The organism is Nocardia macrotermitis, assembly GCF_009604405.1.
Classification (GTDB): Bacteria; Actinomycetota; Actinomycetes; order Mycobacteriales; family Mycobacteriaceae; genus Nocardia; species Nocardia macrotermitis.
This window is the reverse complement of sequence record NZ_WEGK01000030.1, coordinates 1-46,566: the sequence shown is the minus strand read 5'-3', so window position 1 is coordinate 46,566 and position 46,566 is coordinate 1. Positions and strand designations below refer to the sequence as shown.

The 46,566-nt window shown below is 67.0% G+C and carries 44 protein-coding genes and 1 other RNA gene; 22 read left to right on the top strand and 23 right to left on the bottom strand.

What is annotated here, in order from left to right:
- Positions 1-655: 655 nt before the first annotated feature.
- From NRB20_RS36580 to NRB20_RS36560, 5 genes are all read right to left on the bottom strand, one after another.
- Positions 656-1,645, bottom strand: coding sequence for an SURF1 family cytochrome oxidase biogenesis protein (locus tag NRB20_RS36580; protein ID WP_153416019.1), 990 nt, complete (start codon positions 1,643-1,645; stop codon positions 656-658).
- A gap of 5 nt (positions 1,646-1,650) precedes the next feature.
- Entirely contained in the window at positions 1,651-2,196 is a 546-nt protein-coding gene (locus NRB20_RS36575) for a low molecular weight protein-tyrosine-phosphatase (protein WP_319945862.1), read from the bottom strand.
- 224 nt (positions 2,197-2,420) lie between these two features.
- Positions 2,421-2,840 carry a type II toxin-antitoxin system VapC family toxin gene (locus NRB20_RS36570; RefSeq protein ID WP_153416012.1) on the bottom strand — a complete coding sequence of 140 codons (420 nt, stop codon included), beginning with the start codon at positions 2,838-2,840 and terminating at the stop codon, positions 2,421-2,423.
- Positions 2,837-3,127, bottom strand: a complete 291-nt coding sequence (locus NRB20_RS36565; RefSeq protein WP_153416011.1) for a type II toxin-antitoxin system Phd/YefM family antitoxin — start codon at positions 3,125-3,127, stop codon at positions 2,837-2,839. The genes NRB20_RS36570 and NRB20_RS36565 overlap by 4 nt, the downstream gene beginning before the upstream one ends.
- A 252-nt stretch (positions 3,128-3,379) precedes the next feature.
- Entirely contained in the window at positions 3,380-4,147 is a 768-nt protein-coding gene (locus NRB20_RS36560) for an IclR family transcriptional regulator (protein WP_406603921.1), read from the bottom strand.
- 124 nt (positions 4,148-4,271) lie between these two features.
- Between NRB20_RS36560 and NRB20_RS36555 the strand changes: the two genes are divergently transcribed.
- Genes NRB20_RS36555 through dmpG form a run of 3 tightly spaced genes read left to right on the top strand, consistent with a single transcriptional unit; the run spans position 4,272 to position 7,095 of the window.
- A complete protein-coding gene (locus NRB20_RS36555) occupies positions 4,272-5,117 on the top strand; it encodes a 2-keto-4-pentenoate hydratase (RefSeq protein WP_153416010.1) in 846 nt (281 codons plus the stop codon).
- The gene (locus tag NRB20_RS36550) at positions 5,114-6,082 is read left to right on the top strand and encodes an acetaldehyde dehydrogenase (acetylating) (protein WP_153416009.1); all 969 of its coding nucleotides are present in this window, start codon (positions 5,114-5,116) and stop codon (positions 6,080-6,082) included. The genes NRB20_RS36555 and NRB20_RS36550 overlap by 4 nt, the downstream gene beginning before the upstream one ends.
- On the top strand, positions 6,082-7,095 hold the full coding sequence (dmpG, locus tag NRB20_RS36545; RefSeq protein WP_153416008.1) for a 4-hydroxy-2-oxovalerate aldolase: 1,014 nt from the start codon (positions 6,082-6,084) through the stop codon (positions 7,093-7,095). The genes NRB20_RS36550 and dmpG overlap by 1 nt, the downstream gene beginning before the upstream one ends.
- Positions 7,096-7,372: 277 nt before the next feature.
- Here dmpG and NRB20_RS36540 read toward each other — a convergent pair whose 3' ends face one another.
- Positions 7,373-8,329, bottom strand: a complete 957-nt coding sequence (locus NRB20_RS36540; protein ID WP_153416007.1) for an alcohol dehydrogenase catalytic domain-containing protein — start codon at positions 8,327-8,329, stop codon at positions 7,373-7,375.
- 207 nt (positions 8,330-8,536) lie between these two features.
- On the opposite strand from NRB20_RS36540, the gene NRB20_RS36535 reads away from it, so the two are divergent.
- From NRB20_RS36535 to NRB20_RS36495, 9 genes are all read left to right on the top strand, one after another.
- Positions 8,537-9,097, top strand: coding sequence for a hypothetical protein (locus tag NRB20_RS36535; RefSeq protein ID WP_153416006.1), 561 nt, complete (start codon positions 8,537-8,539; stop codon positions 9,095-9,097).
- 149 nt (positions 9,098-9,246) lie between these two features.
- Entirely contained in the window at positions 9,247-10,281 is a 1,035-nt protein-coding gene (gene cobC, locus NRB20_RS36530) for an Rv2231c family pyridoxal phosphate-dependent protein CobC (RefSeq protein ID WP_319945863.1), read from the top strand.
- Between the two features lie 621 nt (positions 10,282-10,902).
- Positions 10,903-12,051: a Nif3-like dinuclear metal center hexameric protein gene (locus NRB20_RS36525; RefSeq protein WP_153416005.1), complete on the top strand. Its 1,149-nt coding sequence runs from the start codon at positions 10,903-10,905 to the stop codon at positions 12,049-12,051.
- Positions 12,052-12,425: 374 nt separating this feature from the next.
- Positions 12,426-12,758: a PadR family transcriptional regulator gene (locus tag NRB20_RS36520; protein ID WP_319945861.1), complete on the top strand. Its 333-nt coding sequence runs from the start codon at positions 12,426-12,428 to the stop codon at positions 12,756-12,758.
- A 2-nt stretch (positions 12,759-12,760) separates the two neighbouring features.
- On the top strand, positions 12,761-13,144 hold the full coding sequence (locus NRB20_RS36515) for a DUF1048 domain-containing protein (protein WP_153416003.1): 384 nt from the start codon (positions 12,761-12,763) through the stop codon (positions 13,142-13,144).
- Between the two features lie 13 nt (positions 13,145-13,157).
- Positions 13,158-13,943, top strand: coding sequence for an ABC transporter ATP-binding protein (locus tag NRB20_RS36510; protein WP_153416002.1), 786 nt, complete (start codon positions 13,158-13,160; stop codon positions 13,941-13,943).
- Between the two features lie 16 nt (positions 13,944-13,959).
- Positions 13,960-14,730, top strand: a complete 771-nt coding sequence (locus tag NRB20_RS36505; RefSeq protein WP_153416001.1) for an ABC transporter permease — start codon at positions 13,960-13,962, stop codon at positions 14,728-14,730.
- Between the two features lie 276 nt (positions 14,731-15,006).
- Positions 15,007-15,744: a zinc ribbon domain-containing protein gene (locus tag NRB20_RS36500; RefSeq protein ID WP_153416000.1), complete on the top strand. Its 738-nt coding sequence runs from the start codon at positions 15,007-15,009 to the stop codon at positions 15,742-15,744.
- A 7-nt stretch (positions 15,745-15,751) separates the two neighbouring features.
- Positions 15,752-17,062, top strand: a complete 1,311-nt coding sequence (locus NRB20_RS36495; protein ID WP_319945860.1) for a bifunctional RNase H/acid phosphatase — start codon at positions 15,752-15,754, stop codon at positions 17,060-17,062.
- On the opposite strand, the gene NRB20_RS36490 is transcribed toward NRB20_RS36495, so the two are convergent.
- From NRB20_RS36490 to NRB20_RS36480, 3 genes are all read right to left on the bottom strand, one after another.
- Positions 17,063-17,581 carry a TrmH family RNA methyltransferase gene (locus tag NRB20_RS36490; protein ID WP_153415999.1) on the bottom strand — a complete coding sequence of 173 codons (519 nt, stop codon included), beginning with the start codon at positions 17,579-17,581 and terminating at the stop codon, positions 17,063-17,065. It abuts the gene before it with no gap.
- Positions 17,582-17,752: 171 nt separating this feature from the next.
- On the bottom strand, positions 17,753-18,226 hold the full coding sequence (locus NRB20_RS36485; protein WP_153415998.1) for a GNAT family N-acetyltransferase: 474 nt from the start codon (positions 18,224-18,226) through the stop codon (positions 17,753-17,755).
- 81 nt (positions 18,227-18,307) lie between these two features.
- Positions 18,308-19,195 (bottom strand): alpha/beta hydrolase, encoded by an 888-nt coding sequence (locus NRB20_RS36480; protein ID WP_153415997.1) that lies wholly within the window; start codon positions 19,193-19,195, stop codon positions 18,308-18,310.
- A 137-nt stretch (positions 19,196-19,332) separates the two neighbouring features.
- Between NRB20_RS36480 and rnpB the strand changes: the two genes are divergently transcribed.
- Positions 19,333-19,741, top strand: an RNA gene (gene rnpB / locus NRB20_RS36475) — RNase P RNA component class A.
- A gap of 362 nt (positions 19,742-20,103) precedes the next feature.
- On the opposite strand, the gene NRB20_RS36470 is transcribed toward rnpB, so the two are convergent.
- The 3 genes from NRB20_RS36470 to NRB20_RS36460 form a co-directional block, all read right to left on the bottom strand.
- Positions 20,104-20,331, bottom strand: coding sequence for a hypothetical protein (locus tag NRB20_RS36470; RefSeq protein WP_153415996.1), 228 nt, complete (start codon positions 20,329-20,331; stop codon positions 20,104-20,106).
- A 187-nt stretch (positions 20,332-20,518) separates the two neighbouring features.
- Positions 20,519-20,869, bottom strand: a complete 351-nt coding sequence (locus tag NRB20_RS36465; protein WP_406603920.1) for a cutinase family protein — start codon at positions 20,867-20,869, stop codon at positions 20,519-20,521.
- A 25-nt stretch (positions 20,870-20,894) separates the two neighbouring features.
- A complete protein-coding gene (locus tag NRB20_RS36460; protein ID WP_153415995.1) occupies positions 20,895-21,470 on the bottom strand; it encodes a TetR/AcrR family transcriptional regulator in 576 nt (191 codons plus the stop codon).
- 82 nt (positions 21,471-21,552) lie between these two features.
- On the opposite strand from NRB20_RS36460, the gene NRB20_RS36455 reads away from it, so the two are divergent.
- Positions 21,553-22,524 carry an SDR family NAD(P)-dependent oxidoreductase gene (locus NRB20_RS36455; RefSeq protein ID WP_153415994.1) on the top strand — a complete coding sequence of 324 codons (972 nt, stop codon included), beginning with the start codon at positions 21,553-21,555 and terminating at the stop codon, positions 22,522-22,524.
- Between the two features lie 33 nt (positions 22,525-22,557).
- A complete protein-coding gene (locus NRB20_RS36450) occupies positions 22,558-22,806 on the top strand; it encodes a hypothetical protein (RefSeq protein ID WP_194290137.1) in 249 nt (82 codons plus the stop codon).
- A 39-nt stretch (positions 22,807-22,845) separates the two neighbouring features.
- Here the strand turns inward: NRB20_RS36450 and NRB20_RS36445 are convergent, their stop codons facing one another.
- Both NRB20_RS36445 and NRB20_RS36440 read right to left on the bottom strand, forming a co-directional pair.
- Positions 22,846-23,757 carry a D-alanyl-D-alanine carboxypeptidase family protein gene (locus NRB20_RS36445; RefSeq protein WP_153415993.1) on the bottom strand — a complete coding sequence of 304 codons (912 nt, stop codon included), beginning with the start codon at positions 23,755-23,757 and terminating at the stop codon, positions 22,846-22,848.
- Between the two features lie 67 nt (positions 23,758-23,824).
- Positions 23,825-24,490 carry a hypothetical protein gene (locus NRB20_RS36440; RefSeq protein ID WP_153415992.1) on the bottom strand — a complete coding sequence of 222 codons (666 nt, stop codon included), beginning with the start codon at positions 24,488-24,490 and terminating at the stop codon, positions 23,825-23,827.
- Between the two features lie 221 nt (positions 24,491-24,711).
- Between NRB20_RS36440 and NRB20_RS36435 the strand changes: the two genes are divergently transcribed.
- Positions 24,712-25,491 carry a slipin family protein gene (locus NRB20_RS36435; protein ID WP_153415991.1) on the top strand — a complete coding sequence of 260 codons (780 nt, stop codon included), beginning with the start codon at positions 24,712-24,714 and terminating at the stop codon, positions 25,489-25,491.
- A gap of 301 nt (positions 25,492-25,792) precedes the next feature.
- The gene (rpoB, locus tag NRB20_RS36430; RefSeq protein ID WP_319945859.1) at positions 25,793-29,305 is read left to right on the top strand and encodes a DNA-directed RNA polymerase subunit beta; all 3,513 of its coding nucleotides are present in this window, start codon (positions 25,793-25,795) and stop codon (positions 29,303-29,305) included.
- 53 nt (positions 29,306-29,358) lie between these two features.
- On the opposite strand, the gene NRB20_RS36425 is transcribed toward rpoB, so the two are convergent.
- Positions 29,359-30,273, bottom strand: a complete 915-nt coding sequence (locus NRB20_RS36425; RefSeq protein ID WP_153415989.1) for an alpha/beta hydrolase family protein — start codon at positions 30,271-30,273, stop codon at positions 29,359-29,361.
- Positions 30,274-30,360: 87 nt separating this feature from the next.
- Entirely contained in the window at positions 30,361-31,338 is a 978-nt protein-coding gene (locus NRB20_RS36420; RefSeq protein WP_153415988.1) for a zinc-dependent alcohol dehydrogenase family protein, read from the bottom strand.
- 189 nt (positions 31,339-31,527) lie between these two features.
- On the opposite strand from NRB20_RS36420, the gene NRB20_RS36415 reads away from it, so the two are divergent.
- The gene (locus NRB20_RS36415; RefSeq protein ID WP_153415987.1) at positions 31,528-32,115 is read left to right on the top strand and encodes a TetR/AcrR family transcriptional regulator; all 588 of its coding nucleotides are present in this window, start codon (positions 31,528-31,530) and stop codon (positions 32,113-32,115) included.
- 785 nt (positions 32,116-32,900) lie between these two features.
- The gene (locus NRB20_RS36410) at positions 32,901-33,233 is read left to right on the top strand and encodes a hypothetical protein (RefSeq protein ID WP_153415986.1); all 333 of its coding nucleotides are present in this window, start codon (positions 32,901-32,903) and stop codon (positions 33,231-33,233) included.
- Between the two features lie 73 nt (positions 33,234-33,306).
- On the opposite strand, the gene NRB20_RS36405 is transcribed toward NRB20_RS36410, so the two are convergent.
- The 5 genes from NRB20_RS36405 to panB form a co-directional block, all read right to left on the bottom strand.
- Complete coding sequence (locus NRB20_RS36405; RefSeq protein WP_153415985.1) at positions 33,307-34,221, bottom strand: CHAD domain-containing protein; 915 nt, start codon at positions 34,219-34,221, stop codon at positions 33,307-33,309.
- Positions 34,221-35,180 (bottom strand): prolyl aminopeptidase, encoded by a 960-nt coding sequence (gene pip, locus NRB20_RS36400; protein ID WP_153415984.1) that lies wholly within the window; start codon positions 35,178-35,180, stop codon positions 34,221-34,223. The genes NRB20_RS36405 and pip overlap by 1 nt, the downstream gene beginning before the upstream one ends.
- Positions 35,180-35,638, bottom strand: coding sequence for a hypothetical protein (locus NRB20_RS38760; RefSeq protein ID WP_227834218.1), 459 nt, complete (start codon positions 35,636-35,638; stop codon positions 35,180-35,182). The genes pip and NRB20_RS38760 overlap by 1 nt, the downstream gene beginning before the upstream one ends.
- Positions 35,639-35,788: 150 nt before the next feature.
- Positions 35,789-36,871, bottom strand: coding sequence for a DUF4185 domain-containing protein (locus tag NRB20_RS36390; protein ID WP_153415983.1), 1,083 nt, complete (start codon positions 36,869-36,871; stop codon positions 35,789-35,791).
- 275 nt (positions 36,872-37,146) lie between these two features.
- Positions 37,147-37,995: a 3-methyl-2-oxobutanoate hydroxymethyltransferase gene (gene panB / locus NRB20_RS36385; protein WP_153415982.1), complete on the bottom strand. Its 849-nt coding sequence runs from the start codon at positions 37,993-37,995 to the stop codon at positions 37,147-37,149.
- Positions 37,996-38,138: 143 nt separating this feature from the next.
- Between panB and NRB20_RS36380 the strand changes: the two genes are divergently transcribed.
- The 3 genes from NRB20_RS36380 (at position 38,139) to NRB20_RS36370 (ending at position 44,238) form a co-directional block, all read left to right on the top strand.
- The gene (locus NRB20_RS36380; RefSeq protein ID WP_153415981.1) at positions 38,139-39,680 is read left to right on the top strand and encodes an alpha/beta hydrolase; all 1,542 of its coding nucleotides are present in this window, start codon (positions 38,139-38,141) and stop codon (positions 39,678-39,680) included.
- 75 nt (positions 39,681-39,755) lie between these two features.
- Entirely contained in the window at positions 39,756-41,096 is a 1,341-nt protein-coding gene (locus tag NRB20_RS36375) for a glutamine synthetase family protein (protein ID WP_153415980.1), read from the top strand.
- 127 nt (positions 41,097-41,223) lie between these two features.
- Positions 41,224-44,238, top strand: coding sequence for a bifunctional [glutamine synthetase] adenylyltransferase/[glutamine synthetase]-adenylyl-L-tyrosine phosphorylase (locus NRB20_RS36370; protein ID WP_153415979.1), 3,015 nt, complete (start codon positions 41,224-41,226; stop codon positions 44,236-44,238).
- Between the two features lie 13 nt (positions 44,239-44,251).
- On the opposite strand, the gene NRB20_RS36365 is transcribed toward NRB20_RS36370, so the two are convergent.
- Together NRB20_RS36365 and NRB20_RS36360 are read right to left on the bottom strand one after the other, a co-directional pair.
- The gene (locus NRB20_RS36365) at positions 44,252-45,694 is read right to left on the bottom strand and encodes an ATP-binding protein (RefSeq protein WP_227834217.1); all 1,443 of its coding nucleotides are present in this window, start codon (positions 45,692-45,694) and stop codon (positions 44,252-44,254) included.
- 433 nt (positions 45,695-46,127) lie between these two features.
- Positions 46,128-46,346: a hypothetical protein gene (locus NRB20_RS36360; protein WP_227834216.1), complete on the bottom strand. Its 219-nt coding sequence runs from the start codon at positions 46,344-46,346 to the stop codon at positions 46,128-46,130.
- Positions 46,347-46,566 lie beyond the last annotated feature (220 nt).

Here is a 46,566-nt window from a genome sequence, read left to right as displayed (position 1 = left end):
TGCGACGAGCCATGGTGGGAGGATTGTTTGCAGGTGCGCGGCCGCGGCGGTGGGGTTGGACATGATTGCCCGGAACAGTGAGTCGTGTGGGTTGTCCTGGGCGGCAGTCATATCCGTCACGATAGCGGCGGATTGTGGACATGCCAAGGCGAAATGTTGTGTGACACACCGTGTTTGGAGTGGATATTCCAGTACGGTTGTATCCAGTTTCTGGAATTGGTTGATACTGAGTAGAATTCGATGCGGTCACCGCGTTCCGCAGCCTGGCATCACCCGGATTGCACAGGATTTCGATGCGCAATTTCAGTTCCTCCGCGGCCTTCGGTTCCGCAACGGGTCTGCGCAGAAAGCCGGCCAGCGTCGGCAGCTCGAGTGGTGAGTCGGTAATGCGTGCAGTTTCGACATCAACGTGCCCAGATCACGAGCCGGTGGTCGCCACGGTCCCTCGGGATGAGTAGGTCCAGAAGCTCGCCGTAGCGTCGGCTACTGCGATCGCATGGGAACGCAATGTTCGACCGCACCGAATCGATACCAACCGGCCACCGACCGCGCCAACGATCAATGCTGTCTGATCTTCCTGGCCGTGCACGGATCCTGCGCCTTCGATGCGCTCGGGCTCATCGCCGGAAACGGTGCCCCATCCGTGGTTCGAACCTCAGCGACGTGCCCCGCCATAGCGGTCGGCGAGGCGTTCGGCGTTGGTGCGGGAGCGCGGTTCTGTTGCGGGAAGGGCGGATTCGGTCGGCTTCGAGGTGTCCTCGATGGTGGCGGTTGGTGATGGGGCGGAAAGTGCTGTGGCGGTGGCGGATTCGGCTTGCGATGTGGTGGAGGTCGTTGTCGTGGTTGCCGGTTCGGTGGGAGTGGGGGTGGAATCGGCTGGGGGAGTGGAACGTTCACGGCGACGTTCGCGAATTTCGGCGTATACGAAATAGCCGAGGCCCAGGGGGGCCATCACGCCGAAGGCGATCCACTGCAATCCGTAGGACAGGTATGGTCCCGCGTCGAGTTGCGGGAGGGGCTGGGGGGTGAAGACGCCGGGCTGGTTGTCGCTCAGTTGTAGGTAGCCGCCTGCGCCGCCGGTGGGGATGGTGGTCAGGGGGGTGCCGAGGACGGTGCCGATCTGGGTGGTGTCGATGGAGTAGACCTGGCGGTAGCCGTCCTGGGTCATCGGTTCTTTGCCGGGGATGACGCCCTCGGATTTGCGGACTCGGCCCTCCAGGCGCTGCTGTCCGGGGGGTGGGTCGGCGATGGTGGGCAGGTGGGAGCCGTCGGCCGCGCCGACCAGGCCGCGGTCGACCAGTAGGGTGCGGCCGTCGTCGAGGCGGAATTCGGCCAGCACGCCGTAGGCGGGCTTGTCGTTCAGGCGCTGCAAACGTTCGAGCACGGTCGAGCCGGGCACGTAGGTGCCGGTGGCCGTGACCTGCCGCCATTCGGTGTCCCGGGCCTTCGGATCGGCGAGGAACCGGCCGACCGGGACGGGTGCGGCGTTGACCGAATCGGCGATCAGATTGTTGCGGTGCGAGGTCGAGATGTTCTTGCCCAGCTGCCAGGGCGCGAGCACCGTGAAGCACAGGTAGGCGAACGCGGCGACCACCACGGCCAGGATCGCCCAGCTCGGCCGGAGCAGAAATGACAAGCGGCGCAACAGGTTCATCGCGGATCGCCGTGCCCGCGTGCGGCGTCGGTGGGGTCCTCGAGCCGGTCGCGCACCCAGTCCAGCAGTCCGGGCATGGCGGCCTCGACCTTCTCGCGGACCATCTCGAAATCGTGGTCGTCGCCGTAGTAGGGATCGGAGACGTCGGGCGCGGGGGCGTGCGGGTCGAAACTGCGCAGCAGCCGCCGCCGGGCCGCGGGCACCCCGAGCCGGGTCAGTTCCCGATCGTGATGACTGTCCAGCGCGATGACCATATCGGCGCTCAGATGGTCCGGCCCGATCATCGCGGCCACATGTCCGATCGGATAACCGTGCCGCGCCAGGACCGCGGTGGTACGCGGGTCGGCATCGGATCCGGCATGCCACGGGGTGGTCCCCGCGCTGCTCACCCGCACCCACTCGGTGAGTCCGGCGCGTTCGACGTTCGCGGCGAAGATCTTCTCGGCCATCGGGGAGCGGCAGATATTGCCGGTGCAGATGAATGTCACGTGCAGCTGCCGCGGGCCGGAAGACTCTTGTGACCAGGATGTTTGCGTGGTCACGGGGTCCATCCTGCGAATCTCCTACGTTCTGTGCCGCGTTCGTGTTCCGGTCTGTGGCGATCCACGGCCATCTCGAGCCTGCGCCGAGTCTATCGCTGCCCGGAATGCCGCCTCACCTCGCCGGGGTGTGACGAGGGTGCTTACGGATGGGGTATTCCGACATCGAGCGATTGCCCGATAGGCAGGCTCGAGTGCGCTGGTCTTCGATGACCTGATCGAGACACTCAATGCGGGCTCGGTAGGTCGTCCGGGTAGGTGATGTCAACCTCGCTGATGTCAGCCGCGAAGTCTTTCCGATTGTTCGTAATGAAGCGTGTCGCACCGATGGAAACCGCTGTCGCGAGGTGAACGGCATCAGCCGCCTTCAACCGATACGACGCACCCAGCGAGGCGGCCAGACGAGCGGTCGCCTCATCGACCGGGCGAAGGTCCAGTCGGCCTAGAAGCGCACCGAGTTCCAGTATTTCGGAGTGTGCACCGTCTCGCAACGGCTTGGTCAGCAACTCCGGCAACAGCAATGTGGATCCGGCGCCGGCAAACCGATCACCCGGCGCACTTTCGAACAATGCCCGCACCCGTCGCCCCAGGGGATGTCCGGCCACGGCTGCGTAAATCAGCACGTCCGCATCGAACGCATCGGTCATCGCGCATCCCGCGATGACCGGACGTCCTCGACCAGAGCCTCGGCCCGGGCCGGATCCATACCGGGGAGATCGGTCAGCGCTGCCTTGCGACCCTGCTCGAGCACATCTCTGAGGTGATCCGCTTGCGCGAAGGCGGTGTCGGCGCGGCGAGTAACGAGCACATCCGGCCGAACCAGCGTCGCGACAGCCTGCCCGTGCCGGGTGATCGTGATCTCTTCGCCTCGCTCGACTCGGTCGAGGAGGTCGGGGAGGGTGGCGCGTGCTTCGCTGACGATCACAATAGCCATGTACACGATAGTACATATATGTACCGATGGGCTCCACCTGCTGGGCGGCTGAGTGCGTACCGCAGTCTCGATCGCGGGGAGCGTGGCTCACCGGTGCGGCCGTCGAGAGTGATTGCGTCGATTCCGATGTTTTCACCAGGATCGCTTTGACGGATGACACCGCTGAGTGGGTCGGCGCCGGCAATAGCGAGCGTGTCGGTGCCTGACACGCTGCCGCGCCTGGCCGATGCGGTCGGCGGGTGAGCCACGCGGCTACAGCGGTGTGCTCGACCGCCGAGCCAGAATCGACGCCACTCCCGAGGCCGCGGCCCGGACCGAGGCGGCGTGCGCGTCGGGCCGGAACCGGGTCGCGGGCCCGGTGACCGAGATCGCCGCCAAGGGTTGATCATCGGCGCTGAGCACGGGTGCCGCCACGCACACGATCCCGAGCGTGGACTCCTCGTACTCGTACGCCACGCCCTGTTCGGCGACCTGCTCGAGATGAGCGCGCAACAGACCGGGCCCGACGATCGTGCGCGGTGTGCGGCGCGGCAACGGCCCGGCGAGCACCCGGGCGATATCGGCCGGATCCGAATTGGCCAGCAGCACTTTCCCGATTGCCGTGCAGTACAACGGCATTCGCCCGCCGATGCGGGACGGCGAGCGGGCCTGCCGATGCCCGCCGATCTTGCTGATGTACACGACCTCGTCGCCGTCGAGCACGCCCAGATGCACCGTCTCCCGGGTGCGGGCGAACAGATCCTGCAGGAACGGGACGGCGACCTCGAGCACGGTGCGTTCGGCGGCGGCGCGCATTCCCAGTTCGAACAGACCCCGGCCGAGCCGATAACCGTCCGGCGACGCCGCGAGCAGTCGGGCGGCCACCAGATCCTGCGCGATCCGGTGCACGGTCGCCTTCGCCAGCCCGGTCCGCCGGGTCAATTCCGACAGGCCCACGGCCTGATCTCCGACGTCGAACGCGTCCAGGATCCGCATGATCCGGCCCAGTACCGACCGGTCCTGCAATGCGCCTTCGTCCACGGCTGTTCCTCTCGGTCCACTCAGTGGACCATTTTACTGTTCGTGCACCGGTCCGCTGCGGTGCACTGGCGTCGAGACGAATACTCGACACGACCGACACCCGAGACAAGGAAAGGAGGTGGGCATGCCCGCCACCCCGGACAGCCACGCCGAGGCAGTGGACGAGTCGACCGTCATCGCCGCCGCGCAGCGCCTGGCCACGGCCGCCGCGACCGGCAGCCCCTGCGCGCCGATTCGAGATCTGATCGGCCCCGACGACGTCGCCACTGCCTATCGGATCCAGGAACACTTCAACCGCCTGCGCGTCGCCGGAAAGGTGGTGGTGGGCCGCAAGATCGGCGCCACCTCCGAGGCCGTGCAGACCCAGTTGGGGGTGAACCAGCCCGACTTCGGTGTGCTGTTCGCCGATATGGCGTATGCGGACGGCGACGTCGTCGAGATGTGCCGGTTGTTGCAGCCGCGCGCCGAGGCCGAGGTGGCGTTCGTGCTGCGCGAGGACCTCGCCGAGGGACCGCTGGACGTGGCGCAGTGCCGTGCCGCGGTGGATTACGCGGTCGCGGCGCTGGAGGTCGTGGACAGCCGAATCACCAACTGGGACATATCTTTCGCGGACACCGTGGCCGACAACGCGTCCAGCGGGGTCTACGTGCTCGGCGCCGAACGCCGCACGCTCGCCGAGTTCGAACCCGTCGAGGTCACCATGAGCATGCTGATCGACGGTGTGGAGGTCTCGACCGGCAACGGGGCGGCCTGCCTCGGCGATCCGCTCAACGCGCTGTCCTGGCTGGCGCTGCGGGCCCGCGAATTCGGTGACCCGCTGCGGGCCGGGCAGGTGATCCTGTCCGGTGCGCTCGGTCCGATGCGGCCGGTGGGGCCGGGGTCGGTCGTCGAGGTCGTCATCGGGGGGCTGGGCACCCTGTCCGCCTCGTTCAGCAACAGTTCCGCCACACAGGAGGAGGTCGTCCGATGAGTGAGGACACCGCCCGCACCAAGGTCGCGATCATCGGTTCCGGCAATATCGGCACCGATCTGATGATCAAGGTCATGCGCCATTCCCGCTATCTCGAGATGGCGGCGATGGTGGGTATCGATCCCGACTCCGACGGCCTCGCGCGCGCGGCCCGGATGGACGTGCCGACCACGCACGAAGGCGTCGAAGGGCTGGTCGCGATGCCGGGCTTCGACGATATCGAGATCGTTTTCGACGCCACCTCGGCCAAGGCGCACCAGGCCAACCACGCGCGGCTGGCCCCGTTGGGCAAGCGGCTGATCGACCTGACGCCCGCCGCGATCGGGCCGTTCGTCGTCCCGGCGGTCAACTTCGCCGAGCACCTCGACGCGCAGAACGTGAACATGGTGACCTGCGGCGGGCAGGCGACGATTCCGATCGTCGCGGCGGTCGCGCGGGTCGTGCCGGTGGCGTACGCCGAGATCGTGGCCTCGATCGCGTCGAAGTCCGCCGGGCCGGGGACGCGCGCCAATATCGACGAATTCACCGAGACCACCTCGCACGCGATCCAGGCCGTCGGCGGGGCCGCGCGCGGTAAGGCGGTGATCATCCTGAACCCGGCCGAACCGCCGCTGATCATGCGCGACACGGTGTTCTGCTTGGTCGACGCCGCCGATGAGGATGCGCACGAGCAGATCCGCGCCTCGGTGACCAAGATGGTCGGCGATGTGGCCGCGTACGTGCCCGGATACCGGCTCAAGCAGCAGGTGCAGATCGATCCGATTCCCGCCGATCAGCCGGTGCACACGCTGCTGGCCGACGGCGCCACCGCGGTGCCGACGCATCGGGTGTCGGTCTTCCTCGAGGTCGAGGGCGCGGCGCACTATCTGCCCGCCTACGCCGGAAATCTCGACATCATGACCTCGGCCGCGTTGCAGGTCGCCGAGCGGATCGCCCAGAACGCCCAGAAGCAGGAGAACGCCTGATGACCACACTGTTCGTTCAGGACGTCACGCTGCGTGACGGCATGCACGCGATCCGGCACCGGATCACGCCCGAGAACGTCGGGCGCATCGTGGCCGCGCTGGACGCCGCCGGGGTCGACGCCATCGAGGTCGCGCACGGTGACGGTCTCGCGGGCGGTTCGGTCAACTACGGTCCCGGCTCGCACAGCGACTGGGCGTGGATCGAGGCCGCGGCGGCGAATCTGACCCGCGCGCGGCTCACGACGCTGCTGCTGCCCGGTGTCGGCACGGTCGAAGACCTCAGGCGCGCTTACGATCTCGGTGTCCGGTCGGTTCGCATCGCGACGCACTGCACCGAGGCGGACGTCTCCGCGCAGCACATCGCGACGGCCCGCGAGATCGGCATGGACGTCTCCGGGTTCCTGATGATGAGTCACATGGCGCCCGCCGCCGACCTCGCCGCGCAGGCGAAGTTGATGGAAAGCTATGGGGCACACTGCGTTTACGTCACCGATTCGGGTGGCCGGCTGACCATGAACGGTGTGCGCGACCGGGTCAGCGCCTACCGTGACATTCTCGACGAGACCACCGAGATCGGTATCCACGCGCACGAGAACTTGTCGCTTTCGGTCGCCAATTCCGTTGTGGCAGTAGAGAACGGGGCCGTTCGCGTGGACGCGTCGCTGGCCGGGCACGGCGCGGGCGCGGGGAACACGCCGATCGAGGCGTTCATCGCGGTGGCGGATCTGTTGGAGTGGAAGCACGGCTGTGATGTCTTCGCGCTCCAGGACGCCGCCGACGATCTCGTGCGTCCGCTCCAGGACCGTCCCGTCCGCGTCGACCGGGAGACGCTGACCCTCGGCTACGCCGGTGTGTACTCCAGCTTCCTGCGTCACGCCGAAGCCGCCAGCGAGCGCTACGGAATCGATGTCCGCACCCTGCTCATGGAGGCCGGTCGCCGCCGCCTCGTCGGTGGTCAGGAGGACATGATCGTCGATATCGCCCTCACCATGGTGGCTGAGCAGACCGCGTGATCCACCCGGTGCCGCGATCCGGATCGACAGCATCGATCCGGATCGCGGCACCGGCATACCGCGCGTTTCTCCGTGCCGCCGGGGCTCACCGGATCGGCTACCGAATGTCCGCCAGTGCGCCGTGCTTCAGTCCGGTGGTGAAGGCGGACGCGGGAGGGCCGCCAAGGTCCGAGCGTGCTCTGGACCGGAGGTTCCTACCGCAAGGTTCAGGAGGAACCCTCGTCGTTCACGGCGGGGAGGACCTCGAGGCGGTATCGCGGTCATCTTCGTGACGGCTTCAGAGGTCGATGACGATCTTGCCGTGCACGTGCCGACCGGCTTGGAGTTCGGCGGCGCGGCGAATCTGCTCGATCGGGAACCTCTCCGCGATCGGTACTCGCAGTCGACCCTCCGCGATCAGGCGGGCGATCTCTTCCAGGGCGCCGATCGTGGCGTTCGCGCCGTTGGCTGCCGCGATGCCGTCGACTTGCGTGGCGATGGTGCAGATGCGGCTGTCCCGGATGCCGAGTTCCCTTGCGGCGTACACTGTTTCGGTCCCGTGCAGGTCCATGGCGGCGGTGACGCCGTCGGGAGCGAGAGCTCGGACGCGATCGGCCAGACCCTCGCCGTAGGTGACCGGCTCGGCCCCGAGTTCACGCAGGAAATCGGACGATGTCGCCGATCCGGTCCCGATCACACGCGCCCCCGCGATCCGAGCCAGCTGCACGGCGAACACCCCGACCCCACCCGCCGCACCCCCGATCAGCACCGTGTCGTCCGGCCCGAGAGCAACTGCGGCAAGGGCAGCCGATGCCGTGCGACCAGCGATGGTGAGGGTGGCGGCGGTGCGATCATCGACGCCGTCCGGGGTGCGGTGAGCCTCGTTCGCCGCACTCCCTTCGACCGTATCGATCACCACGAAGTCGGCCGCCGCACGAGACAACGCACCCCCGAACACCCGATCGCCAACCGCGAAACCAGCCACCCCACCCCCGACCTGATCGACCACTCCGGCGTAATCCGTCCCGAACCCGACCGGAAGACTCAACCCGAACCGAGCAGCGGTATCCGCATCCGCGGTCATAATCCAGTCCATCGGATTCAGCCCCGCCGCCCTGACCCGCACCCGAACCTGCCCCACCCCAGCCCGCGGAGCCTCAACCTCCCGAACATCCAAAACCTCGGCCCCACCGAACGATTCGAGCCGAACCGCCCGCCCCTCACCCACCAGCCGCCGATCACCCTGTTCCCGCATATGCACCCGTCTCCTTGAAGCCGAAGGACCACATCAAATCGGATCACGCTCCGTTTACGAACGACCGTAACACAACCGGAGCGTGATCCGTTTCTGTCGATGCGAGGACCCGCCCGCAGTCGGGCGTGGGCAACACCCGTGAGATCGCCGAATATCCCGACGTCACTTGCGCCATGATCACCGCTGTCGCTGTCGCTGTCGCTGTCGTTGTCGTTGTCGTTGTCGTTGTCGTTGTCGTTGTCGTTGTCGTTGTCGTTGGCGTTGGCGTTGCCGTTGCCGCTGCCCTTGGCCTTGCCGCTGCCGCTGTCGCTGTCGCTGTCGCTGTCGCTGTCGCTGTCGCTGTCGCTGTCGCTGTCGCTGTCGCTGGCGCTGTCGCTGGCGCTGCCGCTGGCGCTGGCGCTGGCGCTGGCGTTGTTGTTGCCGTTGGTGGTCTCGCTGGCGTTGCTGTTGGCGTTGGCGTTGCTGGTGTTGCTGTCGGCGGTTCCCGCTGGCCGCTGTCGCTGGCCGCTGTCGCTGGCCGCTGTCGCTGGCCGCTGCCGTTTGCCGCTGGCCGCTGCCGCTGGCCGCTGTCGCTGGCCGCTGTCGCTGGCCGCTGCCGTTTGCCGCTGCCGTTTGCCGCTGCCGCTGGCCGCTGTCGCTGGCCGCTGTCGCTGGCCGCTGTCGCTGGCCGCGTCCGCCGGTGATGGCGCTGGTATTGGTGTTGCCGTTGGTGCCTCTGATGACGGTGGCGGTGACGAGGTGTTGTGGGTTGGGCTGTCGGCCGGGTGATTCTCGGGGTATGCGAGTGACCTTGGTATTCGGCGGTGTCGGGGCTTACCGCTGCGTCGGATCGGTGGGTGGCGCGACGTAGGGTGGCTGGTGTGTCAGAGGAGATCGTGGTGGAACGGGAAGAGGGACCCGTGTCCGGGCGTGGGGTTGTGGGGGATGAGGTGGATGCGGGCAAGTTGCGGCATCACGGGGATGTGGATGTGCGGCCGGGGATGTTGGATTTTGCGGTGAATGTGCAGGGGGAGGGGCCGCCTGGTTGGTTGCGGGAGCGGCTTGTGGGGCGGTTGGGTGGGTTGGGGCGGTATCCGGGGGAGGGGGAGGATCGGGCGGCGCGGGACGTTGTTGCGGGGCGGCATGGGCGGGGGGCGGATGAGGTGTTGTTGCTTGCGGGGGCGGCTGAGGGGTTTGTGATGTTGCCGAAGTTGGCTTCGCGGCTGGCTGCGGTGATTCATCCTTCGTTCACCGAGCCCGAGCTGGCATTGCGTGAGGCGGGGGTTGCGGTCGCTCGCGTCGTGTTGGATGAGCCTTACGTGCTCGATCCCGCGTTGGTGCCCGAGGAAGCCGATCTGGTGGTGCTGGGTAATCCGACCAATCCGACATCGGTACTGCATCCCGCCGAGACGATTCGTGCGCTGCGGCGGCCCGGACGGGTAGTTGTGGTGGACGAAGCGTTTGCCGATGCGGTTCCCGGGGAGCCGGAATCGCTTGCGGGGCAGTCGTTCCCGGATGTCCTGGTGTTGCGGAGTCTCACCAAGACCTGGGCGCTGGCCGGTCTGCGCTGCGGATATTTTCTGGGCCCGCCGGATCTGCTGGCGCGGCTCCGGCACGGTCGCGCGCACTGGCCGCTGGGTGCGCTGCAACTGGAAGCCATTGCGGCAACGGCAGATCCGGCCGCGATCGCCGAATCACAGTCTCGCGCACAACATATCGTCGCCGATCGCGCCGCGATGATCCCGCGTCTGCGCGCACTCGGCATCGAAGTCCACGAACCCGCCGACGGTCCCTTCCTGCTGATCCGGGTGCCCGACGCCGAGCTGCTTCGCAAACGTCTCGCCGGTGTGGGCGTCGCGGTCCGGCGCGGGGACACGTTCCCGGGCCTGGGACCGGGCCATTTACGCCTCGCAGTCCGCGCCGAAGCCGAGGTGGATCGCCTGATTGAGGCGCTACGTCAGGTCGGCATATAAGTGCCGCCCTCATACTCGTGTCCCGTTCGATCGCGTCCGATGTGTGCCGGTTCGTTGCCCGGTGGCCGAGGTGAATCGCCTTATCAAGGCGCTGCGCCAGGCCGGGATATGAGCGCTGCCCTCGTACCCGTGTCCCGGTCGGTCGGGTCCGATGAGCACCGGTTCGTTGCCGGGTAGCTGAGGTGGATCGCCTGATTGAGGCGCTGCGCCAAGTCGGCATCTGAGCGCCGCCCCCGCATTCGTATCCCGTTCGGTCGGGTCGGATGAGCACCGGTTCGTTGCCTGGTAGCCGAGGTGAAGTGCCTGATCAAGGCGCTGCGCCAGGTCGGCATCTGAGCGCTGCCCTCGTATTCGTATCCCGTTCGGTCGGGTCCGATGAGCACCGGTTCGTTGCCTGGTAGCCGAGGTGAAGTGCCTGATCAAGGCGCTGCGCCAGGTCGGGATATGAGCGCTGCCCTCGTATTCGTGTCCCCTTCGTGTCGGATGAGTGCCGGTTCGTTGCCCGGTAGCGGAGGTGTGGGTCGATGGGTGGCAGATTGCGCTGGGATCCAGTTGTCTCGCCCGGGGGTGTCGGCAAATGTCGTGGGCGGGGTGGCGCATGATGGCTGAGAGCGTGGCGGGATGATCGCCGTTGAGGGAGGTTTCAGGGTGGCGCAGGTGAGTGAGCTCGTCGACGTGCTGGACGCGGCGTATCCGCCCCGGCTGGCCGAATCGTGGGACTCGGTGGGGCTGGTGTGCGGGGATCCGGGGGAGGACGTGGCCCGGGTGCTGTTCGCCGTGGACGCTACCGAGGCGGTGGTGGACGAGGCGATCGCTTGGGGCGCACAAGCTTTGGTGGTGCACCATCCGCTGTTGCTGCGCGGGGTGGACACCGTGGCCGCGAGTACGCCGAAGGGGGCGCTGCTGCACCGGCTGATTCGCGGCGGGTGTGCGCTGTTCACCGCGCACACGAATGCCGATTCCGCCGCACCGGGCGTTTCCGATGCGCTCGCGGAAGCGCTCGGGCTGCGGGTGAGCGGTCCGATCGACCCGAAACCCACTGCGGCGCTGGATGAATGGACGATCAACGTTCCGCGTGAGAATTCCGCGGCGGTGCTCGCCGCCCTGTTCGCCGCAGGTGCGGGCGGGGTGGGAAACTATCGCGAATGCTGTTGGCAGGTGGCGGGTTCCGGTCAGTTCCGGCCGGTGGAGGGCGCGAATCCGGCGCTCGGCCTGGTCGGCGAACTGGAGCAGGTGGCCGAGGACAAGCTCGAGGTCGTCGCCCCGCCCTCGGCTCGCGCGGCCCTGCTCGATGCTCTGCGGCGGGCCCATCCGTACGAGGAACCCGCCTATTTCGTCACCGAGCGCGCACCCCTGCCCACGGGTCTGGGGTTGGGCCGAGTGGGCGAGCTACCGGAGCCGGAAACGTTGCGGGAGTTCACCGCTCGCGTCCGCGCCGCACTACCTGTGACCGCCTGGGGTGTGCGCGCCGCGGGCGATCCCGAACGCCGCATCGCCTCGGTCGCGGTCTGCGGCGGCGCGGGAGATTCCTTCCTGGCCAAGGTTTCTCGACTCGGTATCGACGCCTACGTCACCGCCGACCTACGCCACCACCCCGCCGACGAACACCTGCGCGCAGGCGGCCCCGCCCTCGTCGACGCCGCCCACTGGGCCACCGAATACCCCTGGTGCGCCCAGGCCGAACGCATCGTCCGCGCCGCCCTGCCCGACCTCGAAACCCGCGTCAGCGCAATCCGTACCGACCCCTGGACCCTCGGCGCTCTCGACTGATCCGTCCGAGATTCTGTACCCGGCACCCTCGGTCGAGTTCTCCGACTACATCTCGACCGAGGTGCTCCGCCGCCCCAACGGCTGAACGTCGATAGCCCAGCGCTGCTTCCGCCCTGGTCGAGCTGTCGAGGATCTATCGTGTCACCTCGCTGACCGAGTCATCGCGCGCTCTTCGCTGCCCATCTCACACTCGCGGCCAACCCGATGCGCATCTCCGACACCGACGCACATCCTGTGTCGGACAACCGATTCGACCTCTTGCAGCAGTCTCTCCCAACTGCTGCGACGGGGGCTTGCCACGCCACTATTCAGTGTTACTATCTACTAGTACTCAGTAGAACTGAGTAGCGCCGATGGATACGAGGAGGTGGTCCGTGGGCAAGCAGATCACGGAAATGCTGAAGGGAACGCTGGAAGGGCTCGTCCTCGCGATCTTGGCCGTGCGCACCGCGTACGGCTACGAGATCACCGCGTGGCTCCGGGAACAGGGTTTCTCCGATATCGCCGAAGGCACGGTGTACGCCCTGCTCGTGCGAGTGGAGAAACGCGGCCTGGTCGACGTGGAGAAAGTCCCTTCGGAAAAAGGCCCACCGCGCAAGGTGTACTCCCTCAACGCGCAGGGCCGCGAATATCTCGACGAGTTCTGGCGAACCTGGGATTTCCTCTCGAAACGCCTGGAACAACTTCGTGCAGAAGGAGAAGAATAATCATGTCGGAATCGAAATTGCCGGGAAAGCTGCTCTCCACGGTGGTCGGTGACCTCGGCGAGAAGCGGCGCTGGCGGCAGTACCGCGCCCGCGCCAAACAGCTGCCCGAGCCGTACAGCACGGCGATCGAGGCGTTCCAGCGCTACCTGATGTACGGCGCGGGCGGTGGCGGCGGAGTCGCCATGTTCGAGGATCTGATCGATCTGTTCGAGCAGAGCGCGGCCGATCGCGCACCGCTGCGCGAGATCGTCGGCGACGATCCGGTCGAATTCATCGAAACCTTCGCGCGCAATTACCAGGACGAATCCTGGATCAAGCGTGAACGGGAACGGCTGGGCAACGCCATCGCGAAGGCCGCCGGAGAAAACGTCGGAAACGAAGGATGAAAGGAACTTTCCGATGACAACAGCACAGGCCCCCGCAATTCGCGTGCGGGGGCTGCAGAAATCCTACAAACAACTGCACGTCCTGCGCGGCGTAGATTTCGACGTGGCCCGCGGCGGCATCTTCGCGCTGCTGGGCTCCAACGGTGCGGGCAAGACCACGATCATCAGAATCCTGGCCACCCTGCTGCAGGCCGATGCCGGTGCGGCCGAGGTGCACGGCTTCGACGTCGCCACCCACCCGGACCAGGTGCGCGAATCCATCAGTCTCACCGGACAATTCGCCGCCGTCGACGAAATCCTCAGCGGCCGTGAGAATCTCGTCCTGATCGCACGCCTGCGGCATGTGCGCAACCCGGGCCGGGTCGCCGACGAACTGCTGCAACGCTTTTCGCTGACCGACGCCGCCGCGCGCAAGGTCTCGACCTATTCCGGCGGTATGCGCCGCCGCCTGGACATCGCGATGAGCCTGATCGGCGATCCGCCGGTCATCTTCCTCGACGAGCCGACGACCGGACTCGACCCGCAGGCCCGCATCGAGGTCTGGCAGGCGGTCGCCGAACTCGCCGCGCAGGGCACCACGGTCTTGCTCACCACCCAATATCTCGACGAGGCCGAACAATTGGCCGACCGGATCGCGATCCTGCACGAGGGCCGCATCATCGTGAACGGCACCCTCGCCGAACTCCGCGCGCTGCATCCACCGGCGAAGGTCGAATACGTCGAGAAGCAGCCGACGCTGGAGGACATCTTCTTCGCGATCACCGGCGCGTCCGGCAACCACGACCGCGATATCGCGTGAGGGGCAAGGGATTTCGATGAACAAACACTTCCTCGGCGATACCCTCGTACTGCTGGGCCGCTCGCTGCGGCACATCACCCGCAGCATGGACACCATCATCACGACCATCCTCATGCCGATCGCCTTCATGCTCCTGTTCACCTACGTGTTCGGCGGCGCGATCGACACCGGGACCACCGGCTCGCACGCCTACGTGAAGTACCTGCTGCCGGGCATCCTGCTGATGACGGTCGCCTCGGGCATCGCCTACACCGCGTTCCGGCTCTTCCAGGACAAGAGCAACGGCCTGTTCGAACGTCTGCAATCCATGCCGATCGCCCGCTCGTCGGTGCTGTGGGCGCACGTGCTGACCTCGGTCGTGGCCAACGTGATCTCGCTCGTGGTCGTCGTGGCGGTCGCGCTGCTGATGGGATTCCGTTCCGGCGCAAGCTTTTCGGCGTGGCTGGCGGTGGCGGGCATCATGATCCTGTTCACCCTGGCGCTGACCTGGATCGCCATCATCCCCGGTCTGACCGCGAGCACTCCGGACGGCGCGAGCGCGTTCTCCTATCCGCTGATCTTCCTGCCGTTCCTGAGTTCGGCGTTCGTGCCCACGCACACCATGCCCGGCCCGGTGCGGGCGTTCGCCGAGCATCAACCGGTCACCTCGATCGTGAACACCCTGCGCAATCTGTTCGCCCGGCAACCGGTCGGGACCGGCGTCTGGACGGCGCTGGCCTGGTGCGTCGGCATCCTGGTCGTCGCGTACTTCTTCGCGATGGCCGCCTACCGCCGCAAGATTTCCTGACACACCTCGAGCCGCCCGGATTTCCGTCCGGGCGGTTCGTGGTCGGCAGGCTCTCTCGGGCCGGGACGGTTCGCGGTCCGAAGTGGTGCGGGCGATCGACCTGTGAGAGGTGGCCTGCGGGTCGGGGCGCTCAGCGGTCCGGAACTGGCGTGTGGTCCGGCAAAACAGCGGGGTTGAAGTGTGCACCTGTGGGTGCGGAGTACGGTTAGAACTTCGGCGTCGGCCCGTCCGGCGCACTGTCGTATATGTCCAGAGTGTCGAGGAGTACGTCCCGCGTTGAATGTCGAACCAACGATCCAGGCCAAGCTGCTCGACCTCGCCGCGGTCGATGCGGAGCTGACGCGTATCGCGCACCGGCGCAGGGTCCTGCCCGAGCAGCAGGAGGTCGAGCGGCTCGAGGCCGAGCGCACCTCCCGCAAGGACGCGGCGGTGAAGGTCGAGATCCAGCTCGACGACCTCGACCGGGACATCCGCAAGCTGGAAACCGAGATCGACGGCGTCAGCAAGCGGGAGAAGCGCGATCGGGGCATGCTCGAGGGCGGCGCGGTCGGGGCCAAGCAGCTCTCGGAACTCCAGCACGAGCTGGGCAGCCTGGAACGTCGTCGCTCGGTGCTCGAGGACGATCTGCTCGAGGTGATGGAGCGACGCGAGGCCGCGGTCTCCGACCACGAGCACACCGGCGCGAACCTGACCAAGGCCGAGGAGGATCTGGGCGAGGCGCAGCGGCACCGGGACGAGGCGCTGGCCGATCTCCAGGTCGCCGAGCAGCGCTGCGCGGGCGATCGCGAGCAGTTGCAGGGCCAGTTCCCGGCCGAGTTGCTCTCGGTGTACGACAAGCAGCGCACCCAGCACGGCGTCGGCGCGGCACTGTTGCAGGCCCGCCGCTGCGGCGCGTGCCGGATCGAACTCGACCGCGGTGAGATCGCGCGGATCGCCAAGGCCGCACCGGATTCGGTGGTCCGCTGCCCCGAATGTGGCGCGATCATGGTGCGCACCAAGCAATCCGGGTTGTGAGGCGGGCGTGACCGACAGCGTCATCGTCGAGGCCGACGGCGGTTCGCGGGGCAATCCCGGTCCGGCCGGTTACGGTGCGGTGGTGTGGGATTCCGGGCACGACCGGGTCCTCGCCGAACGCAAGGAGTCGCTCGGGGTCACCACGAACAACGTGGCCGAGTACCAGGGGCTGATCGCCGGCCTGGCCGCCGCGGTGGAGCTGGGCGCGCGCGAGGTCGCGGTGCGGATGGACTCCAAACTGGTCGTCGAGCAGATGTCGGGTCGTTGGAAGGTCAAGCACGCGGCCATGATTCCGCTCAACGAGCGGGCGCGGCGGTTGGTCACCGAATTCGACCGGGTCGATTTCACCTGGATCCCGCGGGCGCAGAACTCGCACGCGGATCGGCTCGCCAACGAAGCCATGGACGATGCGCCGCTGATCGATGAAGTTCGCGCTGCTACGGAATCCGGCGCGGCTCGGCAGGTTTCGGATGATGCGACCCAGCGGGATGCGGGATCCGGTGCGACCCAGCAGGTTTCGGATCGTGAGACCCAGCAGGGTGCGGAATTCGGTGTGGTCCAGCAGGTTTCAGGCCCCGGTGCGACGCGGCAGGATTCGGCGACCGGGGTGGAGCGCACGCTACCCAGCTGGATCGATGAAGCCGCCGATGCCCGTGTGGCACAGCAGAAACCGGAGCAGACCGCGCCCGGCTGGACGGGTGCGCGCGGCCGCCCGACCCGGCTGCTGCTGTTGCGGCACGGCCAGACCGAGTTGTCGATCGAACGCAGGTATTCGGGTCGCGGGAATCCGCCGCTCACCGCACTGGGCCGCGAACAGGCCGCGCGGGCGGCGAAATACCTTGCGGCCAAAGGGGATATCGCGGCGATCGTGACCTCCCCATTGGGACGCGCACAGGAGACCGCGGGCGCGGTCGGCGAGGCCCTGGACGTCCCGGTGCGCGTCATGGACCGGCTCATCGAAACCGACTTCGGTGACTGGGAGGGACTCACCTTCACCGAAGCGGCACAGGCCGATCCGGAACTGCATTCGCAATGGCTCGGCGATTCGACGATGTCCCCGCCCGGCGGCGAGAGCTTCGCCACCGTGCGGGAGCGGATCGAGGCGGCCCGCGCGGATCTGGTCGCCTTGTATCCGGACAGCAACGTCGTGGTGGTCAGTCACGTGACACCCATCAAGACGCTGCTGCAACTGGCCCTCGGTGTCGGCCCGTCGCTGCTGTACCGGCTGCATCTGGATCTGGCCTCGCTCTCGATCGCCGAGTTCTACCCCGACGGCGGCTCCTCGGTCCGTCTGGTGAACGAGACGTCCTACCTCTGATCAGCACAGCCCGGCGAGCTTGTAGAGCACCAGCGAGCCCGCCACCGCGACGTTGAGGCTGTGCCCGGTGCCGACCATCGGGATCTCCACGGCCACATCGAGGCGTTCGAGCCCCTCGGGCGGGATGCCGGTGCCCTCGTTCCCCAGCACGATCACGGTGCGTTTGCGCGCGACGGGCAGGTCGGCCAGCCGGATCGATTCGTCGGTCAGCTCCACCCCGACGATCGCCGACCCGCCCTGGCGCTGCCGATCCAGCCAGCGATCGGTGCGACCCTCGATCCAGTGCACACAGGTGCGCTGCCGCAAGGTGTTTCCGCGTTCGAGCGCCTCGGGCACCCACGACCGGCGCGGTACCGCCAGACACGCCCCGGCCGCATCGCAGGTGCGCAGTAGCGTGCCCAGGTTGACGCCGTGTTTGGGCCACAGCGGGGCCACGATCAGATGGTTCCAGCAGGTGTGCGCCCGGGTGCGGCGTCGGCGGTGGATCTCCGCGGGCGTGCGCGCCCGCGCCGCGCTCATCGGCGGACGGGAAGGACCTTCCCGTGGGGGACAACGGTATTCATGCGAAACAGTGTCATCGTGACGGTGCTCAGCGGCGCACCGGGGCCATCGACGGGGTGGATCGTGTACTCGCCCACCGGGATCGGTTCCATTGTACGGGCGATGCCACCGGATGCGCGACGGGTGCGTTCACCGCAGCGCGAGGGACATCTCGTATTCGGTGTTAGGTGCGTGGACGCCGATATTGCGCGCGACTCCGGTCGGAGCGAAACCCATTCTGCGATAGAGCTTCTCGGCCGGGGTGTTGCCGTCGAGCACCCAGAGCCGTAATTCGGAGTGGCCCTCGGCTCGCGCCCAGTTCGCGACCGCTTCGATCAGCTCGCGTGAGACTCCGGTCCCGCGTGCCGCCGATTCGACGAACATCGAGACCAGAACCGCCACGCCCTGTTCCTGGATACCGCCCGCGCAACCGATCACCTCGCTGGCGGATTCGGCCACGAACATGGTGCGGCGGGCGGACCACTGCCGCCAGTGCTCGTCGTCCCAACCCCGCGCTTCTTCGAGCAGGGTGGCGAAAGTGCCCGGTGCGGACCCGGCCAACGCGGCCAGGCGCGCGGTCCGAACCGTCTGCCACTCCTGCGCGGGTACCTGTCGCACGGTCATCCGACGATCGTCCCCCGCCGGTGGGGGAGAGGGCAATCCGATTACGCCGACCGACCACGCGACCGGTTGTGCGACAGGCGGTTACGGGCGCAGCACCGAGACCAGGAAGTCGGTCTGGTCGTAGACGGCCTTCTCGAACCAGTCGTCGAAGTAGATGTCGAAGTGTCCGATCGGATACCGCTTCACGATCGAGTGTTTGGTGCGTTCGGCGGCCTTGAGGCTCGGCTTGATCGGCGCGACCGAATCCTCGTCGCACAGCGAGTACAGCACCGGCACCTTGATGCCCTTGGTGCGCCGCCACGGCGAATCGAACAGTGCCTGAATGCCGATGCGCGCGGCCACCTTCGGCTGGTACAGCTCGCTCTCCTCGGCCAGACGGCCGAACCCCTCGGGCACATCCGAGGCGCTCATCAACGCCGCGGACCGCTTGCGTCCGGCCAGCCGCGCCTTGATCGGCCTGCGGATGATCGGGCCCAGCAACAGGTCGGTGATCGCGAAGAAACCGGTGCGGATGAGGCTGATCGGCCCCTTGGCCATTGCCGAGGACCAGCCGCTGGTGAACGGGCACTGCGCGACCACCGCGGCGAGGTAATCGTCCTCATGTGCGATCGACAGCACGTGTCCGCCGCCGAACGAACTGCCCCACAACGCGATTCGTGTCGCGTCGAAACCCTTGATGGTGCGCGCGAAGGTGATCGCGTTGCGCCAGTCCTCACGCTGTTTGCGAATGCTGATCAGCTGACGCGGGGTGCCGCCGCTGGCCCCGAAGTTGCGGTAGTCGAAGACCAGACAACCCATTCCGGCCGTGGCGAACCGGCGGGCATACCGGTCCAGACCCATTTCCCGATTCGCTCCGAGCCCGTGGCCCAGGATGACCAGCGGGCGCGGTTTGGGTGGTCCATCGGGCCGGTAAAGCCACGCTGCACACTGTTCGTTTCCCGAAGGGAACCCCACCTCGACACGCTCCATGGCGAATTACGGTACTTGTTCTCGTTTCGGCGCGCTGCGCTGGATCCCCGGTCATGACCGGAAATCTCATCGCGGGACCTCCGTGAGGCACCACCGGCGTACCCGCCGCGGACCCCGTACGGCATAATCCCTCGAGACGAGTCGGTCGGGCGACTGCGGCGACGGGAACGGGCACAGCTGTGCCGCTGCCCGGCGCCGAGGAAAGTCCGGACTCCACAGAGCAGGGCGGTTGTTAACGGCAACCCGGGGTGACCCGCGGGACAGTGCCACAGAGAACAGACCGCCGACGCCCAAAGCGTCGGTAAGGGTGAAACGGTGCGGTAAGAGCGCACCAGCGCCCCGGGTGACCGGGGCGGCTAGGTAAACCCCGCCCGGAGCAAGGTCGAAGGCCGCACTCCCCGAGTGCGGCTGCGCGGGTGTTCGAGGGCTGCTCGCCCGAGCCCGCGGGTGGACCGCTCGAGGTGCCCGGCAACGGTGCATCCAGATGGATGGTCGCCTCCCGGTGCGAACCGGGAACAGGATCCGGCTTACAGACCGACTCGTCCCCAATCCTCTTCTCGTGCAGTGGCCCCCGACCCACGACTTCGCCGCACCTGACAGCGACAGAATATGATCCAGCTCACCACCGCTGGCGGCCCTCTCGGCCGGGACGTTGCGCGATAACGCATCCCGGACTTCATCGAGCTCGTAGGCCGCGTCCGCCCGCGCCGCCGCCAACGTCTGCTTCACCGGCATCGAGTACGTCAGGCGGTCTGAATGCTCTGTTCCCCGGCAGCCAGGTCCCCCGAAACCTGCTGTGCCGCAGCGACAGTCGACCTCGACCCGCGCCAGTTGCGCGATCGGGCGGGCCTTACGCTTCACCTCCTCGTGCAGTAGCCCCGCGGCGTGTGCTCACCACACCTCGGCTGTCAGGAGCACTTGACGCCGCAGTGGGGAAATATCAGGTTGAACAGGTCGAACGAGCCGGTGCTGACCGAGCCCGTTGCTGAAAGATCAGCGATCGGCTGCGAGTTCTGGACGTCCGGTGTGGAGGGAGCGGGCTGCAGTGGGATCTGCGCCAGGGCCGGGCCGGCGGCGAACGTCGCGAGAGCCGCGCCTGTGAGGACCGAGCTGATGGCAAAGCGTCTGATGGACAAGGTAGTTCCTTTTTCTCGTTGGTCGTGAGAACCCGATACTAAGGAAAAAAGACGGGCTACCGACGCAAGCCTCGCCAAGTACCGGAAACGTATGCGAATGCCGTCGCTTCCGGCTTGCAGACCGACTCGTCCGCACTCTCTTCCCGGAAAGTTCTCGGGGCTCATCGGGGACCGTGCGGCTAGGGCCTCAGAGTCGGTTCGCGGCGAAATCTGCTGCGGCCAAGGTCATTCCGTTGAAGCTGTAGAGGACGTGCAGGGGGTTGGGCTGGCCGGGGAAAGGGGAGCCGTCGCAGACGGTGTCGCCGGGAACGCAGTATTCGGCGGTCTTGGGGGTGTAGAGGGGGCCGAGGGTGATCGGGGGTGCGCCGACCTGGCGCATGAAGTGGTCCGAGGGTTTGCCGAAGAGGACCACTGCGGCTACGTGGGAGGCGATTTCCGGAGGAAGCGGTGGCAGGCGGCCGCGGATGCCGGTTGGGCGGGCACGACCGTCGCGACGCTCGCCGCCGATGTCGCGGCGCACAGGAAACGGGCCAACCACCGCTGCTCCATTCGCGAAGCGCACCTCAGGGTTTCGTCGGGCTTTCCGCACCGAGCAGCAGGTCGATGGCGACGGTCAGCCGCTCCAGAAATGCCTCGCGCGTTGTGACCTGGTGTTTGATGCCGATCGATGTGCTGATCAAGGTTTGCGTCATCGCGGCCGAGCGGCTCGCGGTGGTGTCGAGCGATTCGGTCAGGGCGGTGTCGACGAGGGTGGCGAATCGCGCGGGGTATTCGGTGACGGCGGGGCCGAGCAGGTCCGAATACTCCTCGGCCAGGGTGTTGACCTCGCGGCTCATCGCGCCGATGTAGTGGCCGGTCCACTGGTCGAACGCGTCGAGGAGTCGGTCGCGGACCGGGCGGGACGTGTCGGCGAAAGTTTCGGTCACCGTCGCGATGCCGCAGTCCAGGGCGCGGGTGACCGCGGCGGTGAACAGTTCCTGTTTGGCCCCGAACAGCAGGTACAGGCCCGGGCGGGAGATGTCGGCGGCGCGGGCGACGTCCTCCATCGAGGTCTTCCGGTAGCCGTAGCGCACGAAGACGTCGAGGGCCGCGGTGAGCACCTGTTCGCGTCGGCCGCCGTCCGCAGTGTCCACGTTCATCCGGCCACCCTATCCGCCCGTGGACTTACTAGACAAAGTTTGCATAAGTTGTAAAGTCGGTCAGGTGGATCAGGAGGAACCGATGATTCGACATCCGCTCATCACCACGCGCTTCGACGGTTCGAACACCGCCGACGACGTAGCCGCCGGAATCGACCTGCGAGGTATGCGTGCGATCGTGACCGGTGCGTCCTCGGGGCTCGGCGTCGAGACCGCCCGGGTGCTCGCGGCCGCCGGGGCCGAGGTCACCCTCGCCGTACGCGATGTCGCGGCGGGCGCACGCGTGGCCGACGGAATCGCCACTCGCAGCGGGGTTCTGCGCCCGGCCGTGGCCGCCCTCGACCTGGCCGCCCCCGCCGGCGTCGCGCGTTTCGCACAGAACTGGGACGGCCCGCTGCACCTGCTGATCACCAATGCCGGACTGGTCACCTCGGGCCTGGAACGCACCGCGCAGGGCTGGGAGCTGCAATTCGCGACCAACCACCTGGGCCACTTCGCACTCGCCCACCTCCTGCACGACGCCCTGGCTCGCGGCGCGGCCGAACGCGGTACCGCCCGCATCGTGGCGGTCAGCTCCACCGCCCACATGCGCGCCCCGGTCGACTTCGACGACATCCACTTCGAGCGTCGCCCGTACGACCCGCAGATCGGTTACGCCCAGTCCAAGACCGCCAATTCGCTGTTCGCCGTCGAGGCGACCAAGCGCTGGGCCGCCGACCGCATCGTGGCCAACGCGGTGAACCCCGGCGGCATCAGAACCGGACTGCAACGGAATTTCACAGCCCGACAACGCGATTCGCTCGATGCCGCCGAAGCCGCCGGGGTATTCACCTACAAGACCGTCGAACAGGGAGCCGCAACCACCATGGTCGCGGCCATCGCCCCGGAATTCGCCACCACCGGCGGCCACTACCTCGACGACTGCCGCGAGGCATACACCGTCCCGAACGACGCGGACCTGACCGCTCACAGCCACGGCGTCAAACAGTGGGCCCTGGACCCGGACGCCGCCCACGAACTCTGGTCGACATCCCTTGCGACACTTGGCCTGTGACGCAACCCCATCCTCGGCCTACCCCACCTCCCCGTGGCAACCCTCCCCGAACGCCCCGAGGGCGACTACTACGAAGACGGCTTGCACTGGAAAACCAGAACCCTGGTAACCTTCGCCGCCGGCCGCCCCTTCATCTGGATCGACGACGAAATCAGACCCCTCGACGAATCCTGGGTCCGCACAAACCATCCCGGCCGAGCCCTGCTCCATCGCGTGGTCTCCGGCTCCGGCCTCCAGGCCACCGACTTCCCCACCCTCACCAACTGGCTACGAGAAACCTAGCCCCACTTGCTGTTTCGACAGGCCGCGGGCACGAGGTGGTCAGGGGAGTGGGATGAGGCTCAGGAGTGGGCCGAAACCCCAGTCGAGCATGTGGCGGGCGTCGGTTGCTGCGGCGGCGTCGCTGGTGGGGGAGCTGTGTAGGACGACGCCGATGAGGGGTTGGCCTGCTCGGGTGGCTTCGAACAGGAGGCAGGTGCCTGCGGTGTCGGTGGAGCCGGTTTTGATACCGAGGGTGCCGGGGTAGTCGCGGAGCAGGAGATTCGTTGTGCGCCAGACGTGGTCGCGGTTGGCGGGGCCGGCGGGCTGGTGGTAGGTCTGCGAGCGGACGATGTCGCGGAAGATGGGGAGGGTCATCGCGCGCATGCCGAGTTTCACCAGATCCGCGGGGGTCGAATAGGTGGAGTAGCCGTTGGGTGCGGGTAGGCCGCTGGGGTCGGTGAAGTGGGTGTTCGACAGGCCCAGGCGTGCGGCCGTGGCGTTCATCTCGGCGATGAATCCGGCCTGTCCGGGGCCGTACGACTCGGCGAGCGTGTACGCCGCGTCGCAGCCCGACGGCAGCATCATCGCGTACAGCAACTGTCTGGCAGTCAGCACCTCGCCGGGAACCAGGCCCGCGGTGCTTCCGTCGTACTTGCGGTCGTAGGCGATGATCCCCGGCGGCACCGTGATGGCCCGGTCCAGATCACCGGACTCGAGGACGACCAGCGCGGTCATCACCTTGGTGATACTGCCCATCGGCGCGCGGGTGTTCGGCTGCCGCGACCAGCGCACCGCACCCGTATTCGCGTCGGCGAGCTCGGCGAACGGAGCCTGCACCCCGTCCGGCTCGGCGGACATGGTGGGCAGCTGATCGTGCGAGACGTTCGCGGCGGGCGCGGCCAGGGCGGGGCCCGGCGAGACGAGCAGAAGTCCGGAGGCGGCAGCCAGCATCACGCGGGCAAATGATCGCATCGGCATATTGTGCCGTTCGAAACGACCACCGAGCGGGATTTCCCCCGGAGCAAACCATCGGCCCGACTCAGCGCCCCAGCAGTTCCACCACCCGCAGCGCCGGACCGACATAGGCCGGAATCAGATACGGATCCCGGATGGGGGTGGAAACCCTTGTGCACGTGAGGAGTTCGGGTCCGACGAGCTGCCAGGGCGGCAGCTCACCCGCGATCTGCGCCTGGATCAACTGCGGCCCGAGCAGCGATCTGGCGTAGCCGGGATCCGGAGAATCGACGCGGTACAGCGCGTCGAACACCGGATGACCGATCGGCGCGGGCCGCTGCCCGAACAGGGTCTGCGCGAAGGTCGCGAGCGCACCGGACGCATGCCGCACCGAGACGAGCGGATGCGGCCGGTCGAGCGTGACCGCGACCGCGATGAAGTGGTAGGTGGACGAGGACTGTTCGGAGGAGACGGTGTAGGAGTACTCGGCCACCAGCACCCGCCGTCCCCCGACCTGCCCGATCAGGGTCGCGCCGAGCCCGCGACGATTGCGTCCGGGCAACTGCGCGGTCCACGGCGCTTCACATCTCGGCACGAACGTCCACCCGTTGGCCATCGCCCACTGGTTCAGCGCGCCTACCCGGGCCCGCTCCTGCCGCGCCGCCGCCGACACCGCCGCCACCAGCGCGACGATCAGGCCGACGAACAGCAGCACCACCGCCACCACCACGAAAATCGCCGTCGCCGCCACCGCGCCTCCCTCCCGAATGCTCGATCCACCACTCGAATCGAATCATGGCCGACCGACCTTCCGGCCTCCTTAACGGATGTTTGCAGCCCCCAAGGCAATCCGCCCCATGTCCGATGCGATCGGTCCCCACGCGAGGCACTCGCACCCGCGCCGCCCCGGTGCCATCATCGATGTAGGGCCCGGCGCTTCCGTGCATCGGGCGAATCGCGTGGTGGTGCGATATGGACATCTCGGTCATCCTCGGCGTCGTGGTGGGAGCGGGCGTGCTGCTCGCGGGCATCGTGTTCGGGGCCAGTATGCGGGTGGTGGAACAGTTCGAGCGGGGCGTGGTGTTCCGCTTCGGCCGGGTGCGACAGGTGCGCGAACCCGGGCTGCGGATGCTGATTCCGGGCGTGGATCGGATGCGCAAGGTGCCGGTCCAGATCGTCACCATGCCGGTGCCCGGGCAGGAGGGCATCACCCGCGACAACGTCACCGTGCGGGTGGACGCGGTGGTGTACTTCCGGGTGGTCGATCCGGTGCAGGCCGTGGTCGACGTGCAGGACTACCTGTTCGCCATCGCGCAGGTGGCGCAGACCTCGCTGCGCTCGATCATCGGTAAGAGCGATCTGGACGACCTGTTGTCCAACCGCGAACACCTCAATCGCGGCCTGGAGTTGATGATCGACAGCCCGGCGCTGGCCTGGGGTGTGCACATCGATCGGGTGGAGATCAAGGACGTCGCGCTGCCGGAATCGATGAAACGCTCGATGTCACGGCAGGCTGAGGCCGAACGTGAACGCCGGGCCCGCGTCATCACCGCGGAGGGCGAACTCCAGGCCTCGCAGAAGCTGGCCGATGCCGGACAGACCATGGCCGCGGCCCCAGCCGCCCTGCAACTGCGGCTGCTGCAAACCGTGGTGGAGGTTGCGGCGGAGAAGAATTCGACGTTGGTGCTGCCGTTCCCGGTCGAGTTGCTGCGCTTCCTGGAGCGTTCGACGCCGGAGGATCCGACGGCTTGACGCGACGCGCATCCGGATGCCATCATGAAAAGGGGAAAGGCACTCGGATTGTGGTGTCTATTTGTCTCTGCCCTCGACATCTGGTCGATTCGGGTGTAATTTTGGTTTTCGCGCCGGGGTGCGTGCCGACTGGCTCTCGAAAATGAATTAACTGCGGAAGATCGCACTGTCTGCGTGTCGATTTCCGCCCGTTGGTGTCGAGGTAGGCAGGTCGGTATACGGCACGGTGCGCCATGAGCAATGCAGCCGACAGGACAAGCAGATACCGCGACGTCGCGTACGCAGGTGCGGTCGTCGCGAGGTGCTGGAAGGACGTATCTTGGCAGTCTCGAGTCAGACCGAGGTCGATACCGTGCGATCGGCGGCCCGCGTCCCGGGCGCGCCCGAACGGGTTTCGTTCGCCAAACTCCGTGAGCCCCTGGCGATTCCGGATCTACTGGCCGTTCAGACCGAGTCGTTCGACTGGCTGGTCGGCGGGCGGCGCTGGCGGGAGCGGGCCGGCGCCGCGGGGGATCCGGCGCTCGGCGGCCTGGAGGAGGTGCTCGACGAGATCAGCCCGATCGAGGATTTCGCGGCGACCATGTCGCTGTCCCTGTCCGATCCGCGTTTCGAGGAGGTCAAGGCCTCGGTCGAGGAATGCAAGGACCGCGATCTGACGTATGCCGCGCCGTTGTTCGTCACCGCCGAATTCATCAACAACAACACCGGCGAGATCAAGTCGCAGACGGTTTTCATGGGCGATTTCCCGATGATGACCGATCGCGGCACTTTCGTCGTGAACGGCACCGAACGGGTGATCGTGTCGCAACTGGTGCGTTCGCCGGGCGTGTACTTCGACGAATCCGTCGACAAGACCACCGAGAGGACCCTGCACAGCGCCCGGGTCATCCCGAGTCGCGGCGCGTGGCTGGAATTCGACATCGATAAGCGCGACACCATCGGCGTCCGCATCGACCGTAAACGCCGCCAGCCGGTGACGGTGCTGCTCAAGGCGCTGGGCTGGAGCGCCGAGCAGATCACCGAACGTTTCGGCTTCTCGGAGATCATGATGACCTCCCTGGCCAAGGACAACACCGCGGGCACCGACGAGGCGCTGCTGGACATCCACCGCAAACTGCGTCCGGGCGAGCCGCCCACCAAGGAGTCCGCGCAGGCACTGCTGGAGAACCTGTTCTTCAAGGACAAGCGCTACGATCTGGCGCGCGTCGGCCGTCACAAGATCACCAGGAAGCTCGGCATCGGGCCCGCCGCCGACGCCGATCGGGTGCTCACCGAACCGGATATCGCCGCGATCATCGAATATCTGCTGCGTCTGCACGCGGGCGATGCGACGATGACCGCGCCCGGCGGCGAGGAGGTGCCGATCGGCGTCGACGATATCGACCACTTCGGCAACCGCCGCCTGCGGACCATCGGCGAACTCATCCAGAACCAGGTGCGGGTGGGTCTGTCCCGGATGGAGCGGGTGGTGCGGGAGCGGATGACCACGCAGGACGTCGAGGCGATCACCCCGCAGACGTTGATGAACATCCGCCCGGTCGTGGCGGCGATCCGGGAGTTCTTCGGCACCTCGCAGTCCTCGACGTTCCTGGACGAACGCAATCCGCTCGCCAGCCTGACCCAGAAGCGCCGCCTGTCGGCGCTGGGCCCGGGCGGCCTGACCCGCGAACGCGCCGGACTCGAGGTCCGCGATGTGCACTACAGCCACTACGGCCGGATGTGCCCGATCGAGACGCCCGAGGGGCCGAACATCGGTCTGATCGGCTATCTGTCGGTGTATGCGCGGGTCAATCCGTTCGGATTCATCGAGACGCCGTATCGCAAGGTGGTGGACGGTGCGGTGACCGACCGGATCGACTACCTGTCCGCCGATCAGGAGGACAGGCACGTCGTCGCGCAGGCGAACGAGCCGCTCGATGCCGAGGGCCGCTTCACCTCGTCGCGAGTGCTGGTGCGCCGCAAGGATTCCGAGGTCGAACTGGTCGAACCGGCGCTGGTCGACTACATGGATGTCTCACCGCGCCAGATGGTTTCGGTCGCGACGGCGATGATCCCATTCCTCGAACACGACGACGCCAACCGCGCGCTGATGGGCGCGAACATGCAGAAACAGGCCGTGCCGCTGATCCGTTCGGAATCGCCGCTGGTCGGCACCGGGATGGAACTGCGCGCGGCGATCGATGCCGGGGATGTCGTGGTGAACGAGAAATCCGGTGTGGTGGAGGAGGTTTCGGCGGATTTCGTCACCGTGATGCACGATGACGGCACCCGGCGTTCGTATCGGCTGCACAAGTTCAACCGGACCAATCAGGGCACCTGCGCGAATCAACGTCCCATCATGGACGAGGGGCAGCGGGTGGAGCCGGGCCAGGTGCTGGCCGACGGGCCCAGTACGCAGAACGGCGAGATGGCGCTCGGGAAGAATCTGCTCGTCGCGGTAATGCCTTGGGAGGGTTACAACTACGAGGACGCGATCATCCTCTCGCAGCGCCTCGTGGAGGAGGATGTGCTGACCTCGATCCACATCGAGGAGCACGAAGTCGACGCGCGCGAAACGAAATTGGGCGCGGAGGAGATCACCCGCGATATTCCGAACATCTCCGATGAGGCGCTGGCGGATCTCGATGATCGTGGCATCGTGCGGATCGGTGCGGAGGTTCGTGACGGCGACATCCTGGTCGGCAAGGTGACGCCGAAGGGTGAGACCGAGCTGACTCCGGAGGAGCGGTTGTTGCGTGCGATCTTCGGTGAGAAGGCGCGCGAGGTTCGCGATACGTCGTTGAAGGTGCCGCACGGTGAGTCGGGCAAGGTCATCGGTATTCGGGTGTTCTCGCGTGATGACGACGACGATCTGCCGCCGGGTGTGAACGAGCTCGTGCGTGTGTATGTCGCGCAGAAGCGCAAGATCCAGGACGGCGACAAGCTGGCGGGTCGGCACGGTAACAAGGGCGTCATCGGCAGGATTCTGCCGAAGGAGGACATGCCGTTCCTGCCCGACGGGACTCCGGTCGACATCATCCTGAACACGCACGGTGTGCCGCGTCGGATGAACATCGGCCAGATCCTGGAGACGCATCTGGGCTGGATCGGCAAGACGGGCTGGAATGTGCAGCTCGCCCAGGACGGTTCCCGGCCGGACTGGGCGCAGCGGCTACCCGAGGAGTTGCTGTCCGCCGAACCCGAAACCAACCTCGCCACACCGGTTTTCGACGGTGCGCGCGAGGAGGAACTCGCCGGAATGCTGGCCTCGACCCTGCCCAACCGCGATGGTGAGGTGATGGTCGGCGCGGACGGTAAGGCCACGCTGTTCGACGGTCGTTCGGGTGAGCCGTTCCCGTACCCGGTGGCCGTGGGCTACATGTACATCCTGAAGCTGCATCACCTGGTGGATGACAAGATTCACGCGCGGTCGACGGGTCCGTACTCGATGATCACGCAGCAGCCGTTGGGTGGTAAGGCGCAGTTCGGTGGTCAGCGTTTCGGTGAGATGGAGTGCTGGGCCATGCAGGCGTACGGCGCTGCGTACACGCTGCAGGAGTTGTTGACCATCAAGTCCGATGACGTGGTGGGTCGGGTGAAGGTGTACGAGGCGATCGTCAAGGGCGAGAACATTCCGGAGCCGGGTATTCCGGAGTCGTTCAAGGTGCTGCTCAAGGAACTCCAGGCGCTGTGCCTCAATGTCGAGGTGCTCTCCCACGACGGTTCCAGGGTCGAGTTGCACCATGACGACGACGATCTCGACCGGACCGCCGCGAATCTGGGAATCACCCTGTCCCGCAACGAATCCGCGACGATCGACGATCTGTCGAGCTGATCGGAACCGTCCGCCGCGCACCGATGCACCGGTGCGCGGCGGATCACCGCGAGTCACTTGGATTCGATGCGCCCCAACGGATTACGACTTTCGGATAGCGCCTTCGTCCACCCGGAACTGTCGATACCGAGCGCATGCCGCAGGTACGCCCAGGTGACCTGCTGGAGCAACGCCACCCGCTCGGGACTCTCGTCGGTCGTCTCCTTGGCTTCGTAACCGGGAATCCCGCCGAGGGAATGCTCCGCCCCGAACAGCGTGAGCAGGCTCTTGTCGCCGGGACTGAGCGCATACGGGTCGGTCATCCAATCGGGCCCCCGCACGGTCAGCGGCGAGTCGTCCTTGTCGCCCGCGACGACGAGCGCCGGTGTGCGCATCGCCGAGAAGTCCGGGTTCATGAAGGGAAAGTTCTCGGCGGCAAAGGAACTCAGATCCGCGCCGCCCTTCCCGGCCGTGGCCAGCAGCACGCCCGCGCTGATCCGGGGGTCGGACAGGTCATCCCCTGCACCGGTCGTCGGATCGAGCACCCGCAACCCCAGCAGCACCCCCGCGGTCTGGCCGCCGAAGGAATGTCCGGCCACGGCGATACGGGTCCGATCGACACGTCCGGACAGGCCGGGAACAGCGGCTTCCAACAGTTCGAGATCGTCCAGAACCCGCCGCACATCCTCGACCCGATAACGCCAGATCCGCGGTGTGCGAGGATCATTCGGCTCCAGCCCCAACGTCCGGGAATCCAGATGAGTGGGCTGAACGACCACGAAACCGTGTGCCGCCCAGAAATCGGTCAGCGGTCCGTAGCTGTCCAGTGACGAACCGAACCCGTGTGAGAACACGATGACCGGCAGATTGTGGCCGGTCACGGGGGCGGACACCCGGACCCGCAGATCTTCACCCCGATCCGGCGCCGACAGCACGACCGGCTTCACCGAAACAACCGGTACCGCAGGGGAAATGTCGAATTCGGCCATGAGACCACAATCCTCTCGATGGAATGGACAACGCGGACAACGGATTCACCGCATCCGCCGATGTGATGAGCAGGGACGCAGCCGGATTCAGACCGTGACGACGACCTTGCCGACCTGCTGCCCCTGCTCCAGATGCCGATGCGCCTCGACGACGTCCTCGAAGGCGAACACCGCGTCGATCGTGGGTTGCACTGCGCCGTAACGCAATCCGGCACCGAGGAACGCCGCGATCCGCCGCACCACCACCGGATCGAGCGTGTGCTCGAAGCTCGCATAACGATGAATGGTCACCGGATTCGCCGGGAACGACGCGGGACGCGGATCCAACCACCCCACCGTGATCACCGTCCCCCCGAATTTCGCGGCGCTGGCCAACTCGGCCAACCCCGGCCCCATCACCGAATCGAGAATGATGTCCGCGCCGACCCCGCCGGTCTCGCGACGCACGGCCTCGGTGACGTTCTCCTCGTCCGAGGCGATGACCGCCGCGGCCCCGGCGGCCAGCAGCGCGTCCTTCTTCGCGGCATGGCTGGTGACCGCGATCGGCACGGCCCCGATCTGATTCGCGACCTGAATGGCAGCCAGCCCAACGGAACTGGACGCGGCGGTGATCACCACCTGATCGCCCGGCCGCATCCCGGCCTTCTCCACCAGCGCGCCGTAGGCGGTGGAATACGACACCCACAGCGCCGCCGCGTCGATGACGCTCAGACCCGCGGGTCGGGCGACGACCGTACCGGCCGGAACAACGGTGTACTCGGCGTAGGTACCGCGCACATCCGCATCCGGCAGCGCCGCGATCAGCACCGCATCGCCGCCCGCGACCCCCTCGACCTGCGGGCCGGCCGCGTCGATTACCCCGGTGCCCTCCACGCCCAGCCGAGCGCGCGGCAATCGGCTGGGCCGGGGCCCGATACCCGCCCGCGCCATCTGGTCGAGCCGGTTGACCCCGAAGGCTTCGATCCGAATCCGCACCTCACCCGGACCGGGCTCGGTGATCGGCTCCTCGACGATGTGCAGGACCTCGGGGCCGCCGGTTTCATCGAAGGTCACGACTCGTGGCATCGCAATTCTCTTTCTGGGCAAGGGTTTTCGGGCGGCGAATCGGTATGCGCCGCACGGAGTGCGAATGTGCCGACGGCTCGGGCGGTTGGCCGCCGGTCGCCGCTCTGGCATCATGAAGAAACGGGACGTCGTCCCGATTAACGATACGGGACACTGTCCCGTTTAGCAATGCGAGTGGAGGCTGCGCGCATGAGTGACGGTGAGGGGCCGGGCGTGGGCACGGTCAAACCCAAACGGGCCGACGCGCGCCGGAACGCGGCCGCGCTGCTGGACGCGGCCGCGGCGGTCTTCGTCACCTCGGGCGTCGAGGCCCCGATCCGCGATATCGCGACGCGGGCGGGCGTCGGGACGGCGACGATCTACCGCCACTTCCCGACCCGCGCCGATCTGATCGTCGCGGTGTACCGGCATCAGGTCGAGGCGCTCGCCGAATCGGGTCCGCGGCTACTGACCACCGGCGCGACGCCGCATGTCGCGCTGGGGTCGTGGATGGACAGCTTCGTCGACTTCCTCGTCACCAAACAGGGACTCGCCACGGTCCTGCAATCCGAGGATCCTTGTTTCGATCCGCTGCACGCGTACTTCGTCGAGCGGCTGGTTCCGGTCTGCGATCGATTGCTCGCTGCCGCAGTCGATTCGGGCGAGATCGAGCCGGGGCAGGACGCCCTGGAACTCATGCGCGGCGCGGGCGGATTGTGCGCGGGCGGTGGTCGGCCCGGTTACGACGCGCGGCGGTTGGTCGGGCTACTGATCGCCGGGCTGCGCCGGGTCGGCTGAATACGGTCCGGACCGGACAGCGGGCCGAGCCGAACAGACGAAAACGCCGACGGCGGCCTCCGCAGGGGAGACCGCCGTCGGCGTCGGTTCGACAGACTGTGTCGTCAGCCCGCCGGGCTGATCACCAGGATCTGCGCCCAGTGGGCGGCCGTTTCGGGGCCGAGCAACGGCAACAGGTAGTCGTAGACGATGGACGACATAGGGTGCGGAACTCCTCATGTGTTACGTGCGGTGTCGCATTCGGACATAGTGGGGCGGCGAAGCGGCCCCGTGAATACCTGCGCCACAGTAACAGTGCGTTGGCGTTCGCGCAGAAAGCTTCGGAATCGGACCGGGATCATCGACTCGGATCGTGATGTGCGGCCGAACTTTACGACCGATCCTGCCGTCCGGTGATATTGATCGGCTATCGAACGAGCGGCGGTCACCATGTGCGCCACGCCGATCCGACCGACCCGTATGTGACGGCGTGCCGCCGAGTTCCGCCCTATCGGAACCGAAGTCGGGAGTGCTCGCGCGAAGTCGCCGGGAATGTGCCGAACGCGCAGGCACCCACGGCCCCGCGACTCGAACGGATGCGCGATCGGCCGCTTCGGGCCTGGCCCGAATCCGACGGATCGGGCCGATATCCGATTGTTATCGGCGTGTCAGGCAAGACGGCCCGTTCTGAACTGGCCGGAACCGTGACTGACGTCATAAAGTGTTCCGCGTTGGATGTTTCCCCGCCGGGGGTGGCGGTGAAATCTAAGGGTGTCAACGAACGTCGGAAAGCAGGTTCTGTTTATATGCGTGTAGTTCGCAAGTTGGTGGCCGGTGCATTGATCGCCGGGGCCGCTTCGGTTCTGGCCGTGATGGGAGCGGGGTCCGCGTCCGCGTTCGCCCTCACACCGCTGCCCGGTGGCGTCCAGGTCGACCTCACCCCGGGTGACACCCAGTGGGTGCACCAGAGTCATATCGGGCAGACGATCGGGATGCTGCCCCATCCGTCCGCCGCGTCGTTCGGTCAGGCGCTGGATTCGGCGGCGGATCTGTCCTCGCACTACCCGGACGGCCGTGTCGTGTTCACCGTGTACGGGCCGATGGATCAGCTCAACGGCTCCATGCTGGCGTTGCAGTAAGCAGTAGCGCGAACCGAATTCGGGCCGACCTCGGACCCACCGTCCAGGGTCGGCCCGAAAGGTTTCCGGGCGATCACCTGTCCCGCTGCCGGACGAAATCGGCTGCGGCGGAATATTGTTCGAGGGCCTTGCGGGCCGCGTTCGCCTCGGATTCGTAGAGGCGGTCGAAGGGGGAGGTATCGGGGGTTCCGGAATGTTCGGCGGCGGTTCTGATGGCGGCCATGGCCTCGACCGCGTCGCGGTGGTCACCGAGTACGGACTGTAATTTCTTGGCGCGCAACGCCAATTCGGCGGCCGGACCGCCCAGCACATCGGCCGCAGCCTCGGCGCAATAGCGTAATCGTTTGGCGGACTTGCGAATCTCGTGCAGATGTTCGATGCGCTCGTCCTCGCTGATCGCCGGATCGGCATGCATCAGCGTTTCCTGATCCACCATCACGCGCAGTTCGTTGAAATCCGCGCGCAGCACCTTGCCGAATGCCCGGTCGGCCTCGGAATCGGCGCGCTGTGCGACCAACGGGGGCGCACTGCGCAGATTCTCCAGTGACCGACGCAGATTCACGTAGCGGTCGCCGTCGAGTTCGGTCAGTACCACCGCGTGCGCGGCGGCGTAGGCGGTGCGTTCGTTGTCGACCAGCTCGGCCACCGTCCGGCGCACGACCGCGGCGGGGTCGTCCGGGTTGCCGGTATCGGGGGCGTCGCGATAGTCCTCGAGCAGCGCCGCGAAACGTTCACCGCGCACCTCGGCATCCCGGGCCACCCCGAGAACTCCCGCGAACCAGCGCAATTCGTCGCGGATCTCGCGGACGTGCCCGGATTCGAGCAGACGGCGATAGGACCGCAGCACACTGCGCAGCCGCCGGGTGGACACCCGCATCGCGTGCACCGAATCCGGTGCGTCCCGGCGCACCGTGGGTTCGGCCCGCAGCAGGCGTTCGACGTCGTCGTCGAGGACGGCGGTGAGTGCGTCACCGGCTGTATGTGCCATCAGACCTCCCGGAACTTGTCGGTGGCTTCGACGAGGTGATGGGTGATGCCGGGTTCGTTCGCCGAATGCCCGGCATCGGGCACGATGTGCAGTTGCGATCCGGACCAGGCCCGATGCAGATCCCATGCGCTCACCGCGGGGCACACCACGTCGTGCCGCCCCTGCACGATGACACCCGGAATGTGCGCGATGCGATCGATGTCGCGCAGCAACTGGGCCTCGTCGAAGAATCCGCCGTTCACGAAGTAGTGGTTCTCGATGCGGGCGAAGGCCAGGGCGAAGCGCGGATCGGCGGTCTCGGCGACCCGATCCGGTTGCGGCAGTAGCGCGCTGGTGGAACTCTCCCAGCTGGTCCAGGCGATGGCGGCGGCGGTCGCGACGGCCGGGTCGGGGGAGTGCAGCAGGCGGTGGTAGACGCTCACCAGATCGCCGCCGCGCTCGTCCGCCGGGATCGGGGCGAGGTACTTGTCCCACTCGTCCGGGTAGAGGTAACCGGCCGCGCCGTTGTAGTACCAGTCGATCTCCTTGCGCCGCAACAGGAATATGCCGCGCAGGACGAGTTCGGTGACGCGCTCGGGATGGGTCTGCGCATAGGCCAGCGCGAGCGTGGAACCCCACGATCCGCCGAACACCTGCCAGCGTTCGACGCCCAGATGGGTGCGCAGGCGTTCGATATCGGCGACCAGATTCCAGGTGGTGTTGGTCTGCAGGCTCGCGCCGTCGGCGATGTGCGGGGTGGACCGGCCGCAGCCGCGCTGATCGAACAGCACGATCCGGTACGCCTCCGGATCGAAGAACTGCCGCTGCGAGGGTACGGTCGCGCCGCCGGGGCCGCCGTGCAGGAAGACCACCGGCTTGCCGTCGGGGTTGCCGCTCTCCTCCCAGTACAGGCGTTGGCCGTCGCCGACGTCCAGCATGCCGTGCCGGTTCACTTGCAGGGGTCGGTACAGAGTGCGCATCAGCCCAGGATCCCCGCCGCGAAGCTTTGCAGATTCAGTGCCTGGAGGGCGTCGGTGCGGACGTCGGGGCAGGTCTTGGTGGTGATGCGATCGATCATCGCCTTGTCACCGAGTACGCGGGCGTTCATGGCCAGGCCGCCGTTGCGCAGCGCCCACTCGTGCACGGCGATGTTCAGGGCCGCGCCACCGATCGTGGGACCCTGCACCCGCCAGTCTGAGAGCTGCGGTTTGATCTCGTCGCACAGCTTCTGGGCGATCGGGGCGTCCGGGTCGGGCAGCGTGGAGGTGGTGGCCGAGGACGCGGTCGTGGTGGTCGACGTCGCGGTGGAGGAGGTCGGACCGCTGGATCCGGCCGGGGCCGGGGTGCCGGTCGAACCGCATCCGGCGAGCAGCGCCACCGCCGCCGCGATCCCCATCGATCCGAGCGTCCCGCGAGTCAGCCAACGGCTCTGCGACATCTGCACCCTTTGCTTCTGTTCGTGTATTCGTGGTGTGGGAATTTCGTGCCCTTCGGCATCGAGTCTGCCACCGCGAGTGAGCAGCACACCACCTTCGCGACGTCGTCGCCTGTGGAACGGGTGCGAATCGATACCGAGGCCGGAAAGTGCTCAGGCCGAGAGACCGGACCACTGGGTCGCGGTGTAGGGCCGATGCCCGGCGGTGCCGTCCCAGGCGCTGATGATCAACGTCAGATTCGACGAATCGGTGCTGCCCGGATGGATGTAACCGCCGTAGAGATTCTTCAGCACCGGACTCCGCCACCGCGACACCGACAATCCGCGATCGCCGACCACCTGGGTCTTCGGCTCGGACCAGGTCTGATCCGGGCGCGCGGCGGTGCGGGTGCGGATGCTGTAGTCGGTGGTGTCGAAATAGCTCAGCACGTACACCTCGCCGATCCGCTTCACCGAGAATTCGCCGATGTTGTTGCCGGTGGCGAAGATCTGGGTCGCCGCGGCGGTCGCGGCGGGCAGCCACTGCCAGGTGTTGTCCTGGTAGACCCAGTTCTCCCGCGCGGCGAAATTACCGTCGAAGAAATCCTCGGGTTTGAAGCGGAACAACTGGATCCGCCCACCGTCACCGGCGAAGTTGTGACTGCCGTTCCAGGGCTTGCTGAAGATGTAGAGATGACCATCCGGATCGACCCCGGCGAAACTCCACATCAACTCCGGACTTCCGTTGCTGCCCTTGACACTTCCCGGCCAGTGCTGATCGAAATCCCGCCAGCTCGCGCCGCCGTCGTCCGAGTACGCGACACCGCCCTGGAGCGAACCGTCGTCGGCGCTGCCCGGCGCGACCCACTGGGCGACCGAGGTGTATTGAATGAACAGCCGATCGCGGCCGTCCTTGCGCAAAGCTATTGCGTCGTTGGGGATTCGGCTGACCTCGACGCCGAATCCGTTGTCCGCCCGGTGCTGATAGGTGAACAGCTGCGCGACCGTGGGACTCGGCTGCGATCCGGTGAACGTGATCGGCGTCTGCCCCGACGCGTCGAAGGTGTTCTGGTACACCATGACCGGGCTGCCGAGATACGGGTCGGTGGCCTCCTGCCCGGTGAAGCAGTCGCCGAACACGTAACCCCAAGTGCCGTCGGGTAATTGGAACGGAATCCCCAGATCCCCCGAGCCCAGTCCGAAACCGGCGGCCGAATCACCCTGGTTGTCACACAGATACGTGCCGCTCTGGGCCATGGATCGCCCCCTCCTTCATCAGGTCCGACGCCTCGGGCGAACCGCCCGGACCCGCGTCGTCATCGGCCGCTGGAAGGCTCGCCCACTCGTAGCTCTCGATCCGAGCGGGATGCCCGCCGATGACGACACGGTAGCCCGGCATTTCCCCGCGAGCGGCCGCGCGAAACCTGCCGATGCGTTCATCGGTGCCGCGAACACGACCGGACCGGACAGTACTCGGCCCGCGAGCACTGTCCGGTCGTCGAGGAAAGGACCGCCGAAGGATCAGCGAGCGATCAGAAGGAGTGCTCCGGACCCGGGAACACCCCGCGCCGCACCTCGTCGGCATAGCCGGCCGCCGCACCGCGCAACTGGTCGCCGACCTGGGCGAAGTGCTTGACGAACTTGGCGGTCTTGCCGCTGGTGTAGGCGGCCATGTCCTGCCAGACCAGCACCTGCGCGTCGCAGTCCGCGCCGGCGCCGATGCCGACGGTCGGGATGGTCAGCTTGCGGGTGACCTGCCCGGCCAGCTCGGCCGGAACCATCTCCATGACCACCGAGAACGCCCCGGCCTCCTGCACGGCGATCGCGTCGGCGATGAGCTGCTCGGCCGCGTCCCCGCGCCCCTGTACTCGGAATCCGCCCAGGGTGTTGACGCTCTGCGGGGTGAACCCGATATGCGCCATCACCGGGATACCGGCGGCCACGAGCGTCGCGATGGTATCCGAAACACGTTCGCCGCCTTCGAGTTTCACCGCGTGCGCGCCGCCCTCCTTCATGAACCGGATGGCCGTGGCCAGGGCCTGCTGCGGCGAGCCCTCGTACGTGCCGAACGGCAGGTCCGCGACCACCAGCGCGTGCGGCGCACCGCGAACCACGCCGCGCACCAACGGAATCAGCTCGTCCACGGTGATCGGTACGGTGGTGTCGTAGCCGTAGACGACGTTCGCCGCCGAATCGCCGACCAGCAACACCGGAATTCCGGCCTCTTCGAACAGTTTCGCCGTGGAGTAGTCGTAGGCGGTGAGCATCGCCCACCTGTCCCCGGCGGCCTTCATCTGCTGGAGGTGCTGCACTCGCGTCTTCCGCCGGGAAGTCTGCGGCGCAGCGCCGTAAGCAGGGGTTTCCGCATCGTTCGTGGACATCATCGTCCCTTTCGTCGGTTCCTCAAGGCCCATCGGGTCCCCGGGTTGATATGACTCCCTCAGCATGCCACCGGGCCGACACCCGGCGAAGGCCGCTGCACCATGGACTTCATCACACAGCTTCGGATGTAAAGATCGTCGCCATGTCGTTGTTGCGATCCGGTCGTGTCGCGGCGGTACTGGCCCTGGTTTGTGTGGCTGCCGCCTGCTCCACGTCGTCCAAGGAGCAGTCCGTCCAATCCTCGTCGACGCCGTCCGCGGCGGCGCTGGACAAGTTCTACAAGCAGACGCCGAAGTGGGGGAGTTGTGCGGGATTCGGCAGCGCGGACGAGCGCATGCCCAAGGCGGCCGAGTGCACGCACATCAGCGTGCCGATCGACTACGGCAATCCCGGGGGTGCGACCGCGCAGATCGCCGTGTCGCGGATCAAGGCGACCGGGCAGCGGATCGGCTCGCTGATGTTCAATCCGGGCGGTCCGGGCGAATCCGGCCTCTGGATGGTGCAGCAGGGGCAGGACACCCAGCTGGCCCAGCGTTTCGACCGGATCGGCTTCGACCCGCGCGGCACCGGCAACTCGACCCCGCTGATCAAATGCCTGTCTGGTAAGGAGTGGGACGAGCAGCGCGCCGAGGCGCCCAAGGAGAACGACACCGCCGGAATCGCCGCGCAGGAGACCGAGGACAAGAAGTTCGCCGCGCACTGCACCGAACGCACCGGCGACGACTTCCTCGCCCACGTCGGCACCCGCGAGGTGGTGCAGGACATGGACATCATCCGGGGAGTGCTGGGCGATCCGAAGCTGACCTACGTCGGCTACTCCTACGGCACCCGCCTTGGCTACAGCTACGCGGAGAAGTTCCCGGACAAGGTGCGCGCGATGGTGCTCGACGGCGCGGTCGACCCCGAGCAGCAGCCGCAGCAGGAATCGATCGAGCAGGCCGCGGGCTTCCAGAAGGCCTTCGACATGTACGTGCAGAGCTGTGTGAAGAAGTCCGACTGTCCGCTGGGCACCGATCCGGCGCAGGCGACCGCGCAGTTCCGCAAACTGGTCGAACCGCTGTGGGATCACCCGGCGCCCACCAAGGAGAGCCGCCAGTTGACCTACGGCGACGCCATCACCGGCGTGCAGAACACCCTCTACGCCAGCGACAACTGGGATCTGCTGACCGCCGGACTGACTCAGTTGCGTAACGGTCTGGGTGACATCCTGCTGCGCCTGGCCGACCTGTACGACGGCCGCAGCCGGGACGGCAGTTACGACAACTCCCAGGACGCGTTCCTGGCCATCCACTGCGTCGACGATCCGGCGATCAAGGATCGCGCCGTGGCCGCGCAGGAGGACGCCCAGTACCGCAAGGTCGCGCCGTTCCTGGACGACGGGCACGCCACCAACCAGGCCCCACTGGAGATCTGCGCGTTCTGGCCGGTGCCCAATACCGAACAGCCGCACAAGCTCTCGATTCCGGGCCTGCCCAAGACCGTGGTCATCTCCACCACCAACGATCCGGCGACCCCGTATCAGGCCGGTGTGGACCTGGCCCAGCAACTCGGCGCGGACCTGATCACCAACCGTGGCACCCGGCACACGGTGTTCCTGTCCGGCGGCGTGCCGTGCGTCGACGACGCGGTCACCAGCTACCTGATCGACCTGAAGGAACCGGCCGCGGGGCTCACCTGTGGATGACACGGTTCGGCGACGCAATTCAACACGTTCGGTTATGTAACACGGATTTAACGCCGGGTGCTTACGCTCGCGCTTATGGATCGCCAGAAGGAATTCGTGCTGCGCACGCTGGAGGAACGGGACATCCGGTTCGTGCGACTCTGGTTCACCGACGTGCTGGGGTATCTGAAATCGGTGGCGATCGCTCCCGCCGAGCTCGAGGGCGCCTTCGAGGAGGGCATCGGGTTCGACGGTTCGGCCATCGAGGGATTCGCCCGGGTCTCGGAGGCCGATATGGTCGCCAAACCGGATCCGTCCACGTTCCAGGTGCTGCCCTGGTCGACGAGCAAGGGACATCAGCATTCCGCGCGGATGTTCTGCGATATCGCGATGCCGGACGGCTCGCCGTCGTGGGCCGACCCGCGCCACGTGCTGCGGCGTCAGCTGAACAAGGCCGGTGACCTGGGCTTCAGCTGCTACGTGCATCCCGAGATCGAGTTCTTCCTGCTGCAGGACAGTCCGCAGGACGGCACCCCGCCGATCCCCGCGGACAGCGGGGGCTTCTTCGATCAGGCGGTGCACGATTCCGCGCCGAACTTCCGCCGGCACGCCATCGACGCCCTGGAGTCGATGGGGATCTCGGTGGAGTTCAGCCATCACGAGGGCGCGCCCGGGCAGCAGGAGATCGATCTGCGCTACGCGGACGCGCTGTCGATGGCCGACAACGTGATGACCTTCCGCTACCTGATCAAAGAGGTCGCGATCGACGAGGGCGTGCGCGCGACGTTCATGCCCAAGCCGTTCCCCGAACATCCCGGCTCGGCCATGCACACGCACATGAGCCTGTTCGAGGGCGAGGCCAACGCGTTCGCCGACCCGGACGATCCGAACAACCTGTCCGAGACCGCGCGGGCGTTCATCGCGGGCATCCTCGAGCACGCGCCGGAGATCAGCGCGGTCACCAACCAGTGGGTGAACTCCTACAAGCGGCTGGTGCACGGCGGCGAGGCGCCGACCGCGGCCTCCTGGGGACGCTCGAATCGTTCTGCGCTGGTTCGGGTTCCGATGTACAACCCGAACAAGTCCTCCTCGCGCCGGGTCGAGGTGCGCAGCCCCGATTCGGCCTGCAACCCGTACCTGACCTTCGCGGTGTTGCTGGCCGCGGGTCTGCGCGGCATCGAGAAGGGCTACAACCTGCCGCCCGAGGCCGAGGACGACGTGTGGTCGCTGACCGCGGCCGAGCGGCGCGCGATGGGCTTCAAGGAGTTGCCGACCAGCCTCGAGGACGCGCTGCGGGTGATGGAGCGTTCCGAACTGGTCGCCGAGACGCTCGGTGAGCACGTGTTCGACTTCTTCCTGCGCAACAAGCGGCGGGAGTGGGCCGGGTATCGCGCGCAGGTGACGCCGTTCGAACTCCGCGAATACCTCGGGCTGTAGTACGACCGCGCGGCGCGGATGCGGGAGGTTCGCCGGTCGCGCCGGGCGTGGCACGAAGCGAGAACAATTTCTCGGAAGAAGGGTATGCGGCGGCGGTGGTCCGGTGTGACCGTGTAATTTTGGCAGCATGGTACGGCCACCGACCGCCCGTCCGGTAGTGCCCGGCGTCGGCCGGCTCGGACTTCTCGAGCCGAGCGCGTCGCAGTCGCTGCGAGAGTTGGCGTGGGACAACGTCGACAGCATTCCCCTGTTGTGGGCGCTGTCCCGCTCACCCGACGCGGATCTGGCGCTGCTGACCCTGATCCGCCTGCGTGAGCAGCTCGGAACGCGTTGGGCGGCACTGGATTCGGTCCTACGTACCGATAACGCGGTGCGCGGCAGGCTGTTCGCGCTGATCGGTTCGTCCAGCGCGTTCGCCGATCATCTGGTGGCCGATCCCGAATGCTGGCAGTTGTTGCAGCGCAAGGAGTTGCCCGGCCGCGACGAGTTGATCGCCGATCTGCTCGACGCGGTGCGGGCGGTGCCCGAGACCGGGGAGCGCGCCGGGCCGATGCTGTATCGCGCCGGAATCTCCGGGCCGGAGGCGGTCGCGTTGCTGCGCAAGCGATATCGCGATCAGCTGATGCTGCTGGCGGCGATCGATCTGGCGGCCACCGTGGAGAACGAACCAGTGCTGCCGTATCAGCGGGTGGGCACGCAGCTGACCGATCTGGCCGACGCGGCGCTGACCGCGGCGCTGTCGGTGTCGGTGGCGCGGGTGTGCCCGGAGCAGCCGGTGCCGGTGCGCCTGGCGGTGGTCGCGATGGGCAAATGCGGTGCGCGCGAACTGAATTACGTGTCGGACGTGGACGTCATCTTCGTCGCCGAACCCGCCGACGCGACCGCGAGCCGGTTGGCCGCGGAGATGATGTCGGTGGGTTCGAACGCCTTCTTCGACGTGGACGCGGCGCTGCGGCCCGAGGGCAAGGCCGGTGCGCTGGTGCGCACGCTGGACTCACACATCGCGTACTACAAGCGTTGGGCGCGGACCTGGGAGTTCCAGGCGCTGTTGAAGAATCGTCCCGCCACGGGTGATCTGGAACTGGGCGAGCAGTACCGCAAGGCGCTGATGCCGATGGTGTGGACCGCGTCGGAGCGTCCGGACTTCGTCGCCGATGTGCAGGCGATGCGGCGGCGGGTGGAGGATCTGGTCCCCGAGGACATGCGCGAGCGGGAACTCAAACTGGGGCACGGCAGTCTGCGCGATGTCGAGTTCGCGGTGCAGCTGTTGCAGCTGGTGCACGGGAAGGCCGACGAGTCGCTGCATGTGCAGGGCACCGTCGAGGCGCTGACCGCGCTGGCCGCGCGCGGTTACGTCGGCCGCGACGACGCGGCGAATCTCACCGCCTCGTACGAATTCCTGCGGTTGCTCGAACATCGGCTGCAATTGCAGCGGCTCAAACGCACCCACACCCTGCCCGCCTTCGACGACGAGGAGGGGATGCGCTGGCTCGCGCGGGCCGCGCACATGCGCCCCGACGGGCGGCAGGACGCGGTCGGGGTGCTGGCCAGCGAGATCAAACGCAATGCGGTGCGGGTGCGGCGGCTGCACGCGAAGCTGTTCTATCGGCCGCTGCTGGATTCGGTGGCGCGGCTGGACGCGGACGCGTTGCGGCTCAGTCCCGCCGCGGCCGTGCGGCAGCTCGCGGCGCTGGGTTACGCCGACCCCGAGAACGCCCTGAGTCATCTCAAGGCGCTGACCGGCGAGATCGGCCGCAAGGGGCGCATCCAGGCGCTGCTGCTGCCGACGTTGCTGGAGTGGCTGGGCGAGACGTCCAATCCCGATCAGGGGCTGCTGGCCTATCGTCGGGTGTCCGAGGGGCTGGACGATCAGACCTGGTTCCTGCGCGAGCTGCGGGACGAGGGCGCGATCGCGCAGCGGTTGATGATCGTGCTCGGCTCCTCGGCGTATCTGCCCGATCTGCTGATCAACGCGCCCGAGACGATCCGCATGTTCGCCGACGGCCCGAGCGGACCGCTGCTGTTGAGTCCGAAGGCCGATGACGTACGTGGGGGGATCATGTCCGGTGCGGCACGTTACGAGGATCCGAAACGCGCTGTGGCGACGGCACGTTCGCTGCGCCGGCACGAACTGGCCCGGGTCGCCTCGGCCGACGTGCTGGGCATGCTCGAGGTGCCGCAGGTGTGTTCGGCGCTGTCCTCGGTGTGGGTGGCGGTACTGGAAGCCTCACTGCGCGCGGTGATCCGGGCCAGCGAGGCCGAGCTGGGGCACGAGGCGCCCGCGGATCTCGCGGTGATCGGCATGGGGCGGCTCGGCGGTCTGGAGCTGGGGTACGGCTCGGACGCGGATGTACTGTTCGTCTGCGATCCGCGTCCCGGCGCGGACGAGACGGCCGCGGTGAAGTGGTCGATCAGTGTCGCGGATCAGGTGCAGCGGCTGCTCGGCGCGCCCAGCACCGACCCGCCGCTCCAGGTCGACGCCGGTCTGCGTCCCGAGGGCCGCAACGGCGCCCTGGTGCGCACGCTCGCCGCCTACGACGCCTACTACCGCCAGTGGGCCCAGCCGTGGGAGGTGCAGGCGCTGCTGCGCGCCCACCAGGTCGCCGGGGATCAGCAGCTCGGCGTGCGATTCCTGCACGTCATCGACGCGGTGCGGTACCCGGCCGGCGGCGTCTCGGCCGACGCGGTCCGCGAGATCCGCCGCATCAAGGCCCGCGTGGATTCCGAACGTCTCCCGCGCGGCGCGAACCCCGCCACTCACACCAAACTCGGCCGCGGCGGCCTCGCCGACATCGAGTGGACCGTCCAGCTGATGCAGTTGCGCCACGCCCACGAGGTGCAGTCCCTGCACAACACCTCCACCCTGCAATCCCTCGACGCCATCGAACAGGCCGACCTCCTGGACCCCACCGACGTCGCCCTGCTCCGCGACGCCTGGCTCACCGCCACCAAGGCCCGCAACGCCCTGGTCCTGGTCCGCGGCAAATCCGCCGACCAGCTCCCCGGCCCCGGCCGCCTCCTCTCGGCCGTGGCCCGGGTAGCCGGTTGGCCCAACGACGACGGCAGCGAATTCCTCGACCACTACATGCGCGTAACCCGCCGCGCCAAGTCCGTCGTGGAGCGCGTCTTCGGCGGGGAGTGAGAAGTCGCCCCGGTCACTGCCACACGGCGAGCACATCCGTCGGCCCCCATATCAGGTCGACGGTGTCGGCGACAGCTGGTTCGGGCGCCGTCAGCGAGACCACGACCAGCGCCGTCCGCTTCGGTTCGAAGCCCGGTACGGCGACGGCCCCGTGTGTCAGCTCGTGCAGGTCGTGACGATCGAACGGGGTGCCGATCCATTTGATCGATCCGGCGAAGACCACTCGCTCGGCGACCGGGGCCCGATCCGCGCCGATGAGATCGATTTCCGGGTTGAACGCGCGGTTCCACCAGCTGCCGACGGCCGCGACATCCTTCCAGGGCAGGCTTCCGGACAGTGCCGCCACTTCGAGTGCGTCGCGGACCAGCGGTTCCACGGCTTTGCCACGCCACGCTGTCCAGCGGCGTGCGAACAGGTCGTAGGCGGCCTGGGATCGTCCGCGTCGCACCAGGTCCTGAACCGAGCGGAGCGCGGCGAGGTACAGCCGCAGGTTGCTGTCGGCCACGCGGTACAGGGCGGGTTTCCCCGGTTTGGTCGACAGTGGTGTGTCGGTGGACAGGATCGGCTTGTCGACCGAAAGGCGTTGTAGCAGAGGCGACAACGTTCCCGACGGCAATGCGCCGCTGCGGCTGCCCGCCGTACTCGCGATAGCGGCGTGGGTGCGTTCGCCACCGCCGATCGCCTCGAAGACACGCCGGGATTGGTCGGGCGCGGGGAATTCGGCGAGGAGAGTCGATTCGGGCACCCCGAACACCGGTGCGGACGGATCGCCGCATTCGCTTCGCATGAACTCCAGCGGGGCCAGCCCGTGTTCCCAGCTGCGCAGGATGCCAGGCAGTCCGCCCGTGATCAGGTGCGCATCGATACTCGCGGCAGCATCGAGTCCGAGTGCCCGGCCGACCTCTGCCGGGTTCAGGGGATGGAGAACGAGGTTGTCGGCCCGGCCGTAGAACGGGCGATCGTATGCGGTGAGCCGCTCCATCATGTGGATGTCGCTGCCCAGCAGGAGCAGCAGCACCGGGGACTGCTGTAGCAGCCTGTCCCAGGCGGTCTGCAAGGCGCCGTCGAAGACGTCGTCCTGCTCCGCCAGCCAGGGCAGTTCGTCGATCACCACGACGGCCTGTCGATCACCCAACACCGTCGCCAGCACACGGAACGCATCCGGCCACCCACCGACGGCATCCGGGACAACGGCAGGATCGGACGCGATTCCCGATCTCCGCAATTCGGCCAGAAAGGCGTCGAGCGACTCGACGACCGACATGCCCTTGGTGGCGGTGAAATACAGATACGGCAGCTGCGCCGAATCGCAGAACTCCTGCACCAGACGCGACTTCCCGACCTGCCGCCGCCCCCTGATCGCCATCGCGACCCCCCGGCCCGACGCCGCGACCCGCCGCAGCCGAGTCCGCAGCACCTCCAACTCGACCCGCCGCCCCACGAAATCCGTAGCCAAATCACTACCTCCGACTATGTAGACCAAATCTACGTAGATCTGATCTACGTACAGAGAATCTACCCGATCATTCCGCTGTCGATTCGGAACTTCCAGAGCTCTACACGAGCCACCGGCTGTCGAGTCGTTCGGAGCGGATTCGGGATCGCCGCGAGTTCCTGGCTGCACTCGTGAACGTAATTGCTTGCGGCACAACATCTATGCCTGCGTATGGTTGCCTTGTGAAGATGACGGTGGAGATCGACGATGCGCTGCTGGGTGCGGCGCGTGAATGTGCTCGGCGGCATGGAGTGACACTGCGATCTCTTGTCGAGGACGGGCTTCGGATGGCGCTGGAGACGCGTCGTGCGAGTGGGGCCTTTCGTTTGCGCGATGCCAGCGTGCCGGGGAACGGGTTGCAGAGTGCTCGGCACCAGTCGGTAGGTGAGTGACGCTATTGGGCCGGTGCGTGGGGGACCGCTGCGCGGGGATCGATGCCTTGGAAGGCGAGGGCTATGACGAAGCCCGCGGTTTCTTCGAGTTGGCGGGCTCGCGAGAGGCCGCCGAGGCCTGCGGTTGTCCCGACATCGCGGATGAGGGTTTCGGTGGTGTGGGTGATGAACTGCTCGCCGCGCAGTGTGACGGGGTGGGGGAGTGAGGGGAGGAAGTTCACTGTGGTTCATTCGGGGCGAGGGGTTCGGGGTGGGGGTTCGGTGACTTGGGTGGGTGGCGGGGTGGTGGCGATCGGGTCTCGCTTCGGTATCGGGTGGGCTGCCTGAGAATTTGCTGAAAGGGCAGGTGGGGGTGGATTCGCCGATCCGGCCTACTGGTGCCGCAACGTGCGCGACACCGTCCGATTCGCCGACGCCATCGACGCGCTGATCGAGCAGCGG

Excerpts from the sequence above, each read along its gene's own strand:
- NRB20_RS36570 (WP_153416012.1), bottom strand. The coding sequence starts at position 2,840 with ATGACCGATGCGTTCGATGCGGACGTGCTGATTTACGCAGCCGTGGCC.
- NRB20_RS36565 (WP_153416011.1), bottom strand. The coding sequence starts at position 3,127 with ATGGCTATTGTGATCGTCAGCGAAGCACGCGCCACCCTCCCCGACCTC.
- NRB20_RS36555 (WP_153416010.1), top strand. The coding sequence starts at position 4,272 with ATGCCCGCCACCCCGGACAGCCACGCCGAGGCAGTGGACGAGTCGACC.
- NRB20_RS36550 (WP_153416009.1), top strand. The coding sequence starts at position 5,114 with ATGAGTGAGGACACCGCCCGCACCAAGGTCGCGATCATCGGTTCCGGC.
- dmpG (WP_153416008.1), top strand. The coding sequence starts at position 6,082 with ATGACCACACTGTTCGTTCAGGACGTCACGCTGCGTGACGGCATGCAC.
- NRB20_RS36540 (WP_153416007.1), bottom strand. The coding sequence starts at position 8,329 with ATGCGGGAACAGGGTGATCGGCGGCTGGTGGGTGAGGGGCGGGCGGTT.
- NRB20_RS36525 (WP_153416005.1), top strand. The coding sequence starts at position 10,903 with ATGATCGCCGTTGAGGGAGGTTTCAGGGTGGCGCAGGTGAGTGAGCTC.
- NRB20_RS36515 (WP_153416003.1), top strand. The coding sequence starts at position 12,761 with ATGTCGGAATCGAAATTGCCGGGAAAGCTGCTCTCCACGGTGGTCGGT.
- NRB20_RS36510 (WP_153416002.1), top strand. The coding sequence starts at position 13,158 with ATGACAACAGCACAGGCCCCCGCAATTCGCGTGCGGGGGCTGCAGAAA.
- NRB20_RS36505 (WP_153416001.1), top strand. The coding sequence starts at position 13,960 with ATGAACAAACACTTCCTCGGCGATACCCTCGTACTGCTGGGCCGCTCG.
- NRB20_RS36490 (WP_153415999.1), bottom strand. The coding sequence starts at position 17,581 with ATGAGCGCGGCGCGGGCGCGCACGCCCGCGGAGATCCACCGCCGACGC.
- NRB20_RS36485 (WP_153415998.1), bottom strand. The coding sequence starts at position 18,226 with ATGACCGTGCGACAGGTACCCGCGCAGGAGTGGCAGACGGTTCGGACC.
- NRB20_RS36480 (WP_153415997.1), bottom strand. The coding sequence starts at position 19,195 with ATGGAGCGTGTCGAGGTGGGGTTCCCTTCGGGAAACGAACAGTGTGCA.
- NRB20_RS36460 (WP_153415995.1), bottom strand. The coding sequence starts at position 21,470 with ATGAACGTGGACACTGCGGACGGCGGCCGACGCGAACAGGTGCTCACC.
- NRB20_RS36455 (WP_153415994.1), top strand. The coding sequence starts at position 21,553 with ATGATTCGACATCCGCTCATCACCACGCGCTTCGACGGTTCGAACACC.
- NRB20_RS36445 (WP_153415993.1), bottom strand. The coding sequence starts at position 23,757 with ATGCGATCATTTGCCCGCGTGATGCTGGCTGCCGCCTCCGGACTTCTG.
- NRB20_RS36435 (WP_153415991.1), top strand. The coding sequence starts at position 24,712 with ATGGACATCTCGGTCATCCTCGGCGTCGTGGTGGGAGCGGGCGTGCTG.
- NRB20_RS36425 (WP_153415989.1), bottom strand. The coding sequence starts at position 30,273 with ATGGCCGAATTCGACATTTCCCCTGCGGTACCGGTTGTTTCGGTGAAG.
- NRB20_RS36420 (WP_153415988.1), bottom strand. The coding sequence starts at position 31,338 with ATGCCACGAGTCGTGACCTTCGATGAAACCGGCGGCCCCGAGGTCCTG.
- NRB20_RS36415 (WP_153415987.1), top strand. The coding sequence starts at position 31,528 with ATGAGTGACGGTGAGGGGCCGGGCGTGGGCACGGTCAAACCCAAACGG.
- NRB20_RS36410 (WP_153415986.1), top strand. The coding sequence starts at position 32,901 with ATGCGTGTAGTTCGCAAGTTGGTGGCCGGTGCATTGATCGCCGGGGCC.
- NRB20_RS36405 (WP_153415985.1), bottom strand. The coding sequence starts at position 34,221 with ATGGCACATACAGCCGGTGACGCACTCACCGCCGTCCTCGACGACGAC.
- pip (WP_153415984.1), bottom strand. The coding sequence starts at position 35,180 with ATGCGCACTCTGTACCGACCCCTGCAAGTGAACCGGCACGGCATGCTG.
- NRB20_RS38760 (WP_227834218.1), bottom strand. The coding sequence starts at position 35,638 with ATGTCGCAGAGCCGTTGGCTGACTCGCGGGACGCTCGGATCGATGGGG.
- NRB20_RS36390 (WP_153415983.1), bottom strand. The coding sequence starts at position 36,871 with ATGGCCCAGAGCGGCACGTATCTGTGTGACAACCAGGGTGATTCGGCC.
- panB (WP_153415982.1), bottom strand. The coding sequence starts at position 37,995 with ATGTCCACGAACGATGCGGAAACCCCTGCTTACGGCGCTGCGCCGCAG.
- NRB20_RS36380 (WP_153415981.1), top strand. The coding sequence starts at position 38,139 with ATGTCGTTGTTGCGATCCGGTCGTGTCGCGGCGGTACTGGCCCTGGTT.
- NRB20_RS36375 (WP_153415980.1), top strand. The coding sequence starts at position 39,756 with ATGGATCGCCAGAAGGAATTCGTGCTGCGCACGCTGGAGGAACGGGAC.
- NRB20_RS36370 (WP_153415979.1), top strand. The coding sequence starts at position 41,224 with ATGGTACGGCCACCGACCGCCCGTCCGGTAGTGCCCGGCGTCGGCCGG.